Source organism: Paraburkholderia caffeinilytica (assembly GCF_003368325.1).
Lineage (GTDB): Bacteria > Pseudomonadota > Gammaproteobacteria > Burkholderiales > Burkholderiaceae > Paraburkholderia > Paraburkholderia caffeinilytica.
In genome coordinates, this window is record NZ_CP031467.1 from 576,716 (window position 1) to 634,386 (window position 57,671).

Sequence of the window (57,671 nt, forward strand, 5' to 3'; positions counted from 1 at the left end):
GGATGGCCAGCGCCGGCGTCACCTCGTGACGCAATGCGTTGCGCGCGTAACGTGTGTCCACGTTCGATTCATCGTCGATCCAGTAGAGATCGCGGACGTACGCATACTGCTCGAGTTGCGCACGCGGCAGATGCAACAACGGCCTCACGCGCACCGCGGAAGCACCCGCCGGCAAGTACTCGGGCGCCATCGCGGCAAGACCCGCCAGGCCCGCGCCGCGCAGCAATTGCAACAGCACCGTCTCCGCCTGGTCGTCCGCATGTTGCGCGAGCCATAGCGTGTGAACGGCGCATGTTGCGCACATTGCATCGAGCGCCCGATAACGCGCATCGCGCGCCGCGGCCTCGACACTCACACCCGCGTCACGCGACACCTCGACACGCTGCGCCGCGAATTCGACGCCACGTTCCCGCGCAAATGCCTCGCAATGCGCGAGCCACTCGTCGGCATGCGCACTGAGGCCATGATGCACATGCAGCGCGACACAACGCGACGCCCCCGCGACGCGCACCGCCGCATCGAGCAGCACGCTCGAATCGACGCCGCCACTGAACGCCACCGCAATGCGCGCGTCCGCCGGCAACGCGGACAGCGCGACGCCGACTGCCTCGAGAACGAGGCGGTCGGCGGGCGAATCGGCGGTGGGAGTCACGTCGCTAGCGCGTGAAGCGCTGAAAGACGAAAGAGAACGCGCGCGGGTTTAAGCACCCGGCGTCGTTTCCTTGAACTTGCCGTACGACATCAACCGTTCGAAACGGCGTTGACGCAGGTCGTTGATGCTCATGCCCTGGAACTGGCGCAGCGAGTCGGCGAGCGCACGGCGCAGCATCGCGGCCATGCCCTTCGGATCGCGATGCGCACCGCCCAGCGGTTCGTTGACGATCTTGTCGATCAGGCCGAGCGCCTTGAGACGATGCGCGGTCAGGCCGAGCGCTTCCGCGGCTTCCGGCGCTTTCGCGGCGCTCTTCCACAGGATCGACGCGCACCCTTCTGGCGAAATCACCGAATAGGTCGAGAACTGCAGCATCAGCACGCTGTCGCCGACGGCAATCGCGAGCGCGCCGCCCGAACCGCCTTCACCGATGATCGTGGCGATCAGCGGCGTCTTGAGTTCAGCCATCACATACAGATTGCGGCCGATCGCCTCCGACTGGCCGCGCTCTTCCGCGCCGATGCCTGGGTAGGCGCCGGGCGTATCGATGAACGTGAAAATCGGCAAACCGAACTTCTCGGCGAGACGCATCAGCCGCTCGGCCTTGCGATAGCCTTCCGGACGCGGCATGCCGAAGTTGCGCAGCGCGCGCTCCTTCGTGTCACGGCCCTTCTGATGGCCGATCACCATGCAAGCCTGGCCGTTGAAACGCGCGAGGCCACCGACGATCGACAGGTCGTCCGCATAGTTGCGGTCGCCGTGCAGTTCGTGGAAATCGGTGAACAGCTCGTTCACGTAGTCGAACGTGTACGGGCGTTGGGGGTGTCGGGCGATTTGCGAGACCTGCCACGGGGTGAGGTTCGCGTACAGATCTTTGGTGAGCTGTTGACTCTTCTTGGACAGCCGCTCGATCTCTTCCGAAATATCGACGGCCGAATCGTCCTGCACGAAGCGCAATTCTTCGATCTTCGCTTCGAGTTCAGCGATCGGCTGTTCGAAATCCAGAAAGGTGGTCTTCATTGGTTGTAATCCTTGGACTTACCGGCAGCGCGTATTCTAACCGCGCTCGCCGATGTCAAAACCATCTCGCAACTATCAATTTTTAACAATTGATAGCTTTTCAAAAAACACTGCTTCTTGTTCTTCTCAAGAAACCGCCGGGCCGCCCCGCGTTCTCCGCCCCGCGGGAAGTCCGCGGGGAGCCTGGCGCGAAGCGCCGGCTTTGGCGGCGCTTTTAATAGTCGACCGGCAACGGATCCAGACTCCGCCACATATACCAGGTGGCAACGGTGCGCCACGGCTCCCAGTTCGCCGCGACCTCGCGCGCTTCACTGCGCGTAACCGGTTCGCCGCTGAAGTAATTGACGCTGATCGCTCGGATCAGGCCGAGGTCGTCCAGCGGCAGCACGTCCGGGCGCGACAGATTGAAGATCAGGAACATCTCCGCGGTCCAGCGACCGATGCCGCGAATCTGCGTGAGTTCGGCAATCACCGCTTCGTCGTCCATCGAGGTCCACTTGCCGACGTGCAATGCGCCCGACACGAAGTGCTGCGCGAGATCGAGCACATATTCGGCCTTGCGCCTGGACAGCCCGCACGCGGTCAGCTTGTCCTGACCGAGCTTGATGAACTGCTGCGGCACGAGCTTCGGACACGCCGCCTCGACTTTCGCCCACACGGCTTGCGCGGACGCCACCGAAATCTGCTGCCCGACCACCGAACGCGCGAGCGTGACGAACGGGTCGCCACGGCTCAGCAGATGGACCGGACCGAACTTCGGAATCAGCTTCTTCAGGATGCGATCGCGCTTGACGAGGTCTGCGCATGCCTTGTCCCAATACGCCGGACGGGTGACTTCCGGCGTGAGGCCGCCGATCTGCACCGGGACCGCGAGTTCGGCAACACCCGCTGCTTCGCCGCCCGCACTCGACGACGCGCGTGTCTTGCGCACGACCTCGCCTTCGTGTCCTTCGTGCGTCACGCGCGCGAGTTCCTGCACGTCGCCGGCGAGTTCAGCAGGCAACGCACCATTGGTTTTTGCGCGCGGCGTCCTGGCGCGTGTCGAAACAGGCGCGTGCGCCGACGCGCCGTTCAGCCCGCGCTTGACGGTGGCCTGCTTGACGGTGGCCTTCTTCGCCGCCGTCGCCGCACCACCCGTCGCTGCACGCGCGCCCGTCTTCGCCGCCGCCCCGGCGCCTTTCAACGATGCATTCTTTACCGCGCCGCCGCCCGCACGAGCCGACGTTCGTGTCGACTTTACCGCGCTTGCCGCGTTTGTTTGAGACGTGGCTCGTTTAGCCGGCGTCTTCGTGGCCGTTGCCATCCTGCCTCCTGCCTGGCGAGTCGATCAGAGGGAAGGTCGAGGTGCGCTCACACGCGCCGCCACTCGGTCAACCCGCCGGGTTTGTCTTCAAGTGCAACGCCGGCCTCGAGCAATTCGGCCCGGATCCGGTCTGCTGCCGTATAGTCTTTCGCCTGCTTGGCGGCCACACGCGCGGCGATCTTCGCTTCGATCGCGGCGGCGTCGAGCGCGCCTTGCGCGGCGGCGCCCGCAGCCTGCTGCAGGTAGGCACGCGGCTCCCGGCCGAGCAAGCCGATCACCGCGCCAAGCGAGCGCAGTTGACGGGCCAGCGCGGGGTCGCGCGTGCGGTTTACTTCAGTTGCCAACTCGAACAACACCGACACTGCAACCGGCGTGTTGAAGTCGTCGTTCATTGCTGCCTGAAAACGCTGCGCATGCGCTTCGTTCCAGTCGAGCTCCGCGCTGTCCGGCGTGACGTCTTTCAGCGCGGTGTACAAACGCGTCAGCGCACTGCGGGCGTCGTCGATATGCACGTCGCTGTAATTCAACGGCGAGCGGTAATGCGCGCGCGCGATGAAAAAACGTACGACTTCGGCATCGTACTGCGCCAATACTTCGCGGATCGTAAAGAAGTTATTCAACGACTTCGACATCTTCTCATTGTCGATCTGAACGTAGCCGTTGTGCATCCAGTAATTGACGAAGGTTTGTCCGGTGGCAGCTTCGCTCTGCGCGATCTCGTTCTCATGGTGCGGAAACTGCAGATCCTGACCGCCGCCGTGAATGTCGAAATGCTCGCCGAGCAACGTGCAGCCCATCGCCGAGCATTCGATATGCCAGCCCGGACGGCCGCGCCCGTACTTCGACTCCCAGCCGGTGTCGGCCGGTTCCTCCGGCTTCGCCTGCTTCCACAGCACGAAGTCGAGCGGGTCCTGCTTCGCGTCGTTCGCGGCGACGCGCTCGCCCGCGCGCAGATCTTCGAGCGACTTGCCCGACAGCTTGCCGTAGCCCGCGAACTTGCGCACCGCGTAGTTCACGTCGCCGTCGGCTGCCTGATAGGCGTAACCGTTCGCCTCGAGCTTCTCGATCATGCCGAGCATCTGCGGGATGAAATCGGTGGCGCGCGGTTCCAGATCGGGCCGCTCGATGCCGAGTGCGTCCGCATCTTCATGCAAGGCCTTGATGAAGCGATCGGTCAGCGACTTGATCGTTTCGCCGTTCTCCACGGCGCGCCGGATGATCTTGTCGTCGATATCCGTGATGTTGCGCACGTAGGTCACGTCGTAACCGAGCGTGCGCAACCACCGTTGCACGATGTCGAACACGACCATCACCCGCGCATGACCGACGTGACAATAATCGTACACGGTCATCCCGCAGACGTACATCCGCACGACGCCATCTTGCCGCGGCACGAAAGTTTGCTTGTCACGCGCGAGCGTGTTGTAGATGCGCAGTGATTCCATAGAGAACGGTGCGTGGGCCGAAAGAAATCCGCAATGTGTTCGTGCTGTTTCGTGCGCTGCTTCGTGCATGAGGCACCCCGCAAAAAAACGGCGGATGCGCTCTGTACAGCCGCTTTGCACCAAGCTTTGCACTAACACAGGCACAGCAGCAAACCGGTGCACCTGGTGCGGCGGTCAGGCTGCGTTCAAGGCGGAGACGACCACGAGTGGCGAAAAGACAGTTTGCGGTTCGACGGAACGCGCAGACCTTTTGTTAGAATGGGTCGGAGTATAACATCCAGACCCGAGCCTATGAAACCTTCCAGCGGCCGCGCGCGCAGCGCTGCGACCCTCGCCGCGACGGCGTTCTGCGCCGTCGCCCTCACGGTCTTGCCGGGTGCTGCCGCGTACGCGCAGAAAGCCGCCACGATGCCGCAGGGCCCTGCCGTGCGTGACAACACGCCGGAGATCGACGCGTCGATTGCGCAGAAGAACTGGCAAGCCTCGCTCACCCAACTCGACGCGCGCATCGCCTCGAATCCGCACGACGCGCAGGCAAAATTCAAGCGCGGCACGGTGCTGGCCCACCTGAATCGCGACGACGATGCGATCACCGCGTTCACCGAACTCACGCAACTGTATCCGGAACTGCCCGAACCGTATAACAACCTGGCTGCGCTCTACGCGAAGCACGGCCGTTATGCCGAGGCACGCGCCGCGCTCGAAACGGCGACCAAGGTGAACCCGAGCTACGGCCTCGCATACGAGAATCTCGGCGATCTGTATCTGCGCATGGCCGACGCAGCGTACCGTCGCGCGCAAGGCCTCGGCAAAGCGAGCGCCACCACCACGCAGCGCCTCGCCGACATCCAGAAGATCGTCTCGCCGCCCAAGGGCGCCGCGCCGGCGAAAAAAGCCGCGGCGCCTGCCGAGGCCAGCGCCGTGCGCCCCACCGCTGACATGACGCAAACGCCGAGCTTCCAGTACGGCGGCGCAAATGGCTCGCTCGCCATGCCGCCTTACATGGCGCCGTCGCAGTAACACCGTCACCGTTTTCGGCAACACGTTTTTTCCAACCCTGAGGATCTTCATGAAATGGTTGATGTTGGCGCTCGGCAGCGCCGCCCTGATCGCAAACGCTCCCGCCTTTGCCCAGTCCGGTTCGCAGGCCGCGCATCCGTCCGTCCTCTTCAAGACCACGGAAGGTGACATCCGCGTCGAGTTGTATCCTGAGAAGGCGCCGAAAACGGTTGCCAACTTCCTCGACTACGTGAAGTCCGGCCAGTACAGCGGCACGATTTTTCATCGCGTGATTCGCGGCTTCATGATTCAGGGCGGCGGTTATACGCAGAGCTTCGCTGAGAAGCCCACGCGCGCGCCGATTCCGCTCGAAAGCCGTAACGGTCTGAAGAACGCCGCCGGCACGCTCGCCATGGCGCGCACCAGCGACCCGAATTCGGCCACGGCGCAGTTCTTCATCAACACGGTGGACAACGCCGGCCTCGACTATCCGAATCCGGACGGCAACGGCTACGCGGTGTTCGGCAAGGTCACGAGCGGCATAGACGTCGTGAAGAAGATCGAAGGCACGCCGACCACCACACGCGGCCCGATGAGCGACGTGCCGCAAAAAGCGGTCGTGATCGAATCGGCTACGGTTGTCGGCAAGTAACAGAACAAAAAACAGAACAAAAAACGGCGCCAAACACGCCGCCCAGGAAGTCAGCGCTAAACCTACGCCCCCGGCGCGGCCCGTCGTCATCGCACCTCAAGACGAGCGGCCGCGCCTTTTACCCACTCCGTTCATCAAAGGATTCCATCATGGTTGAACTGCATACGAACCACGGCGTCATCAAACTCGAACTGAATGCCGAAAAGGCGCCGAAGTCGGTTGAGAACTTCCTCAACTACGTGAAGGCCGGTCACTACGACAACACGGTGTTCCACCGCGTGATCGACGGCTTCATGATCCAGGGCGGCGGTTTCGAACCCGGCATGAAGCAGAAGCCGACGGCTGAGCCGATCACCAACGAAGCGAACAACGGCCTGAAGAACGTCAACGGCTCGATCGCGATGGCTCGTACGAACGACCCGCATTCGGCGACCGCGCAATTCTTCATCAACGTGAACGACAACGACTTCCTGAACCACTCGTCGCCGACGCCGCAGGGCTGGGGCTACGCCGTGTTCGGCAAGGTGGTCGAAGGCATGGACATCGTCGAGAAGATCAAGAAGGTCAAGACGGGTTCGAAGGGCTTCCATCAGGACGTGCCGGCCGACGACGTCGTGATCGAAAAAGCGGTGATCGTCGACTAAGCGTCCGATCAGGACCAACCCGTTTGAACTGACATCAGGCACCTTCAATGCTGCAAGAAACGCCGCTGCGAAGCGTCGCCGCGGGCGTGCCTGGCGAGGGCAAGCGCCCGCACGCCGCACGCCCGTTTTTTTTCCTCTCCGATATTCATCTGAGTGAGGCGATTCCGCGCACGGTCGCCGCGTTCGAGCACTTCGTCCGCGTCACGGCCGAGCAGGCGGATTCGGTTTTCATTCTCGGCGATCTGTTCGAGTACTGGATCGGCGACGACATGCTCGTCGAGCCGTTCGTCGCGCGGATGGCGGCGTTGCTGCACACGCTGTCGGAACGCGGCATCGCGCTCTACATCATGCATGGCAATCGCGATTTTCTGCTCGGCAAGCGCTTCATGAAAGCGGCCGGCGCGATCTGGCTGCCGGATCCGTTCGTGATCACCGCATTCGGCACGCGGGTCGTGCTCGCGCATGGAGACGGCCTTTGCACCGCGGATCGCGGGTATCAATTTTTCCGGCGCTTTGCGCGCAACCGTGCTGCGCAGATGCTGTTTCTCGCGTGGCCATTTCGCTGGCGCCAGGCGCTTGCGGAGAACATGCGCTCGAAAAGCGAGCAAGGCCGTTCGCGTCCGGTTTCATCGAAGTATGATGTGACGCCGAAGGCCGTCGCTGCGCTATTCAAGACATCGAAAACGGCCACGATCATTCATGGGCACACGCATCGTCCGGCGCGGCATCGCGAGCCGGACGGCACGCGCTGGGTGTTGCCGGATTGGGATCTCGACCACGGCGAGCGCCGTGGCGGTTATCTGCGGATCGATGCGGAAGGGATTCGGGCGTTGCCGCTGGATTGACTAGCGCTCCGCCGCTACCCCTTCCACCTTTCCTGCAATCGCGGCCGACAGGCGCCTCAGATCGAGCAGCGCCGCGTCGGCGCCTTGCAAACCTTCCAGACTTGTTCCCAGCCGCTCCAGCGCGCCGACGATTTCGTCGATACGCTTCGATTGCGTGGCGGCGTGATCGATCAGGCCGTGAATCGCCAGCGACACCGGATCGTCCGCATTCGGCGTGATGCCGTAGGCGCAGAACGCGCTCGTTTCCGACGTAGACTTCGCCTCGCGCGGCACACCATTGGCCGACGCGCTCGCCAAACCCGCCGCTTCGGCAACCACGGCAGCCGCCGCCGGAACGATAATCCGCGCCGGATTGCCCACCGCCGTGCCACGCGCCGGCACCGGCTTCGTCACCACCGCGTTCGAGCCGATCTTCGCGTCCGCGCCGATCGTGAAGCCGCCGAGCACCTTCGCCCCCGCGCCGACGATCACCCCGCGTTCAAGCGTGGGATGCCGTTTCGCACCCCGCGTGAGCGACGTGCCGCCGAGCGTGACGCCCTGGTAAATCGTGCAGTCGTCGCCGACTTGCGCCGTCTCGCCGATCACGACGCCCATGCCGTGATCGATAAACACGCGGCGGCCCAGCGTCGCGCCCGGATGGATTTCGATGCCGGTCATGAAACGCGCGATCTGCGAGATGAAACGCGCGAGCCAGCGGCGTTTGGCCTGCCAGCATGCGTGCGCGAGCCGGTGCAGCACGAGCGCGTGCAGACCCGGGTAACACGTGAGGACTTCCCAGGCGCTGCGGGCGGCGGGATCGCGCTCGCGGATCGTGGCGATGTCTTCGCGGAGTCTCGTGAACATGGCAGGGACTGTGTTGTGGGAAAAGAGACCGCATGCGTGAAACACCACGCACGGCGGATGCTTGCCGCATAGCAGATCGGCAGCTTTGCTTAGAACGTTTCGAGCGATTGTAGGGCGATTGCGCGAAACCTGCCGGAAGCCCACGCTGCCGGCAAGGTCGTAGATTGATGGGCAAGCAGCCCTTAAGACGCGTCGTCGCCGGGCGGCCTGGTCTTCAGCAGAATATGCTTGGCGATGCCGCGCACGATATTCACCTCCTCGCGCTCCAGACCGGAACGCGCGAACAGGCGTCGCAAGCGGGACATCAATTTCTTCGGATTGGCCGGATCGAGAAACTCGAGCGCGACCAGCGCGCTTTCCAGATGCGCGTACATGCTTTCGATTTCGTCGCTCGCTGCCCGCGCGCCGACCGGCTCGCCCTGCCCGGCGGCCGCTTGGGCCACTGCGGATGCGGCAGGCATTGCCTCGCCCGCGGACAGATACGCCGTGCGCAATTCATACGCCAACACCTGCACGGCCTGCGCAAGATTGAGCGAACTGTAGGCGGGATTGGCCGGAATATGCGCGAGCGCGCTGCAACGTTCGACGTCCTCGTTAGACAAACCCGTGCGCTCGTTGCCGAACACCAGCGCGATCTCGCCATGCACCGCCTGCTCGCGCGCGACGCCGGCCGCGGCACGCGGCGTCCATTGCGGCGGCCCGTATTCGCGCAGCCGGGCGGTCAGCGCAATCGACCAATGCACACCGCTCAACGCATCGGCAAGCGTCGGCACGACGTGAGCGGACGCCAGCACGTCGTCGGCGCCGCTCGCCATGGCGATGGCTTCCGGATCGCTTTGCACGTGCGGCACACGGGGCGACACCAGCACGAGGCGCGAGAAACCCATGGTTTTCAGCGCCCGCGCCGCGGCGCCGACGTTGCCGGGATGGCTGGGCTCGACGAGCACGAAGCGCGTCGACGTAAAACCGCCGCGCAGTTCCGCCACGGCGGGATCGGAAGAATGGTGGGTGTGGTCCACGATGAAACCCGGCAAGCTAAAGAACGCGTATGGTAGCGCCAACCCCGCGTCGGCTCCGAATTGTGCATAAATTGTGCATATCCGTCGCGCCAGAACCGCTCAACTGGACCGTCGCACGCCATGCCGGGCAGCAAGCGCTGCCGCCGCGCCCGGACTCAGGTAAAATAGCGGGATTCGCGCCTGGCCTATCGCCTACGAAAAGTCCGGCGCCTCGTTCTTATCCAATTCGTCTCCGTCGGCGGAATGCGCACCCGGTTCTTTACCGGACGTGCGTTCCGTGCTGTTTCCGCGCCTTTTGACGGCGCTCAATTGGCGCTCATCCCGCGCTCATTTACCGGTAAGCAGCCGCGCTGCCCCGGCACAAGGATCCAGTCTCATGCATCCCATGCTCAATATCGCTGTGAAGGCCGCGCGCCGCGCAGCCCAGATCATCAACCGCGCGTCGCTCGACCTCGATCTTCTCCAGGTCAGCAAGAAACAGCACAACGATTTCGTCACGGAGGTCGACAAAGCATCTGAAGCGGCGATCATCGATACGCTCAAGACAGCCTACCCCGATCACGCCATCCTCGCCGAAGAATCCGGCAAGTCGGACAACGAGTCCGAATACCAGTGGATCATCGATCCGCTCGACGGCACCACCAATTTCATCCACGGCTTCCCGTACTACTGCGTGTCGATCGCGCTCGCCCACAAGGGCATCGTGACGCAATCCGTGGTCTACGATCCGACCCGCAACGACCTGTTCACCGCTTCGCGCGGCCGCGGCGCGTTCCTGAACGACCGCCGCATTCGCGTTGCCAAGCGCGACCGCCTGGCGGACGGCCTGATCGGCACCGGCTTCCCGTTCCGTGAAAAGGACGGTATCGAAGCGTACGGCCGCCAGTTCGCTGAAATGACCGAAGCCTGCGCCGGCCTGCGCCGTCCGGGCGCCGCCGCGCTCGATCTGGCCAATGTTGCCGCGGGCCGTATGGACGGCTTCTTCGAGCAGGGCCTGAGTCCGTGGGACGTCGCCGCAGGCAGCCTGCTGATCACGGAAGCCGGCGGTCTGGTCGGCAATTACACGGGCGACTCGGACTTCCTGCACGTCGGCGAAATCGTCGCGGGCAATCCGAAGGTCTATGCGCAGATGATCCCGATCCTGTCGCGCTATAGCCGCACACGCCAGCAATCGGCTTAAGGTTTCAGGTCTCGGGTTTCAGGTCTGGCGCCTGAGTCCGTCATCTGGCCGGCGTTGCACCGGTACACCGGACCATACGTAAAGCGGCTTCGGCCGCTTTTTCGTTGGCGCGCCTGCATCCGGCAGGCGTTCGTGCTACAAAGCGGGAGGCCGCGCCGGCACGCTCCATCGCCGGACGCGTTTTGCGCGCTTCTTGCTGCGCCCTGCTTCGCACCCGATTTACGCGCAGCTTCCGATCCGCTTCATGAAAAAAGGCTTCTACACAATCATCGCGGCGCAGTTCATTTCGTCGCTCGCTGACAACGCACTGCTGATCGCCGCCATCGCCCTGCTATCGGTGATCCGTTCGGCCGCCTGGGTCACGCCGCTGCTGCAGATTTTCTTCACCGTTTCCTACGTGTTGCTCGCCCCCTTCGTCGGCGCATTCGCCGACGCGATGCAAAAGCGGCACGTCATGTTCATCTCCAACGCGCTCAAGGCGGGCGGTTGCCTGATGATGATCGCCGGCGTCCATCCGATGATTGCGTACGGCGTGGTCGGTTTTGGCGCGGCCGCGTATTCGCCGGCCAAATACGGCATTCTCACCGAGCTCCTGCCCGCGGAAAAACTCGTCAAGGCGAACGCGTGGCTCGAATCGGCCACCGTCCTGTCGACCATTGTCGGCACCATGGTCGGCGGCGCGCTGATCAGCACGCTCGCCGACAGATTCGTCGCGCATGCCCATCTGCCGCTGATCCGCTCCTCCGCCGATCTGGCGATGTTCGCGGTGATGGTCACGTATGCGATCGCGGCGGGGATCAACATCTTCATTCCCGACACCGGCGCGCGCTATCCGAACCGCTTGGCCGAGCCCAAGAAACTGATCGGCGACTTCTATCATTGCTTCAACGTATTGTGGGCCGACAAGCTCGCGCAGATCGCGCTGTGGGTCACGACGCTGATGTGGGGCGGTGCCGTCACGCTGCAATTGCTGGTGCTCAAATGGGCCAACGTGAACCTCGGCTTGTCGCTGTCGAAGGCCGCGGTGATGCAAGGCGTGACGGGGCTCGGCATCGCCGTCGGCGCGGCGGCCGCGGCCGCGCTGATTCCGTTGCGCAGTTCGCTGCGCGTGTTGCCGGTCGGCATCCTCACCGGCGCGGTCGCGGTCGCCGTGGCGTTCTACAACAAGGACCTGTTTCCAGCGGGCGCCGGCATCCGTATCGGCGCGTACGTGCTGCCGATCTATATCCTGCTCGCCTATCCCTTGATGATCCTGCTCGGCGCCCTGTCGGGCTTTTTTATCGTGCCGATGAACGCGATACTCCAGCATCGCGGCGCGACCTTGCTCTCCGCCGGGCATTCGATCGCGGTGCAGAATTTCAACCAGAATCTGGCCGTGCTGCTGATGCTTGGCGCCTACGCGCTGCTGCTCATCGCGAAGATGCCGGCGCAATGGATCATCGTCGTGTTCGGCAGTTTCGTCACGTTCATGATGTGGCTCGCAAAACGGCGCAGCGCCGTGAATGAGCGCACGGTGGATATGCGGGCGCTCGTCGAAGAATGACGGCATGGCGAGAATCGTCCGGCCGGCGCGAGAATCGCGCATTGCAACGCGTGGGCTGCGTGACGATTGGCCATCCGGCCAGGGTCCGCTCGCCGCGCCGGCAGGTTAAACTCACGCCCTGAACAGCTAACGCAAAAAGACACCGAGGATGGGCATTCAAACCGCAGCGGCCAATGACGTCGCACAACACACGCCAATGATGCAGCAGTATCTCCGCATCAAGGCGGATCATCCGGGCACACTGGTGTTCTACCGGATGGGCGACTTCTACGAGCTCTTTTTCGAAGACGCGGAAAAGGCTGCGCGTCTGCTCGACTTGACACTGACGCAGCGCGGCGCGTCGGCGGGCAATCCGATCAAGATGGCGGGCGTGCCGCATCACGCGGTCGAACAGTATCTGGCCAAGCTGGTGAAGCTCGGTGAATCCGTCGCGATTTGCGAACAGATCGGCGATCCGGCTACGTCGAAGGGACCCGTCGAGCGCAAGGTGATGCGCGTGGTCACGCCGGGCACATTGACCGACGCAGCACTCCTGTCCGACAAGAGCGACGTCTACCTGATGGCGCTGTGCGTCGCCCATAACCGGCGCGGCGTTGCAACGGGCGTCGGGCTCGCGTGGCTGAATCTGGCGAGCGGCGCATTGCGCCTCGCCGAAGTGGCGCCCGACCAGGTGGCCGCCGCGCTCGAGCGGATTCGTCCCGCGGAAATTCTGGTGGCCGATGCGCCCGCCGACTCCGCGAGCTGGACGCCGCCCGTCAACGCCGGCGCCCTCACCCGCGTGCCGGTCTGGCACTTCGATATCGCCTCGGGCACGCAGCGTCTGTGCGATCAGCTGGAAGTGGCCGGCCTCGACGGCTTCGGCGCGCACTCGCTGACGGCGGCATGTGGCGCGGCCGGCGCGCTGCTGCTGTATGCGGCGGCCACGCAAGGCCAGCAATTGCGTCACGTGCGCAGCCTGAAGGTCGAGTACGAGTCCGAATATATCGGGCTCGACCCCGCCACGCGCCGCAATCTCGAACTCACCGAAACGCTGCGCGGCACCGAATCGCCCACGCTGTGTTCGCTGCTCGACACCTGCTGCACGACGATGGGCAGCCGTCTGTTGCGCCACTGGCTGCATCATCCGCCGCGCGAAGCCGCCGTGGCGCAAGCGCGTCAGCAGGCCATCGGCGCATTGCTCGACGCGCCGCCGGGCGCAGGCGTCGACACGCTCCGCGGCGCACTGCGGCAGATTTCCGACATCGAGCGGATTACCGGGCGTCTCGCGCTGCTGTCGGCACGGCCTCGCGATCTGTCGAGCCTGCGCGATACGTTCATCGCCTTGCCCGATCTGCGCACGCAACTCGCGGCCGTTTCGTCCAATGCGGATTCGCTGGCGCGTATCGACGCGTCACTGGAGCCGCCGCAAGCCTGCGTCGAACTGCTCAGGCGCGCGGTCGCGCAGGAGCCGGCCGCGATGGTGCGCGACGGTGGCGTGATCGCCCGCGGCTACGATGCCGAACTCGACGAGTTGCGCGATATTTCGGAGAACTGCGGGCAGTTCCTGATCGACCTCGAAACACGCGAACGGGCGCGCACCGGCATCGGCAATCTGCGCGTCGAATACAACAAGGTGCACGGCTTCTATATCGAAGTCACGCGCGGCCAGACCGACAAGGTGCCGGACGATTACCGCCGCCGTCAGACGTTGAAAAACGCCGAGCGTTACATCACGCCGGAGCTGAAGACTTTCGAAGACAAGGCGCTGTCCGCGCAGGAACGCGCGCTGGCCCGCGAACGCTCGCTTTACGACGCGTTACTGCAGGCGCTGCTGCCTTTTATTCCGGACTGCCAGCGGGTCGCAGCGGCACTGGCCGAACTCGATCTGCTGGTTGCCTTCGCCGAACGCGCCCGCGCACTCGACTGGGTCGCGCCAACGTTCTCGCCGGATACCGGCATCGAAATCGAACAGGGCCGCCATCCGGTCGTCGAAGCGCAGGTCGAGCAATTTATCGCTAACGACTGCACGCTCACACCCGAGCGCAAACTGCTCCTGATCACCGGCCCGAACATGGGCGGTAAGTCGACCTTCATGCGGCAGACCGCGCTGATCGCGTTGCTGGCCTACGTCGGCAGCTACGTGCCCGCACGCCGCGCGGCATTCGGGCCGATCGATCGCATCTTCACGCGAATCGGCGCAGCGGACGATCTGGCCGGCGGCCGTTCGACCTTCATGGTGGAGATGACGGAAGCAGCGGCGATCCTGAACGACGCAACCCCGCAAAGTCTCGTGCTGATGGACGAAATCGGGCGCGGCACGTCGACGTTCGACGGCCTCGCGCTGGCGTGGGCCATTGCGCGGCACCTGCTCTCACACAACGGCTGCCATACGCTCTTCGCCACGCACTACTTCGAATTGACGCAGTTGCCCGCCGAGTTTCCGCACGCGGCCAATGTGCACCTGTCGGCCGTCGAACATGGGCACGGTATCGTGTTCCTGCATGCGGTCAGCGAAGGGCCGGCGAATCAGAGCTATGGTTTGCAAGTCGCGCAACTGGCGGGTGTGCCGAACGCGGTGATTCGCGCGGCCCGCAAGCATCTCGCGCACCTCGAACAGCAATCGGCGGCGCAACCCGCCCCGCAGCTCGATCTGTTCGCCGCCCCGATGCCCATGCTGGTCGAAGACGCCGACGACGAACGCGACGAACGCGACGACAAGCGAGGAGCAACGGCGGCGTCGCCGGCCATGCAGACACTCGTCGAACGTCTGCGCGCAATCGACCCGAACGACCTGCGGCCACGCGAAGCGCTCGATCTGCTGTACGAACTGCACGACCTGGCCGCCGCGTCGGATGCCGATCATTGACGCACACAGGCCCTTGCAGCGCCCGCGCAAACTTTGCGCGGCGCTGACCGTCGCCCTTACGCTCACCGACGGACTTACTTCGCGCTTGTCGCTCGTATCGGTCTTGTCGCTGGCGGCGTTTGCTTTGCCCGCGCAGGCCGAAGCGCCGCGCTTTGCCTTCGCGGTTATCGCCAGCACGCTGCAAAGCCCCGCCGACGAAGCACCCACGCAACGTCTGATCGAGGCAATCAGCCGCGACCGCGACCTATCGTTCATTGTCTACGACGGCAATCTGAAGGGCGCAAAAGAAGCCTGCCGCGATGCGCTATATGAACGGCGCCATGCCCTGCTCGAAACGTCGCGGCCCGCCCTCTTCTTCATTCCGGGGCAGCACGACTGGGCCGACTGCGGCACGGCTGAGGCCGGCGGCTTCGACCCGGTCGAGCGGCTCGATCAACTACGCCAGACCCTGTTCACCGACTCCACCTCGATGGGTCAGAACCCGATCGCTTTAACGCGCGAGAGTGAAGTGTCGCGCTTTCGTCCGTTCCGGGAAAACGTGCGCTGGCAAGTCGGCGATACGGTGTTTGTCGGTCTGAACGCGCCGAGCCCGAACAATCACTATCTGACCGCGGGCGGCCGCAATGGCGAGTTCGAAGACCGGGTGATCGCCAATGCATTCTGGCTCGAACACGCCGGCGAATACGCGAAACGCCGCGAGGCGCGTGCAATTGTCGTGTTCATTCAGGGTGACCCCGATCCGGAACGCTACGAACGGCCCGACCGTTTCGCGTGGCTGCGCTTTGCGCGCAACACGCGCCGCGACGGTTTTCTGGAGTTCAAACGCAGCCTCGTCAAACTCGCGCAGATTTTTCGCGGACCGGTGCTGGTGATTCATTGCGACGAAGAACGCACGAGCACCGGCTTCGTGATCGATCAGCCGCTACGCAATGACAAGGGAATGCTGGTGACGAACCTCACACGTGTCGCGCTTGCGCCGCATGATCGTCTTAACCAGTGGATTCAGATTGATGCGGACCTCGGCAAGAAGCCGCCGTTCCGCGTAAGTGTGCGCGACGTGCCGAAGCAAATGCCGATGCCAACGGCGCCGCCGGCGCCGCAACGCGAAGAGCCGGCCGCTTCGATGCCGGCCGTACCGGCGTTAGGTCCCGCTTCCGAGTTACCGCCGTTGTTGCAGACGCCTGGGCAGCAGCAACCCGACCCGCAGCAGCACAGACCGGTGGATGAAGGCAACGGCGAGTACGGGCCCCCTATGTCCGGCCCGCCCGCCTCGACGGTTTTGCCGCACTCACCCGCGGCGCCAGGTGCGCCTTCAGGCGCTCCCGGCACGCCCGCGAGTTCAGTGCAGCGTGGGCCCTGACTTGTCGTCGTCGGCTTCGTCGTCATCGTCATCGAGGACTTCGAGGCCGTCGGCGCCATGCGCGTGTTCGTGCTGGATTTCGTCTTCCGTAGCCGGACGCACGTCCTTGACGGTCAGCGCGAAACGCAGCGCCATGCCGGCGAGCGGATGGTTGCCGTCGAGCACGACTTTGTCTTCCGCCACGTCGGTCACCACGTAGACGAGCGAATCGAGATCGTCATCGCCTTCTTCCGGCGTGCCTTCGAATTGCATGCCGACTTCGAGCGGTTCCGGGAAGCGATCGCGCGGCTCGATCTTCACGAGATCGGGGTCGTACTCGCCGAACGCGTCTTGCGGCTCAAGCTGGATCTGTGTCTCGAAGCCGGCCTCGTGGCCGTCGAGCTCTTCCTCGATCTTGGGGAACGTGCCATCATAGCCGCCGTGCAGATAGACCATCGGCTCGTCGCTTTCTTCGATCAGATTGCCCTGCGCATCCGATAGCTTGTAAGCGACCGACACGACGGTGTTCTTTGCGATTTTCATTCGATTCTCCAGAATACAACTCACATTATACGATGCCCAAGCGGCCCACTGACCACCCGGCCGATGCAGCTTCGGCACTGAATTCTTCGCCGGCTTCAAAGCCGGCTCGCCCGGGTCTCCCGCCCTCGCCTGACACACCCACGCCGTTGCTCGGCAATCTGACACCGTCGCAATTCATGCGCCGGTACTGGCAGAAGAAGCCTCTGCTGATCCGCCAGGCGATTCCGAACGTGGAAGCGCCGCTGTCGCGCGACGAGTTTTTCGAGCTGGCCGATCAGGACGAAGTAGAAGCGCGTCTGATCACGCACTTTCGCAACAAGTGGCAACTGGAGCACGGCCCGTTCGCGCCGGATGAACTGCCGTCGGTCAAGCAGCGCGCCTGGACGCTGCTCGTGCAGGGCGTGGACCTTTACGACGATCGCGCGCGCGCCTTGCTCGACCGCTTCCGCTTCGTGCCGGACGCGCGTCTGGACGACCTGATGATTTCGTATGCAAGCGATGGCGGAGGTGTCGGCCCCCACTTCGATTCCTACGATGTGTTTCTTTTGCAAGTAAAAGGCAAGCGCCGGTGGCGGATCAGTGCGCAGAAAGATCTGACACTCCAACCGGGTTTGCCGTTGAAAGTTTTACAGCACTTCGAGGCGGAAGAGGAATGGCTGCTCGAGCCGGGCGACATGTTGTACCTGCCGCCGCATATTGCGCACGACGGTGTCGCCGAAGGCGAATGCATGACCTGCTCGATCGGTTTTCGCGCGCCGTCCGAGGGTGAGTTGACCGCGCAGTTCCTTTACCATCTGGCCGAGCGCGGCGAGTCGGTTGCGCGCCCCAATGCGCTCTATCGCGATCCGCGACAACCGGCCGTCGATCGTCCGGCAGAGCTGCCCGCTGCACTGATCGAACGCGTTGGCGCGATCCTTGCGGGCGTGAAATGGGATGAGCAGGACATTGCATCGTTCCTTGGCGCGTACCTCAGCGAACCCAAGCCGAGTGTCGTCTTTGATCCGCCGCAACGACCACTCAATGAAGCCCGTTTCATCAGTCAGGCATCGAAGTCAGGCATTCGGCTGGACCGCAAGACTAATTTGTTGTACAACCGCCGTTTTTTCTTCGTAAATGGAGAGGAAACGCCGTTTGATGGCGCAAAAAAGTGGTTGTTTGACCTCGCTGACCACCGGTGTATGAGTGCGAAACGCTTTGTAACACTCTCACACGATTCGTCGGTGACAGCACTGCTGCACGAGTGGTATCGTGCGGGCTGGATACAAGTGGGCGAGCTTGCGTAACTCTGCCTGCCTGTTATACCGTACTGTGAAATTTTGTATGAGAAAGACAACGTATTGACCCCGGATTTATGGATTGTCAGTACGAAAGTGCATATAATTTCCGCCCAAGCCGTAGGGAAGATTCCAGCTCGTCAAAAGAGCGTCTCCACCAGCGGCCCAGGTCGGTGTTGGAGCACATTACCGGTATTATTTTGCGCTGTTGCTTACCTTTAACCATAAAAGGACGTGATCATGAAGAAATCCCTCCTCGTAGCATCCCTGTTGGCAGCTGTGGCACTGGCTGCATGCAACAAGAGCAACGATCAAGCCGCTGCACCGGCTGCTAGCGACGCTGCTGCCGCTTCGGCACCGGCTGCCGCTGCTTCGGACGCTGCTGCTGCTGCGTCGGGTGCTGCTGCTGCTGCGAGCGACGCTGCTGCTTCGGCTACGACCGCTGCTTCGGACGCAGGCGCTGCTGCTTCGGCTGCTGCTCCGGCTTCGGGCGCAAGCCAGTAAGCTGTCGCATAGGGTTCGCCTCTGGGCGAAAACTGCTCAGGGAAATCACCTCGATTTCCCGAGGCAGTAAAGCAAAACGCCACGGATTCACATCCGTGGCGTTTTGTCATTTAGAAACCGTTTTTTACAACGGCATTCACTTAATCACCTATTGAGTCGGCGCCGCACTCTCTTCGAAGAACTCGCGCACGACTTCGATTTCACGTGTGCGCTTGAAGGGCGGCAGGCTCTGCCATATACGGCGTCCATACGGTTTATCGACGAGACGCGTGTCGCAGATCATCAGTACGCCGCGATCGGTCTCAGCGCGAATCAGACGGCCTGCGCCCTGCTTGAGCGTAATCACAGCCTGCGGCAACTGATGGACGGCAAATGGGCTCAAGCCCTTCTTCGTCAGCGCATCCAGACGCGCCGACAACACCGGGTCGTCAGGCGGCGCAAACGGCAGCTTGTCGATCACGACCAGCGAGAGCGCATCGCCACGCACGTCCACGCCTTCCCAGAAACTCTGGCTACCCACCAGAATCGCATTGCCGTACGCACGGAAGCGATCGAGCAACTCGGTGCGGCTCGCGTCGCCCTGCACGAGCAGCGGATAGTTCCAGCCGCGCGCCTCGATGGTGTCGCGCAATTTGGCCGAGATGCGGTCCACCGCGCGCAACGTCGTGCACAACATGAATACGCCGCCGCCCGAAGCTTCGATCGCGGGTAATGCTGCGTCGAACACGGCGTCGGTGAACATTGGCGACGAAGGCTGCGGCAGATTGCGCGGCACGTACAGAAGCCCTTGCGTCGGATAGTCGAAGGGGCTCGGCAGCGTCATCGACCGTTTTGCGTTCAGGCCCATCTGCGCCGCATAGTGCGTGAAGTCGCCGCGCACCGACAATGTCGCCGAAGTGAAGATCCACGCGCGCGGCACGCCGGCGCGCTGCTTCGCGAAGATCGGCGCGACCGACAGCGGCGTTTCGTGCAACTGCACCGTATGCGCGAAGACTTCGATCCAGCGCACCTTTTCATTCGGATCGGCACGTTCGGCCCTGGCGTCAGCCGCAACGGCATCCACGGCTGCGCGCTCAGTCTCGGTGGGCGGCGTGGTCCAGCCCGCGAGCACACCTTGCAACTCGCGTGCGCGACGCAAACACGCGCCGATCGATTCGGCGCGCTCGGCCTGCCCGGACAGCGCGGACGTCAACGCGTCGAGCTCGGCTTCCAGCGTTTCGAGCGCGGGGAATAACGGATGATCGTCGGGCAACTGACCGATCGACAGGCGCACCGAGTCTTCCTTGAAGGCGAGCCGCACGTCGCGCGCCGCGCGCTCGAGCGTCGAGCCGAGCTTCACCCAGTCGACCGATTCGCGCGCATGACCCAGGCCCTCCGCCACGGAATCGCGCGCGAGCTCGAGAAATTGCGTGGTGGAGAGCGTCTCGCCGAAAAACAGCGTCGCGGTTTCCGGCAACTGGTGCGCTTCGTCGAAGATGACGGTGTTGGCCGTGGGCAGCAATTCAGCCATGCCGGTATCGCGCAACATGATGTCGGCGAAGAACAGATGGTGATTGACCACCACGATGTCGGCCTGCTGCGCCTCGCGGCGCGCCTGCATCACGAAGCACTCCTTGTAATGCGGGCACTCCTGGCCGAGACAGTTTTCGCGCGTGGACGTGACCATCGACCACACCGCCGCCGTTTCCGGCACGCTCGCGAGTTCGGCCTTGTCGCCGGTGCGCGTGATCTTGGCGAAGCGAACGATGTCCTGCAGATACGAGGTTTCCTGGCGCGACGGCAGACGGCCGTTATCCGCCGTGCGCTGCAGATAGTAATGGCACAGGTAGTTCGCGCGGCCCTTGAGCATCGCCACCGATACCGGCACGGCGAGCGCATCGCGAACGGTCGGAATGTCGCGCTGAAAAAGCTGATCCTGCAAATGCTTGGTGCCGGTGGAGACGATCACCTTACCGCCCCACAACATGGCCGGCACGAGATACGCATAGGTCTTGCCGGTGCCGGTCCCGGCTTCCACGATCAGCGTGTTTTCGCCGCCGTCGAGACCGCTCGATTCGTCGCTATCGGGCGCTTCAGCGGCGGCATCCGCGCCCGGCGATTGCAGACGACGCGCCGGACGCTTTTGCGCCTCGAACATCGCGGGCTCGGGCATCGCGCGACCCGACGCTTCCATGGCCGCCGCGACGGCGCGCGACATCTCGATCTGCGAAGCGCGCGAGCGATAGCCGTCGATCTGACGGGCGAGCAGGCCATTGTCGGCGAAGATATCGTCCAGTTCGGCGACGCGGCGCGGATTCAACGACGCGGAGAGCGCAGACGCGGGAGGACGCGGCGCCGGCGTGCTGGCCGCCGGAGCGCCGGCCGCCTGGGCGTCGTCGCCCGCGGTGGCGCGTGGTGAAGTTTCAAGCGGTGAATTCAAGGCAAGCATTTCCTGCAAAGTCCGGCGCGCGCGGCGCGACCCGGCACCTGCCAGGCCGCGAACCTAGGCGCGTGCGTCCGGTTCGAGCTGCAATTGCAGCAAGATGATGGTGTCCTTGACTTTGAGTTTGCGCTTTTTCAGGCGCTGCAACTCGAAGTCGTCGATGCCGGGCTCATCCGACATTCGGTCGATCAAGCGATCGAGCCCACTATGCTCCGATTCCAGTTGCAGAATACGGTCGCGCAATGTGTCCGCGGTGACGACGTGATTTGGATCGCGCATGCTCGCCTCCTCTCGTAAGCGGCGCGAGCTGCGTGTGCAGCCCGATGCCTGAGGTTGCTGTCCGGCTTAAAACGCGTTACGGCGACTACAGTCTGGCTGCTACCCTACCAGAACCCGCTACAGCACACCTACTGTTGTTGCTGTTGCTGCTTTTGCTGTTCTTCAAGTTGCTGCTGCTCTTTCAACTGGTCCTGACGCTTCTGCTCGGCTTTCTCGGCCGCCTGCTTCTGACGGGCCTCCACGTCGGCTTTGTGCTGCGCCGCGTCGGCCTGCTTCTTCTCGAAGGTCTGCTGCTTCTCGACGCGCTCCTGCGCCTTTTGCGCACCCTGCTGACGCGCTTCATTGAGCTTGCGCTGGAAATCGCCCTGCTTCTGATCGTATGCCTGGCTGTTGGCCGCGGCTTGCGACGGACTGATGCCGCGCTGCGCCTGATCCAGCGCGTGCTGTTGCTGCTTCTGCTGATAGGCTTGCGCGTTGGCGCTGCGTTGCGGCGCCTCGGCCGCGCGCTGCGCCTGGTCGAGCTGGTGCTGGCGCTGCTTGTCTTCGTAAGCCTGTGCGTTGCGGGCGTCGTCAGCGGCGCGCTGCGGCGCGCTGGCTTCGTCTTGCGCGCGTTTGAGCGCTGCCTGCTCGTCACGCTCGCGGGCGTGCTGAACACGCTGTTCGCCGTCGAGCGCGAGCTGTTCCTTGCGAATATCGGCCTGCACCGAACGCATGCTGTCGCGCGCCTTGTTCAGGCAGTGGTTGACAAAGAACTTACTGTAGCAATCGTGTTCGGCGACCGCGTAACGGTAGTTGTTTTCCTCCGTGCGCCGATCGAGGACTTTCTGCCGGGCGTCGAATGCGCTCTCGGGCGATGCCGCGCTATCGGCATTCCCAGCGCCGCCGGCATTGTTCGCGCCTGAGGTGGTGCTCGTGGTGCTCGTGGTGCTCGTGGTGCTCGTTACGCCCGCCGGACTCGCTGCCCACGCGCCCGAAGCGGCAACCGGCGCGAGACTGCTGGCGGCCACGAGCGGCGCGGCGGATTGCGCCACGGCCGGCGCCGACAGGGCCAGCGAAGCGACCATCACGCACAAGGCGCCCGAAGCGACAAACATCCCATTGGACGGGCGCGCTGACTTGAACACGGACCACGCCGCCGACACGAACGAGGAGCACGCGAGGCGCGGCGACAAGAAAGGCGGCAATTGTGACAAGCAGGAGCCCAGGCGGTTGAGGGACAAAGAGGTTGGCAACGTCGTAAATGGTCAGCGGAACATGCCCGAAATTCTATCACCCTGCGGTTGAGCCCTTTTGCATTTATGGCAAAATGCCCCGCTCCAGCAACCTGGTCGCAGCGCGCACGCCCAGCGTGCATCGACGTGCCCGACGTGGGCCGGCGTGTGCGGCGTGTGCGATTCCCGCGCGACCTTTGATTGAGTAGCAGGAACACCAAGACCTTATGACGGAAACCGTAGCACTCAAGATCGTACAGCGCATCGCCGCCGAACTGTCCGTCCAGCCGCGCCAGGTCGCGGCCGCGGTGCAACTTCTCGACGAAGGAGCGACTGTTCCGTTCATCGCCCGCTACCGGAAGGAAGTGACCGACAATCTCGACGACACGCAACTGCGCAATCTCGAGGAGCGCCTGCTGTATCTGCGCGAGCTGGAAGACCGGCGCGCCGCGATCATCGCGAGCATCGACGAGCAGGGCAAGCTCACCGACGAACTGCGCACCGCGATCGAAGGCGCCGACAGCAAGCAGGTGCTGGAAGACCTGTATCTCCCGTACAAGCCGAAGCGCCGCACGCGCGCGCAGATCGCCCGCGAAGCCGGCCTGCAGCCGCTCGCCGACGCGCTGCTGGCCAATCCCCTGCTCGACCCGCAAACCGAGGCCGCCGCCTATGTGGACGCCGAGAAAGGCGTCGCCGACATCAAGGCCGCGCTCGACGGCGCGCGCGACATCCTCTCCGAACAGTTCGGCGAAACCGCGGATCTGCTCGGCAAGCTGCGCGACTACATGTTCAACCAGGGCGTGGTGTCGTCGAGAGTGGTCGAAGGCAAGGAAAACGCGGAAGAAGAGAAATTCCGCGACTACTACGACTACGCGGAAACCATCAGGACCGTGCCGTCGCATCGTGCGCTGGCCCTGTTCCGCGGCCGCAATGCGGGCGTGCTGATGGTCAAGCTGGGTTTGGGCGAAGAGCTCGACGCGCAGGTGCCGCATCCGGGCGAAGCATTGATCGCCCGCCACTTCGGCATCGCCAATCAGAACCGCCCGGCCGACAAGTGGCTCGCCGACGTGTGCCGTTGGTGCTGGCGCGTGAAGGTGCAGCCGCACATCGAAAACGAACTGCTGACCAATCTGCGCGACGAGGCCGAACACGAAGCGATTCGCGTGTTCGCACGCAACCTGAAGGACTTGCTGCTGGCCGCGCCGGCGGGACCGAAGGCCGTGATTGGCCTCGATCCGGGTATGCGCACCGGCGTGAAAGTCGCGGTGGTCGATCGGACCGGCAAGGTGCTCGCCACCGACGTGATTTATCCGCACGAGCCGCGCCGCGACTGGGACGGCTCGATCGCGAAACTGGCGCGCATCTGCGCACAGACGCAGGCTGAGCTGATCAGTATCGGTAACGGCACGGCGTCGCGCGAAACGGACAAGCTGGCGAGCGAATTGATCGCGCGTCATCCCGAGTTCAAGCTGCAGAAGATCGTCGTCTCGGAAGCCGGCGCGTCGGTGTACTCGGCCTCCGAACTCGCGGCGAAGGAATTCCCGGACATGGACGTGTCGCTTCGCGGCGCCGTGTCGATTGCGCGCCGCCTGCAGGATCCGCTGGCGGAACTGGTGAAGATCGAACCCAAGGCGATCGGTGTGGGTCAGTACCAGCACGACGTGAATCAGCGCGAACTGGCCCGCTCGCTCGACGCGGTGGTCGAGGATTGCGTGAACGCGGTCGGCGTGGATGCCAATACGGCGTCGGTCGCATTGCTGGCTCGCGTGTCGGGTCTGAACGCGACGCTGGCGCGCAACATCGTCGACTATCGCGATGCAAACGGCCCGTTCCCGTCGCGCGAACACCTGCGCAAGGTGCCGCGCCTTGGCGACAAGACTTTCGAACAGGCAGCCGGTTTCCTGCGCATCAACAACGGCGAGAATCCGCTGGATCGCTCGTCGGTTCACCCGGAAGCGTATCCCGTCGTGGAGCGCATGCTCGCGAAGATCAGCAAGCATGTCGGCGAAGTGCTCGGCAATCGCGACGCGCTGCGCGGCCTGTCGCCGGCGGAATTCGTCGACGAACGTTTCGGCCTGCCGACCGTGCGCGACATTCTGCTGGAACTCGAAAAACCGGGCCGCGACCCGCGCCCCGAGTTCAAGACCGCGACCTTCCGCGAAGGCGTCGAGAAAGTCAGCGATCTGACGCCGGGCATGGTGCTCGAAGGCGTCGTGACGAACGTGGCGGCCTTCGGTGCGTTCATCGATGTCGGCGTGCATCAGGACGGTCTGGTGCACGTGTCGGCCATGTCGACGAAGTTCATCAAGGACCCGCACGAAGTGGTCAAGGCTGGCCAGATCGTCAAGGTGAAGGTGCTGGAAGTCGACGTGAAGCGCCAGCGTATCGCGCTGACCATGCGCCTGGACGACGAGTTCGGCGCGGCGGCCGCGCCGCGCAGCGGCGGTGGCGCCCAGCAGGATCGTGGCGGCTCCAGCCGCTCGGGTGGTGGTAGCGGCGGCGGACGCGGCGCGCAGCAACAGCGCTCGCGTGAGCCGGAGGCAGGCGGCGCCATGGCCGCCGCATTCGCCAAGCTCAAGCAGAAGTAAGCGGGTTCGCCAGCGCGTGATTCACCCACGCGCTGACGCTCACGAGACTGAGCAGCGACAAAACGGCAAAAAAAAGCCCACGCACGTGCGTGGGCTTTTTTATCGGCTGGTGCTTACCGCGCCTCGGCATGCGAGGCGCTCACGAACCTGAGGCCCGCGCCTCAGATCTCGATCTTCGTTCCCAGTTCCACCACCCGATTGGCCGGAATGCTGAAGAAATCCGTCGGCTTGGCGGCGTTCTGATGCATCCATGCGAACACACGTTCGCGCCACACAGACATGCCCGGCAACTGCGTCGGCACCACCGTTTCGCGCGCCAGGAAGAACGACGTGTCCATAATCTCGAACGTCATGTCGTGCGTGCGGCCGACCTCGAGCAACACGGCCTTCACGTCAGGCGTTTCGTTGAAGCCGTACGCCGCCTTGACGAGGTACAGGCCGCCGTTGAGATCCTTCACCGTCACGCGTTCCGCGTCATTCACATACGGAATATCGAGCGTCACGAAGGTCAGGAAAATCGTGCGCTCATGCAGCACCTTGTTGTGCTTCAGGTTGTGCAGCAAGCTCACCGGCACGAGCGAATCGCTACCCGTCAGGTAGATCGCCGTACCCGACACGCGATGCGGCGGATGCGCGAGCAGCCCTTGCAGGAACGGCATGAGCGGAATACCGTCAGCCGCCGTGCGCTCCTTGACGATCAACCGGCCCTTGAACCACGTCATGAGCAGGAAAAACAGAAGCGCACCGATGCCGAGCGGCAGCCATCCACCTTCCGCGACCTTGAGCAGATTGGCGCCGAAAAAGCCCAGGTCGACCGCCATGAACACGCCGATGATCAGCGCCACGAGGAACTTGTTCCAGTTCCATACTTTCACCATGACGACGCAGGCAAGAACCGTGGTGATCACCATGGTGGCCGTCACCGCAATACCGTACGCGGCGGCAAGATTATCCGAGCTCTTGAACGCGATCACGATGCACAGAATGATGAAGAGCAGCATCCAGTTCACGACCGGCACGTAGATCTGGCCGATCGCCAGTTCAGACGTGTGCAGGATCTTCATGCGCGGCACGTAGCCGAGCTGGATCGCCTGGCTCGTCAACGAATAGGCGCCGGAAATCACGGCTTGCGACGCGATCACGGTCGCCACCGTCGAGAGCACCACAAGCGGCAGCAGCGCCCAATCCGGTGCAAGCAGGAAGAACGGGTTTTCGATCGCCTTCGGGTCGTGCATCAGCAGCGCGCCCTGACCGAAATAGTTGAGCACCAGCGAGGGCATCACCAGGCAGTACCACGCCATCCGGATCGGTTTGGCGCCGAAGTGACCCATGTCGGCGTAGAGCGCCTCGGCGCCGGTCAGCACCAGCACGACCGAGCCGAGCACCACGTAGGCCTGCAGCACATGCGCAGCCATAAAGGTGTAGGCGTAATACGGGTTCAGCGCGCTGATCACGTTCGGCGACTGCAGGATGTGCCACAGGCCCAGCGCAGCGAGCACGAGGAACCACAGCACCATGATCGGACCGAACAGGCGGCCGACGGTCGCCGTTCCGTGCCGCTGAATCCAGAACAGCAGCACGAGGATCACCATCGTGAGCGGCAATACCAGATGAGACAGATTGGGCGCCGCGATCTCAAGACCTTCGACCGCCGAGATCACCGAAATGGCGGGCGTAATCACCGCGTCGCCATAGAACATGCAGGCGCCGAAGATGCCGAGCATCATCAACAAGCCGGCCATTTTCGACTTCTGATCGAGCGAGCGCAGCGCTAGCGCCATCAGCGCGAGGACGCCGCCTTCGCCGTTGTTGTCGGCGCGCATCACGAACAAGACGTACTTGATGCTGACCACGATCACGATCGCCCAGAACAGCAGCGAGATCACGCCCAGAATCGATTGATCGGTCAGCGGAATGCCATGTGCCGGGCTGAAGGCTTCTTTCAGCGAGTACAGCGGGCTCGTGCCGATATCGCCGAACACCACCCCGATCGCGGCAATCGCGAGGGAAGGCAGAGGCTGTTTGTGCACGTGATTGTTATCTGTCATAGACGCGAGGAAATCCGTTCCCTGAGCGGAAAAAACGACCGCTATTCTAAACTGCCCGCCTGGCGCCGCCCGGCTTGTTGTGGATACACCACGTGGATGGTCCGCGCAGTGTAGCACTGCGATTTGGGCGCGTCTGCTGCGTCCGGCGTTTCGCCGGCGCGGCATGCGCGTTTTGCGAGGCGCCGCTGACAGGACGCATACGGCGGACACATCACGCACATAAAAAAAACGGAGCCCAATCGGGCTCCGTTATGCAGGCACCGCACCGGATGCGACGCGATACACACGACGTCGCGGCGCACATCACGTGCCCGACGACTCCTGGTCCTGCTGCATGCCGCGCTTGATCCACGCACCGAGGTTGTGCGGACGAACCGTGTCCCATTCCTCGAACGGCTGGTGAATCCACGGATTGGTGGGCAGATACTGCACATGATAATCCGGCTTCACTTTCGAGCAGCCCTTGTACCAGAGCACCGCCGAACGCACCGCGGTGATCGCCGGATAACGTTCCTTCAGATGCTGCTGCACGCGCGCCAGCGTCACGCCCGAATCCACCAGATCGTCGACCAGCAGCACATTGCCGTGCAACTCGCCGCGCGTCATCGTGATGTATTGCGCGATGTCGAGCTCGCCCTGCTCCGTGCCGGCCGCTTCGCGGTACGAACTGGTGGCCAGAATCGCCAGCGGCAGATCGTAAATCCGCGAGAGCTGATCGCCGACGCGCAAACCGCCGCGCGCGAGACACAGGATCTTGTCGAACTTCCAGCCCGACTCGTGCACCTGCAACGCCAGCAGTTCGATCAGCCGGTGATACTCGTCCCAGCCGACCCACAGGTTCTTGTCATCGTTGCGCGGATCTTTCATGGCAATCATGGGTACACCTTGCACCATGGCTTAAACCTTGAACGGATGACGCAGCAGAATCGTTTCGTCGCGATCCGGACCGGTCGACACCATGTCGATCGGAATGCCCGCGACTTCCTGCACACGCGTCAGATATGCACGCGCGCTGGCCGGCAGCTTGTCCCATTCGGTGATGCCGACGGTGCTTTCCTTCCAGCCCACAAAGGTTTCGTACACCGGCACGCAGCGCGCGACTTCCGATGCGCCGCGCGGCAGCAGGTCGACGTTCTTGCCGTCGACCGTGTAGCCGACGCACAGCTTCACTTCGTCGAGGCCGTCGAGCACGTCGAGCTTGGTGATACACAGACCCGACACGCCGTTGATCTGGATCGAGCGGCGCAGCGCGGCGACGTCGAGCCAGCCCGTGCGGCGCGGACGGCCGGTGACCGAGCCGAATTCCTTGCCGACCTTGGCGAGTTCGAGGCCGATCGGTTCCTGACGCGCGGCATTATCCGCGTCGTACAGTTCGCTCGGGAACGGGCCCGAACCGACACGCGTGCAATACGCCTTCGTGATGCCGAGAATGTAGTTCAGCTTTTGCGGACCGACGCCCGCACCCGCGGTAGCCGCACCGGCCACGCAGTTGCTCGACGTGACGTACGGATAGGTGCCGTGGTCGATGTCGAGAAGCGTGCCTTGCGCACCTTCGAACAGCAGGTTGTTGCCGGCTGCGTTTTCGTCGTACAGACGGCGCGACACGTCGGTCACCATCGGCTTCAGGCGGTCGGCATAGCTCAGCATCGTGTCGAGCGTTTGCTGGAAGTCGACGGCGGCGACGCCCAGGTATTGCGTCAGCACGAAGTTGTGATAGTCGAGGTTTTCACGCAGACGTTCGGCAAAGCTCTCCGGCTCGAACAGGTCCTGCACGCGCAAACCGCGGCGCGCCACCTTGTCTTCGTAGGCGGGGCCGATGCCGCGGCCGGTGGTGCCGATCTTGCCCGCGCCACGGCGCGCTTCGCGGCCCTGGTCGATGGCGATGTGGTACGGCAGAATCAGGGTGGTGGCTTCGGAAATGAAGAGGCGATTCTGAACGTCGACCCCGGCGGCCTCGAGCTCGCCAATTTCCTTGAACAGCGCTTCCGGCGACAACACGACGCCATTGCCGATATAGCACGCGACGCCGGGATGCATGATGCCCGACGGAATCAGACGCAAGATGGTTTTCTTGCCGCCGATGATAAGCGTGTGACCGGCATTGTGACCGCCCTGGAAGCGAACGACGCCTTGAGCGTGGTCCGTCAGCCAGTCGACGATCTTGCCCTTGCCTTCATCACCCCACTGGGTTCCCACGACGACGACGTTGCGCCCGGGGTTCACATTCACTGCGCTGGCAGACATGTTGTTTCGTAAGCTGGTTAAAAACGTATTCTACCTATGTTCGCGGAACCTTCCGAATTTTTCCGTTTCCGCTCAACGGTATGCACGTTATGGTGGGTATATCGAAAATAGCGCGGCGAGGGGCCGCGCCGGGTCCGGCGACGCTTTGGACGCCTTCTGAAATGCCCTTGGGATCCCCCTCGGGCGGTCTATCGATTCGCGCTCAGGAACGGGGTTCGACGACCCACGCGCCGTTGCGCTCGACCAACACACGGTCGCAGGCGAATTCATCCAGATCGTGCTCGTGGCCGGGGAGTGCCTGAATCACGACTTCGCCGGCATTACGCAGCGCGGCGACGCTGGCGCGCAACGCTTCGTCGTGCTGCCACGGCGCGAGAATCGCGCTGCTGCGGGCTTCGACGGGCGAAATGCGAGCGACCTCGCGCAGATCCAGCGAGAAGCCGGTTGCCGCGCGTGCACGGCCGTAGGCCTGGCCGACGTGGTCATAACGGCCGCCGCGCGCAACCGCATTCGGCACGCCGTCCACATACGCCGAGAACATCACGCCGCTGTGGTACGCGTAGCCGCGCAAATCGGCCAGATCGATCATCACTTCGGCGCCGTCCACCTGGCTCGCGAGGAATGCGAGGTCGTCGAGCGCGCGGGCGATGGCCGGGGCGTTCGGTAAACGGGCACGGGCTTCGTCGAGTACCGACGCGTCGCCGTAGAGCGTGGGGAGCGCGCGCAATGCGTCGCGCGTGACCGGTGTGAGATTGGCGGTCAGTTCGACGAGACGCGGCACATCCTTGCCGGCCAACGCGTCATAGAGCGATTGACCCAGCTCGGCAGCAGCAGGCTCGCCTTCGATCAATGCGGCGAGCACGCCTGCATGACACAGATCGAGGCGCACTTTCGCGAGGCCGGCCAGATGCAGCGCGTCGAGCATCAACTGCTGGATTTCCAGATCCGCTTCAAGACCGGCGTGACCGTAGATTTCCGCGCCGATCTGGATCTGCTCACGCGTGGCGTGCAGGCCGCGCGGACGCGTATGCGCCACATTGCCGGCATAGCAAAGACGCGTCACGCCCTGACGATTCAGCAGGTGCGCGTCGATGCGCGCGACCTGCGGCGTAATGTCGGCGCGCAGACCGAGCGTGCGCCCGGACATCTGATCGACGAGCTTGAACGTGCGCAGATTCAGATCGTGCCCGCCGCCGGTGAGCAGCGACTCGATGTACTCGAGCAGCGGCGGCATCACCATCTCGTAGCCATACGAACGGAAACGGTCCAGCAAATGGCGCCGCAACTCTTCGATCTTGCGGGCTTCCGACGGCAGCACGTCGGCGATATTCTCGGGAAGTAACCAGGTCGACATCGATACAGTCCTACGACGTTGGAACACGGCGGCTGGGTGCGCCGGTAAGTGTGTGTGAATGGCGGGCGACGGCTCTATTCTGGCGGCTGCCGGGGGCATCGGAACGGCCCTTCGCAGCCCCTCAGCCGGTTTGGCCCGGCCGGGACGCTCGCTGTCGCCACGCTGCTGTCGCCACCCCGCCGACGCCACGCGCATGGCCAACAACGGCGCGCGGCTGCGCGCGATGCAGCGCCCTTTCAGGTCACGATAAACAGCAGAATCAATCCGAGCACCATCACGATCAGTCCGCCAACGCGGATCTGATGCGGCGGCCGTTCCGCTATTTTACGGAACGTGTCGCGCCAGGCGCTCGGAAAAACGAAGGGAAACATCCCTTCGATAATCAACATCAATGCGATCGCGAGCAGTAACGAGCCGGCTATGTCCATGCGAATGAAAGGGCCGCGATGCGGATGCCGCGGCGTTCCGGTTATCAGTGTTTGCGCGGTACCGCGGGAGCGTCCGGGGCAGTGCCGCCGGTCGGGCTATGCATGAAGCGGAAGAACTCGCTGCTCGGGTCGACCACGATGACGTCGCCCGGCTTGAAGGTGTTCTTGTACGCCTGCATGCTTTGATAAAACTGGTAGAACTGCGGGTCGCTGCCGTATGCCTCGGCCGCGAGCTGCGCTGCCTTGGCATCGCCCTCGCCCTTGATAGTCTGCGCCTGACGATAGCCGTCCGCGAGAATCGCCTGTTGCTGGCCGACGGCGTCCGCCTTGATCTGATCAGCCTCGGCCGTGCCCTTCGCACGTTCTTCGGCTGCGGCCTGCTCGCGTGCGGCGATCATCCGCTTGTAGACCGAGTCGGCCATCGCCGCCGGGAAATCGACACGCGTCAGTTGCACGTCGAGCACCGAAACGCCCAGCGATGCCGCCGCTTTGCTCATCGTGCCGCGCGCTTCGTCGGCAACAGCTTGCTGCTTCGCCAGCGCATCGGTCAGCGTGACCTTGCCGAACGCGTCGCCGAGCGCGCTGCGCGACAGCAGCGCCAGACGATCCGCCAGGCTTTGCACGTCGCCCCGGGTTTCGGCGAGCAGCTTCAACGGATCGGTGACGCGGTATTTGATGACCGGGTTGGCCAGCAGATCGGTTTTGTCCGACGTCACGTAGCGGTCCTCATCCGGCGCGTCGAGCGACTGGATGCGGTTATCGACCAACGTGACCGTTTGCAACGGCGGCGGCAGCTTCACGTGCAGGCCGGGGCCGAGCAACACGGGCGCGGTGTCGCCATGCGAGGACAGCACGGCCATATGCCGCTGGTCGACCACGAATACCATCGACGACGCGGCAAACAGCACGATGACGACGGCAACGACAAGCGCAATGATCTTGTTCATGGTGTGCGCTCCTTATTGAACGTCGTCTTCGCGCATACGGCTGCGGAAGGAGTCGCGTGAGCGCAGTGCGTCGCTGCTGGCTGCAGCCTGACTGGCAGGCGTCGCAACCGCGGCGGGAGCGGATGCGGCGGCAGATGGTGCGGCAACACCGCTCGCGGCTTGCGGCGCGGCGGCACTCGAGGCAACGGCAGTGCCGGACGCGGCCGCGGCAGCGTCGGCAACGCGCTGGCGAGTCTGCTCGACCAGCTTGTCGAGCGGCAGATACAGCACGTTGTTGCCGCTCCTGCTGTCCACAAACACTTTGGTCGTATTCGAATAGATCTGCTGCATGGTTTCCAGGTACATGCGCTCGCGAATCACAGCAGGCGCCTTCGAGTACTGCGCGTAGACCTGCTTGAAACGGTCGGCATCGCCTTGCGCCTGGGCCACGGTCTTCTCGCTATACGTTTTTGCTTCGTCGAGCTGGCGCGCCACGTCCGCTTGCGCGCGCGGCAGCAGATCGACGGCATAGGCCTGCGCGTCACGTTTGGCGCGCTCGTTGTCCTGACGCACCTTGGCGGCATCGTCGAAAGCGGCCTGCACCTGGTCGGGCACCTGCACGCCCTGGATCGTCACACCGGTCACGGCGAGGCCGGACTGGTATTCATCCAGGGATTGCTGAATCGACGCCATCAGTTGCTGGCGAATTGTTTCGCGATCCTGATAGAGGATGTCGCTGGTGCTGCGCGCACCGACGATGCTGCGCACCGCCGCCTGTGCGGCCTGCATCACGCTCTGATCGGGATCGACGCTACGGAAGAGATAATCAGTCGGCTTGCTCACCTGATACTGCACGGCGAAGCGCACGTCGACGATGTCGGCGTCGTGTGTGAGCATCGACGCGTCCTTGACGTTGGCGAGACGCACCACGTTGTTACGGCCGATCTCCACCTGGCGGATCTGACCGATATTGACGAGTTCATGGGCTTCGAACGGATACGGCAGGCGCCAATGCACGCCCTGCCCCGCGGTGTAGCGATACTTGCCGAACTGCATCACGACGCCGGCCTGGCCGTCTTGCACGACGAACACGCCGCTGCCGAGATAGATCGCGATCAGCACGCCGATCACGATGCCCACGCCGATGCGCGCGCCGCGACCGTTGTCCGGACGGCCACCGCCCGTGCCGCCGCCCTTGCGGCCAAACACCCGGCTCAAACGGCGGTTGAAATCGCGCCACATCTCGTCGAGATCGGGCGGGCCTTCACCGTCTTTAACCGGCGGACGCTTGGGTTCGTTGGGTCGTTGGCGCTCGCCATTGCCGTCCCCCCGGCCCCAGCGCGGATCGTTCAGTGAAAGCAAGGCGCGCATGCGCAGCCAGATACTCCGCTCGTTGTAATCGTTCACCTGTGTTCGTTCACCAGAGTAGACAGCGGGTCAGTGCAATTGGAGCGGGTCAGTGCCCGAGTTCTGAGACCTTGCGGTCCTCGCGCGGTGCTGCCGACCGGTCTTCTTCCGACAGATCGACCAGCGTATCGGCGAGAGGTTCGGCAGTAGCGATTTCAGCGATGGCAGCGCGCAATGTATCCAGCCCTTGTCCTGTGCGCGCGCTCAAAAAGACGCGCGAAATATTACCATACTCATCCCGCTCGACCGCGTCGCCACGAGCCGCCAACTCCGGCACGGCGTCGATCTTGTTGAACACCAGCACCTGACGGATCGTATCCGCACCAATTGCGTGCAACACCTCGTTGACCTGATCGATCTGATCGAGGCGCACGGCGCTCGACGCGTCGACCACATGCAGCAGCAGGTCGGCGTGGATGGTTTCCTCGAGCGTGGCGCGGAAAGCCGCCACCAGCTGGTGAGGCAATTCGCGGATGAAACCGACCGTATCGGACACCACCACCTGGCCGGCTTCGTCGCCGAGATAGACACGGCGTGACGTGGTGTCCAGCGTGGCGAACAACTGGTCGGCGGCGTACGCCTGGGCCTTTGTCAGCGCATTGAACAGGGTGGATTTGCCCGCGTTCGTATAACCGACGAGCGACACCGACATGGTCTGATTGCGGCTGCGCGCGCGGCGCTGCGTGCCGTGCTGACGGCGCAGTTTATCGAGGCGGATTTTGAGCGCCTTGATGCGCTCGCCGATCAGACGGCGGTCGGTTTCGAGCTGCGTTTCGCCAGGGCCGCGCAAACCGATACCGCCCTTCTGGCGTTCAAGGTGAGTCCATGCGCGGATGAGCCGCGTCGACAAGTACTGCAATTGCGCGAGCTCCACCTGCAGCTTGCCTTCATGGCTGCGGGCGCGTTGCGCAAAAATATCGAGGATGAGGCTGGTGCGGTCAATCACGCGGCGGTTAAGCGCCTGCTCCAGATTGCGCTGCTGCGCCGGGGCCAGTGCGTGATTGAAAATCACGAGTTCGATGTCGTTCGCCTCACAGGCAAGACGCAATTCCTCGGCCTTGCCGCTGCCGACGAACATCTTGGCATCCGGACTGGACCGGCGCCCCGTGAGGGTAACTAAGGGATTCGCGCCCGCGCTTTGCGCGAGCAGGCTGAGTTCTTCCAGACTGGCTTCGAAATCGATCTTACCGAAGTCGATGCCGACAAGCGCTGCATTGATCAAATTGGAGGGTATCAAAATGAGGCGGCCGGGAGTAATCGCCAACGGGCGACGCTACGCCGGCCGCGGACGGGGATTAGGACTGTTCGGAATCCGGGTGGAAATTCACCGGACGGGCAGGCACGACGGTGGAAATGGCGTGCTTGTAGACCATCTGGGTGACCGTATTCCGGAGCAACACGACGTACTGGTCGAACGATTCGATGTTCCCTTGAAGCTTGATGCCGTTGACCAAGTAGATCGACACCGGCACATGCTCTTTACGCAGTGCGTTCAAAAACGGGTCTTGTAACAATTGCCCTTTGTTGCTCATAGCAAACTCCGTATTTTTTTGCAGGTTGACTGAATTGATGACGAAGAAAAAGAGATCCGCCATCAACCGCTACACTATAGCCGATTTTCATTTTTGCGCGGGAGGGCTGGCCTGACGGCCAAACCCAGCACACACGCGGGTTTCAGCCCAGGTTTCAGCCTTTGTCCGCGTAAGGGTTCGTCGACGATCTGAACTCTATGCGCAATGGAGTCCCAGTCAGCTTGAAAGTTTCCCGGAAGCGATTTTCGAGGTAGCGTTTGTACGTTTCGGTGATCGCATCGAGCGCGTTGCCGTGGATCACAATGATCGGTGGATTCTGTCCGCCCTGGTGCGCGTAACGCAGTTTCGGCCGCACCGGTCCGCGACGGCGCGGCTGCTGGAATTCCACTGCATCGATCAGCGCGCGCGTCAGCTTCGGCGTCGGCAGCTTGGTCATGGCGGCCTTGTAGGCATCGTCGACCGAGCGCATCAACGGGCCGATTCCGGTTTTTTCCGCGGCGGAAATGAAGTGGAATTTGGCGAAATCGAGAAATTTTAGTTTGCGCTCGAGGTCTGCCTTGGTGCGGTCGCGCACATGCGGATCGAGACCGTCCCATTTGTTCACGCCCACCACCAGCGCACGGCCCTGCTCCACCACGAAGCCGGCAATGTGCGCGTCCTGCTCCGAGATGTCTTGACGCGCATCGAGCAGCAGGATCACGACGTTCGCATCCGAAATCGCCTGCAGCGTTTTCACCACCGAGAATTTCTCGATCGCTTCAAACACCTTGCCGCGGCGGCGCAAGCCGGCCGTATCGATCAACGTGTACGGCTTGCCCTGGCGTTCGAAGTCGACGTAGATCGAATCGCGCGTGGTGCCCGGCATGTCGAACGCGATCACGCGCTCCTCGCCCACCAGCGCATTGATCAGGGTCGACTTGCCGACGTTCGGCCGGCCGACGATCGCGATCTTCACGCCACGCGTTTCTTTTTCCTCGTCGCTCTCTTCCGGCTGCCCGGCGTACGCGACGCCGAGTGCTTCATTGATCATTTCGGTGACGCCGTCACCGTGCGCCGCGGAAATCGCACGCGGATCGCCGAGGCCGAGTTCGTAGAAATCGGCGGCCACCGTGCTGTACTTCATCCCCTCCGCCTTGTTGACGACGAGGAAGATCGGCCGGCCGACCTTGCGCAGGTAGTCGGCGATCGTCTTGTCCTGCGGTGCGAGACCGTTGCGGCCGTCGACGATGAACACGACGATGTCCGATTCCTCGACCGCCTGACGGGTTTGGCGCGCCATCTCGTGCAGGATGCCGTCTTTCGCGACCGGCTCGAAGCCGCCGGTATCGACGACCAGATACGGCCGCTCGCCGGCGCGCCCCTCGCCGTAATGGCGATCGCGGGTGAGACCGGGCAGGTCGGCAACCAGCGCATCACGCGTACGCGTGAGACGGTTGAATAGCGTGGATTTCCCCACATTGGGGCGCCCAACCAGGGCAATAACGGGTTTCATCAGATGTTGTTCACGGTGAAACGCGGGATCGAAATCGACCGCCCGCGTAGCGACGCCATGCGGCCGCTACACGGCAGCGTTTGACGAAAATTATCACGAATTCGGCCAGCCCCGGATGTGCTGTCAATATGCGCACCCGGGCGGACGGGGGTTTGGCTGTATGGGGCGGCGCCAACGGGCCGCCGGGTTCAGTCTTTCTTGCTCAACGGCTGGCTCGCCAGTTCGATACGATTCTCTGCCGTATCGACGAAATCTACGAAGGCGCCGCTGAAGGTGGCGCCGCAAGCAGCCACCCATGGCCACAGGGGCCGTTTCTGATCCGACTTGCCGGACCAGCCAGTCCGGCGGAATATTTCTGCCTGCTTTCTACTTGCTCAGCTATACAACAAAAACGCGCGCGGCCGGCGAAGCCGGCCTGCACGCTTGACGACGCTTGACTGCCGATAGCCTGCGCGATTAGCGCGGGCGGTAGCCGTACAGGTCGCCGTCGTGTGTCAGCACGACCAGCGTCTCGCCGGCCAGCACCGGCGCGGCCGTAATCGGGCTGCCGTCGGTCTTCACGCGAGCCACGAGCGTGCCGTCGTCGCGCGACAGGAAGTGCACGTAACCCTGATAGTCGCCGAGCACGGCGGCGTGACCCAGAATGAACGGGACGCTGAGGTCGCGATTCTTCAGCTTGTCGTTCTTCCACAGCGGCGCGCCGTTAGTGACGTCGAACGCCGACACCACCGACCAGTCGTCGGCCGCCACCACGGCACGGTCATCCTGCGCGAGACCGCTCGCGCTCGAGAACGCCTTTTCCCACAACGCGCGGCCCGAGTTCGCATCGAAGCAGCCAATCTGACCCTGGAACGTCACCGCGCAGGTCTCCGAGCCGAGCAGCGTGGGCGGGCCCGTCACGTCATTGATGCGCTCCACTTCCGTCACACCTTTCGGATACGACACCGGGGTCTGCCAGTAGTTGTCGCCGGTCTGCAGGTTGATCGCCGCGAACGCGCCGCCCGGGAAGCCGGCCAGCACAGCCGCGTCGCCCGCGAACGTCATGCCCGACGAGACGCGCAGATTGAGCGGCACCGCGCGATTGCGATAGTTCCACTTCTGCTCGCCGGTTTGCGCATTGAACGCGACGATCTGACCGTCGACCGTGCGCACCACCACGAGACCGTTGCCGACCAGCGGCGGCGAGATGATTTCGCCAGGTGCCTTGGCGGTCCACAATTGCTTGCCGTCCGCGCCGAGCACATAGACATCGCCCTTCAGGCCGCCGACCGCCGTGAGCGTGCCGTCGCTGCCGACACCTGCCGACAGATCGTCGTGCAGCTTGACGCGCCAGATGTCCTTGCCGGTTTGCGCGTCGATCTTCGCAACCGAGCCGTTCGCGCCCGCCGCGTACACCGCGTTGCCGACCGCAACCGGCGAGAACAGGTAACGACCCGCCTTGCCGACGCTCGTCTTCCACGCCTGCTGCACGTCGAGCACGGGTTTGAACTCGGTGAGCGGCGTCGGCACGCGGCGCTCGTCTTTCGTGGATGAGCAAGCCGCCATGGTAAGGACGGTCATCGCACAGGCAACGGGCACAGCGTAACGTTTCAGCAGATTCATCGGTGGACGAAGCATTCAGGAAATTAATTAAAGGAGACCGGTTGGTCGTGCCATGCGGCGCGCCGCATGCAGCGATTAGCCGCCCAGCGCGTCCAGCTTGAACTGAATCAGCTGGCGAGCCGAGCTATCGTTTTTCGACAGCGAGTCGAGGGCAAGCTTGTAGGCCGCGCGTGCATCGTCACGCTTGCCTTGCGCCGCGAGCAAATCACCGCGGCCATCCGCCACAACGCCCTTGAACGCGTCGGACTGCGGTTCGGCGAGCAGTGCGAGACCCTGGTCGTAAGCCTTGTCGTCGAGCAGCAGCGAAGCCAGACGAAGCTTGGCGATCTGCTTGAACTCGTCGTCTTTTGCGTGATCGATGGTCCATTGCAACTGGGCCTTCGCGGCGGTTTCGTCACCCGCGGCGTACAGCGCCTTGGCGGCGCCCAGCGCGGTCATCTGCGCATACGCGGTGCGGCTGAACTTATCTTCCATATCGGTGGCAACGCGCGCGATCTTCGCCTTGTCGCCCGATGCGACAGCTTGCTGCACCTGGTCGTACAGCACCGCGGCTTCCGCGGCCTGGCGCCGTTGCCAGAAATTCCAGCCGTTCCAGCTCGCCGCGGCAACCAATGCCACCAGCACGATCCACGTGGTTGCATTACCCCACTGCGTCCACCATGCCTTCAGGCTTTCAATCGATTCTTGTTCGTCGTGGTAACTCATCGCCCGGCGATTTCCTCTTTCTTGATACGTGTGCGTGTCGAGCCTGATTGGCACCCAACCGGCTCGACGACATCGCGATCAGTCGTCGCCGTCTTCGGCGGTTGCAACCATCGCATTGATTAGAAATTCGGTCAAGTCTTCGGCGGGCACGTTATGTTGCTCGTTTTTACCGCCGTTACCGGCTGTATCGCGCAACGGCTTGACACCGACCGTGCCGTTCGCGATCTCGTCCTCGCCGAGGATCACCGCGAATGCCGCGCCGCTTGCGTCAGCACGCTTCATCTGCGACTTGAAGCTCGCCGTCTGGCCGTCCGCGCTGCAATGCAGGATCACGTCGAGCCCCGTATCGCGCAAACGCTCGGCGACGATAAAGGCCTGTTCGCGCGCCGCGTCGCCCTGATGGACCACGTACACGTCGCAACCTTCGTCTTCCGGCACGAGCTGCTCCTCTTTCAGCAACTCGAGAATCCGCTCGACACCCATCGCCCAGCCGCACGCACCCGTCGGCTTGCCGCCGAGCTGTTCGATCAGCGGGTCGTAACGGCCGCCGGCCGCGACCGTGCCTTGCGCGCCAAGCTTGTCGGTCACCCACTCGAACACGGTCAGGTTGTAATAATCGAGACCGCGCACGAGACGCGGGTTGATCGTGAACGGAATGTTGTTCGCCTTGAGAATGCGCTGCAGGCCTTCGAAGTGCGCGCGCGATTCCTCGCCGAGAAAATCGATCAGCTTGGGGGCATTCTGCGCGACTTCCTGCATCGCCGGATTCTTCGTGTCGAGCACGCGCAGCGGGTTCGTGTACAGGCGGCGCTTCGCCTCTTCGTCGAGCACGTCCATGTGCTTTTCGAGGTAGGTGATCAACTCGACGCGATGTGCCGCGCGCTCTTCAACGAGACCCAGTGAATTGAGTTCGAGCTTGATGCCCATCAAGCCGAGGTCGTCCCACAGACGCTGGCACATCATGATGATTTCAGCGTCGGCGTCCGGACCGGCGAAGCCCAAAGCTTCCACGCCGACCTGGTGGAACTGCCGATAACGGCCCCGCTGCGGACGCTCGTGACGGAACATCGGGCCGATGTACCACAGGCGCTTCGGACCGTCGTACAGCATGTTGTGCTCGATCGTCGCGCGCACGACAGCCGCCGTGTTTTCCGGGCGCATCGTCAGATTTTCGCCGTTCAACGCGTCGGTAAAGCTGTACATCTCTTTCTCGACGATGTCGGTCACCTCACCGATACCGCGCTTGAACAACTGCGTATGCTCGATGATCGGCGTACGAATATTCTGATATCCGTACGAGCGCAGCATCGATTTGACGGTCGTTTCAAAAAATTCCCACAGCCCGGCTTCCTGCGGAAGGATGTCATTCATGCCCTTCACGCCGGACAGCTTTTCGAGCTTTTTCTTCTGTTCAGTCATCTGTCTTCGATCGACGATATTTAGTTGAGCGCTTCGGCGCGGCCATAGCGGCGCTCGACGTAGTCACTCACGATTTGCTGGAATTCTTGCGCGATGTTGTCGCCGCGCAGCGTCTTGACCTTCTCGCCGTCGATGAACACCGGCGCGGCCGGATTCTCGCCCGAGCCCGGCAAGCTGATGCCGATATTCGCCTGCTTCGATTCACCCGGACCGTTCACGATGCAGCCCATCACCGCGACGTGCATCTTCTCGACGCCAGGATATTGATCGCGCCACACCGGCATCTGCGTGCGCAGATAGGTCTGGATTTGCGACGCCAGTTCCTGGAACAGCGTGCTGGTGGTGCGGCCACAACCCGGGCACGCGATCACCATGGGCGTAAATGAACGCAAGCCCATGGTCTGCAGGATTTCCTGGCCGACGATCACTTCGCCCGTGCGCGGGCCACCCGGTTCCGGTGTCAGCGAGATACGGATCGTGTCGCCGATGCCTTGCTGCAGCAACACCGACAACGCAGCGGTCGACGCCACGATGCCCTTCGACCCCATGCCCGCTTCGGTCAGCCCCAGGTGCAGCGCGAAGTCGCAACGGCGCGCGAGTTCACGATACACCGCGATCAGATCCTGCACGCCGCTGACCTTGCACGACAGAATGATCTTGTTGCGCGGCAGGCCGATTTCGACCGCGCGCTCCGCCGAGCCGATCGCCGACTGGATCAACGCTTCGTACATCACGCTCTGCGCTTCCCACGGCGTGGAACGCGCGGCGTTTTCGTCCATCATTTTCGCGAGCAGATCCTGGTCGAGACTGCCCCAGTTGACGCCGATCCGCACCGGCTTGTCGTACTTCACCGCCGCTTCGATCATTTGCGCGAACTGCGTGTCGCGCTTCGCGCCGTGGCCGACATTGCCCGGGTTGATCCGGTACTTCGACAACGACTCCGCGCACGCCGGGTAGTCACGCAGCAGCAAATGGCCGTTGTAGTGAAAATCGCCGACCAGCGGCACCGACACGCCCATGCGGTCGAGTTGCTCGCGAACCGCCGGCACGGCCGCCGCCGCTTCCGGCGTGTTGACCGTGATACGCACCAGCTCCGAACCGGCTTGCGCCAGTTCCTTGATCTGGATCGCGGTGCCGATCGCGTCCGCGGTGTCGGTGTTGGTCATAGACTGGACGCGCACAGGCGCATCGCCACCGATGGTAACGAGCTGGCCGCCCCAACGGACATCGACCGCGTGCGACTTGCGCCGCGCAGCGTGGCCGCCGAACACCGGCTCGTTTGAAACGATTTTGCTACTGGATTGGGATTGAGCTTCGGATTGCATCGAAAAACCCATTTACGCCGCAAGCGCCACACAAAAGACGTAGCGCCTGAATTGAAAAAGCGCCGCGACCCGGTTGGCCGCGCCGCATACCGTATCTATCAAGGCAACGCGAAGCGCGCCACATTGCCCTTGGCTGCCGAATATTTCGACGGGTCGACCGGTTCGCCGTCGAGCGTTAGCGACTCGAGACCCGCCTTGTTGCCGACCGTGACCTTGAAGGGCGCCGCGCCCGTCACTTCCTTCGTATCGCCTGCGTGCACAAGGCCGGAGAACACTTCCTTGCCGTCCTTGCCACGCACGCTGAACCAGCTGTCTTGCGTCACGCGCAACGCGATGATCGCTTCACCTGCGACCGGTGCCGACGTTGCCGAGCCGGCCGTATCCGCTGCGGCCGGTGCGCCTGTCGCGGCGACCGCCGGCGCGCTCGCGCCCTGCGCCGCCGCCTGGACCTGCGAGCCGGCCTTCGGTGCGACTGCTGCTGCCGTGACCGCCGGCGCGGACGACGGCGCCGTACCGGTCGCCAGAGGCGCGGGCATCGGCGTAGCCGACGCGGCGTTGTCCACTGCAGCCTGCGTTTCCGGCGCGGAAGCAGCGTCTTCCGCCGTTGCCTCGGAACCTGCCGGCTGACCCTGCGCCACCACGCCCGATGCGCCGCTCGCGCCACCCGCAGCACCGTCAGCGCTCGCTTTCAGCCGTGCGAGCCAGGCTGACGAATCCCCGCCATTGGTATGCCACATGCCGAGCGCGATCACCGCAACGATCACCGCCGCAACGCCCCACAGCCACGAGCGGCTCTTTTGCCCACTGCCGCCGAGCGACAGCGATACGCGACCGCGCGGCAAATCCTTGCCCGACGAAGCCGGCATCGACAGATCCGGCGCGGGCACCCCCTTCTCGCGGCGCAAAGCCTGTGTGAACGGTGTCGGATCGGCGCCGAGCATCTTCGCGTAACTGCGCACCACGCCGAGCGCAAAAGTCGTGTCCGGCAAATGGCTGATGTCGCCCGATTCGAGCGCACGCAACTTGGTGACCGAAACCTTCAGACGCGCCGAGACGTCTTCGATCGTCCAGCCCTTCGATTCACGCAATTGGGTCAAGCGCGTGCCGACTGCCGCCAGAGAATCCAATCCCGCCAGGCCCGGCTGCACAACAGGCTGCACCACCGCCCGGGCGACTGGCGCCGGATGGCCTTCGTTTGTGTCTGTGTCCTGCGGCTGCGGGTGCTGCGGCTCACTCATCCCAAATCCTTTCGCGTCGATTCTTTTTCACTTGTGCAACCCGGACGGGCCAAAGCCTCACGCCCAAATCGCAGACCGTTTATAACAAAATGTGCGGCCTTGTGTGCCGCTTCCGATCGCTTCTGCAAACTTTCTTTTCAATCGCCGACGGTGTGCAGGGTTTTCGCGCGCCCGGACAGCTTTCCTCCGAACGCTCGCGCCCCATTACCTCGCGCAATTACACGGCGCGCACCTCGATAATCTTCGCCGCCTTCCCGGTGCGCTCAGCGAGGCGCGTGCGGTCTTTCACCGCACCGGCCAGTTGACCGCAGGCAGCGTCGATATCATCGCCGCGTGTCTTACGCACTGTGGTGACGACGCCCGCGTCCATCAACACTTGTGCAAACCGCTTGATCTGTTCCGGCTTCGAGCGGATGAGGCCCGACTCAGGGAACGGATTGAACGGAATCAGGTTGAACTTGCACGGTACGTCGCGCGTAACGGCCAGCAATTCGCGCGCTTGCGCTTCGCTGTCGTTCACGCCGTCGAGCATGCAATATTCGAACGTAATGAAATCGCGCGGCGCGACTTTCAGATAGCGCTGGCAAGCGGCCATCAATTCGCGCAGCGGATACTTCTTGTTCAGCGGCACCAGCATGTCGCGCAGCGGGTCGCTCGGCGCATGCAGCGATACCGCGAGCGCCACCGGCAGATCGGCGCCAAGCCGGTCCATCATCGGCACCACGCCCGAGGTGGACAGCGTGACGCGGCGGCGCGACAGGCCGTACGCGTTGTCGTCCAGCATCAGGCGCATGGCGGGCACCACCGCGTCGTAATTGAGCAGCGGCTCGCCCATGCCCATCATCACCACGTTCGTGACGACGCGCTCGCCTTTGCCATCACCGCCTGTGGCGCGCCCGCCATCCGTGCCGCGCGTCGCGCGCAGCGCAAACTCGGCCATACGCAGCTGGCCGATGATTTCACCGGTGGTGAGATTGCGGGAGAAACCCTGTTTGCCGGTCGAACAGAAACGGCAGTTGACCGCACACCCGGCCTGCGACGACACGCACAGCGTGCCACGCGTTTCTTCGGGAATGTATACAGTTTCAACCGCGTTGCTGTTGCCGACGTCGATCAGCCACTTGCGTGTGCCGTCGGTCGAAATATTGTCGCTGACGATGCCGGGCATCGTGATCGTTGCGCGCCCTTTGAGCTTTTCGCGCAGGGACTTCGCCAGATCGGTCATGCCGTCGAAATCGGCGGCGTTGTACTGGTGGATCCAGCGCTGCAATTGCTTGGCGCGAAACGGCTTCTCACCCAGGCTGTCGCAGTAGGCGACAAGCCCTTGGGCGTCGAGGTCGAGAAGGTTGACGGTGGGACTGCTCGTCATATCGAATCCTGCCATTTCAGTGCGAGACTACGTTCATGCAACAAGCTGCATGAACGCAATGCCGTTCGCGCCCATTCCTGCTGCTTTACCTTACTACTTTGCCGGGCTGTTCGTGCGGATTCGTGCGACAAATCCAACGGCGGCGCACGAATCGCGGATAGCGTCTATTGCGAATCAAACGCGCTCAACGCTCAAACCCGGCCAAATCCGCTTAACGCGAGTAGACGTTCACTTCCGGGAAGAAGAACGCGATTTCAACGGCAGCCGTTTCAGCGGCGTCAGAACCGTGCACCGCGTTAGCGTCGATGCTGTCGGCGAAGTCGGCGCGGATCGTGCCCTTTTCCGCCTTCTTCGGGTCTGTTGCACCCATCAGTTCGCGGTGCTTCAGGATCGCGTTTTCGCCTTCCAGCGCTTGCACGACCACCGGGCCCGAGATCATGAAATCGACCAGGTCCTTGAAGAACGGACGTGCGGCGTGCACAGCGTAGAACTTCTCTGCGTCAGCGCGCGACAGGTGGACCATGCGCGAAGCCACGATCTTCAGGCCAGCGTTTTCGAAACGGCTGTAGATCTGGCCGATCACGTTCTTGGCCACTGCGTCCGGCTTGATAATCGACAGGGTGCGTTCGATCGCCATAAAAACTCCAAAAAATTAAGAGGTTACAGATTCAAATGAATCCGCTATTGTAGCATGTTCCCGTGTATGATTGCGATTGAACCCTTACAGCATTGAAAGACTCCAAGCAGGAGTTTCTGAATGCTGGTAGCGTAGGTCGTGTGGACATTTTCTGGGTATTGAAACTCCCTGCCACCGCGCCGATCTTAGGGATGAACGCCCTGCGACTGGCGGCAAGAATTCCGGCCGGCGCCGCGCGAGTTGACTCACAACCTGCCGCACAACTGCGGCGCAATCGCTGCACCAACCCGCTGCACCAACCATTACGCAACACGCTTCTGAGGTAAGGAGAGACCATGAACGATCATCCGTATAGCTTTGGCCGCAATGGTGCGGTCAGCACGGTCGAAACGCGTAACCGCGTACTAAGGAACACCTACTGGCTGCTCGCGCTGTCCATGATCCCGACGGTGCTCGGCGCCTGGGTAGGCGTCGCCACCGGTTTCTCGCTGTTCGCCGCCACCAGCCCCGGCATGAGCATGCTGGCGTTCTTCGCGATCGCCTTCGGCTTCATGTTCGCTATCCAGAGAACCAAAGACAGCGCGATCGGCGTGTTCGTGCTGCTCGGCTTCACGTTCTTCATGGGCCTGATGCTGTCGCGCATCCTGAGCTTCGTGCTCGGTTTTTCGAACGGCCCATCGCTGATCATGCTCGCCTTTGGTGGCACTGGTGTGATCTTCGCGTCCATGGCAACGATCGCCACGGTCAGCAAGCGTGACTTCTCGGGTCTCGGCAAGTGGCTGTTCATGGGCGTAATCGTGCTGCTGCTGGCTTCCGTCGCGAACGTGTTTCTGCACCTGCCGGCGCTGATGCTGACGGTGTCGGTAATGGCAATCGTGATCTTCTCGGCCTACATGCTGTTCGACGTCCAGCGTGTCGTGAACGGCGGCGAAACGAACTACATCACCGCTACCCTCGCGATCTACCTGGATCTGTACAACGTGTTCGTCAACCTGCTCGCGCTGCTCGGCATCTTCGGCGGCAACCGCAACTAAGTCTGACGCAAGGCGCGGGCGCCCCGTGGCGCCCGCGATATACCGGCCTACCGGCCTTGAAGAAAAAGCCCATGGCGAGCGATCGTCATGGGCTTTTTTCATTGCACTGCCGGCATGTCAGCGTTGAATCGCCGAGGAGGGCGATGCCAGCCAATCAGAGGCGGATCACAAGCTCAGCCAGGCGAAACCCTCATCCTGAGAAGCGACTACCACTTCGGTCGGCTCGGCACCCAGCACGCCCGCCACGGCAGCCTGCGCGAGTTCCGGCGAGTTGTTCTGCTGGCTCAGGTGGGCGGCCACCAGATGGCGCAAGCGCGAGCGGTCGAGCGAGGCCAGGATTTCAGCCGCCGCTTCGTTGTTCAGATGCCCATGATTGCCGCCGATACGCGCCTTCAGCGATTGAGGGTAGCGGCTGCCCGCCAGCATCCGCACATCGTGATTGCATTCGAGCACCAGTGCGTCGCAACCGCTCAGCACCGCGCTGATGTGCGGCGTGGAGGTGCCGACGTCGGTCAGCACGCCAAGCCGGCTCGCACCGTTGGAGAGCACGTACTGCAGCGGCTCGCGGGCGTCGTGAGGAACGGTGTAAGGGAGGATGCTGAGGTCGCCGATCGCCACTGCTTCGTCGCCCCACAGCACCTGCAGGTCGACGCCGGCTTCGTCGGCGCCCACCGCGCGGGCGGTGCCCCAGCTCATGTACAACGGAATCGACCACTTGCGCGCCAGCGTCAGCGCACTACCAATGTGGTCGCTGTGTTCATGCGTAATCAAAATCGCGTCGAGACCCTCGACGCTCGCGCCGAGCCGCGTCAGACGCCGCTCGACTTCCTTGGCCGAAAAGCCGCAGTCGAGCAGAACACGCGTGGTGGTTACGCCGCTTTGCGCTTCCACCAGCAAGGCATTGCCTTCACTGCCGCTGCCGAGACTGGCGAAGCGCACAGCCCGCTTAGTTCAGTTGTGCGTGCAGCAACGTCACGATGCGCTGCGCGTCGGACGAGTTATCCACCTGCCCGTTCGCGTCCAGCACCGCCACCTGCGTCACGGTGTCGCCCTTCGAGCGCACATTGACGAGGAATTCCTGACCCGGCTTCTTCGCCGAATTGCCGCTGTAGAACAGCTTGCCGAACAGCCCTTCCTTCTTCAGCTCCTGCATCGAGTCCGCGTAACGCACGTAGTAGATGCCTTTCGCGCGATCGCGGTTGTCGACCGTAAAGTTGGTGCGGTCAAGCGCGAGGCCCACGCGCAACCATGCACGGTCGAACGATTCCTGCAAATCGAGCGTCGACGCACCCGCGCTCTGGTCGATCGTGGCCGGCGCCGCGGCCGGGCGGGCATCGGTCAGGAGTTGCTTCGATTGCGCGTCGGTCAGGCCGAACTTCTGCATCAGCTTGGCGAGGAACAGCGCTTCCAGCGCCGGATCGCGCGGACGCTCCTCCCAGCGCGACGACGTCTTGTCCTGGCCCGTCAGCATTTCCTCCATCGCGCTATGCGTGATCGAGATGTCCGTTGTGTCAGCCGGGCCGCGCGACACGAGCGTGCGGAAGCTGTCACGGGTGCCCGACGAGTAAGCAAAGTCGATCACCTTGCCGACCGTGCGACGGAACCAGTCGTCCGGAATATTGGCGCGGTTTTCAGCCCAGTCGGTGGTCATGATGCCCGTAGCCGGCGCATCGGTTTTCAGCGCGAAGCCGTTTTCCTGCCAGAACTCCTGCAGTTGCGGCCACAGTTGCTCCGGCGTGCGGCCGTCGACCACCAGCCAGCGACGATCGCCGTCACGCTCGATGTGCATGCCCAGCGGGTCTTGCGCATTCGGCCGGCCTTCGGTGGAATTGCCCGCTGCCGTGACCGCGCGTTGCTGCGCGCCGCCCAGCGCCAGATTGGCCGGCGGCGCCACGTAGCGCTGATCGGTCGGCGTGGTGCTCAGATCGCCCGGAACGGCGAGCGGCGGTGCGCTGCCCGCGCCCTTGTAGTTGACGCGGTCGGAGGCGAACCAGTCGTTCAGCGTGTCACAGCCGGCGAGCGTTACCAAGGCAAGCGCCAGCGCCGCCATGCGGGTTGCGTGGAGGGAAAGTGCGGAACGTTTCATGAGGTCCTTCGTGATGCTGGAACGCGGTGCCTGGTTCTGTGTGCCGGGAACGTGGGCTGGATCGACGTCGGTTAAGGGAATGCCGGTGGCAGGCTTTCTTGAGCGCTGGGGGTGCGGGTTGAGCCCGCTTAGCCCAGCAGACCCGCTTCGCGCAGCGCGCCGCGCACCACTTCGTGGTATTGCGCGTCGAGCGGCGTGAGCGGCAGGCGGATTCCGCCCTGCACACGACCCAGTTGCTGCAACGCCCATTTCGCCGGAATCGGATTCGACTCGATGAACAGGTTCTTATGCAGCGACAGGAGTTTCAGATGAATCTCACGAGCGGTCTTCGCGTCCGCGGCAAGCGCGGCTTTGCACAGATCGCTCATGGCGCGCGGCGCGACGTTCGCGGTGACCGAAATGTTACCGTGGCCGCCAAGCAGCATCAGTGCGATCGCCGTGGGATCGTCACCGCTGTAGATGCCGAAATGCGCGGGCGCCGACTTGATCAGGTGCGCGGCACGATCGATATTGCCCGTCGCCTCCTTCACACCGACGATGCCCGGCACCTGCGCGCAACGCAGAATCGTTTCGTTGCTCATGTCCGCGACCGTACGGCCCGGCACGTTGTACAGGATCACCGGCAGATCGACGGTTTCGGCGATCTTCGCGAAGTGGCGATAGATGCCTTCCTGGGTCGGCTTGTTGTAGTACGGCACGACCTGCAGCGTGGCGTCCGCGCCGACGTCCTTCGCCTGCTGCGTGAGCTCGATGGCTTCGGTCGTGGAATTGCCGCCCGAGCCCGCGATCACCGGAATCCGGCCCGCCGTGTGCTCGACTGCGGTTTTGACCATCAGCACGTGTTCCTCGACCGACAGTGTGGCCGACTCGCCGCTCGTGCCGACCACGACCAGCGCGTTCGTGCCCTCTGCGATATGCCAGTCGATCAGTTTGCGAAACGCCGGCAGATCGAGGCCGCCGTCTTCGAGCATCGGAGTAATGATGGCAGGAATGCTGCCGCGAATCTGAACGCCGTCAGTGCTGCTTTGATTGCCGTTAGTCATGAAACGCCATGAATTTGATCAGGTAAACCGCGATTGTAGCGGATTAGCCAGCCAGCTCGTAACAAGGCGGGGCCGCCGCCTCTGCGCGCTCGGCTGAGCGATCCGCCTCCATAATTGCGCATATCCGCTGGACGTAAGCCGGGCGCGGCTGCGCGAGAAATCCGTCTTGAAATGCGACCACACGAAGATGGCCGCGCACCACCTCGAGCAGCTCGCCGGGCGCGAGCAAAAACGCCGGGTTAGACGGTTTTCCAACCCTTTCGTTGCCTTGCGCGAAGGTCTCGTAAACCAGTACGCCGCCGGGCGCGAGCGAACGTAACAGCTGAGGAAACAGCGGCCGGTGCAGGTAATTCGTGACCACGATCGCGGCAAATTTCGCGTCGGCAGGCAAGGGCCACGCAGCGCCTTCGATGTCGGCCGCGAAGGTGCTAATGAGCGGCTCGCCGCGCATCAAGTCCAGTGCGGCCGCATCGCGGTCGAGCGCGGTCACCGGATGGCCCAGTGACGCAAAGAACCGCGCATGCCGACCGGCCCCCGACGCCACGTCGAGAACCGCGCCGCCCGGCGCGACCAGATGCGCCCAGTGACGCACCCAGCGCGACGGTTCGCCGTTTCCGTGCGAGGAACCGTCCGACATGGCAACGGGCGTGCTCATCACGTCAGCGCCGCGATCAGTTGTACGACAGGCCCATCGCCTCGCGCACGTCACGCATGGTTTCCGTGGCGAACTTGCGGGCCTTGTCGCAGCCGTCGGCGACGATCGCGCGCAACAGCGACGGATCGTCCATGTACTTCTGCGCGCGCTCGAGCATCGGCTGCTGCTCGCGCAGAATGCCTTCGATCACCGGTTGCTTGCACTCGAGGCAACCGATACCCGCGCTTCGGCAGCCCTTCTGCACCCACTCGTGCGTGGCTTCGTCCGTGTAGACCTGATGCAGTTGCCACACCGGGCACTTGTCCGGATCGCCCGGATCGGTACGGCGCACGCGTGCCGGATCGGTCGGCATGGTGCGGACCTTCTTCGTGATCGTTTCCGCGTCTTCGCGCAGGCCGATCGTGTTGCCGTACGACTTCGACATCTTCTGGCCGTCCAGACCCGGCATGCGCGACGCTTCGGTCAGCATGGCCTGCGGTTCGACCAGAATGATCTTGCGCGACCCTTCGAGGTAGCCGAACAGACGCTCACGGTCGCTCATCGACAGGCTCTGCGATTCCTGCAACATCGCGCGCGCCTGTTCGAGTGCTTCGTCGTCGCCTTCCTGCTGATAGGCGTTGCGCAGTTCGTGATAAAGCTTGGCGCGCTTGCCGCCCAGCTTCTTCGCGGCTTCGTTGGCCTTCTCTTCGAAGCCCGGTTCGCGGCCGTACAGGTAGTTGAAGCGGCGCGCGATTTCACGCGTCATTTCGACGTGAGGCACCTGATCTTCGCCGACCGGCACGAGCGAGCCGCGGTACAGCAGAATGTCCGCCGCCATCAGCACCGGATAGCCGAGGAAACCGTAGGTGGACAGATCCTTGTCCTTCAGCTTTTCCTGCTGCTCCTTGTAGGTCGGCACGCGTTCGAGCCAGCCGAGCGGCGTGCTCATGCCGAGCAGCAGCGCCAGTTCCGCATGCTCGGGCACCTTGCTCTGGATGAAGAGCGTAGCCTGCGCCGGATCGATGCCGGAGGCGAGCCAGTCGATCAGCACGTCCCACACGTTCTTTTCGATCACTTCGGGCGTTTCGTAGTGCGTCGTCAGCGCGTGCCAGTCGACCACGCAGAAGAAACACGGGTATTCGGACTGCAGCCGCACCCAGTTTTTCAGCACGCCGTGATAGTGGCCGAGGTGCAGCGACCCGGTGGGCCGCATGCCGGAGAAGATACGGTCTGGGAACATGGTTATTTAGAAAAGCGAAACAAGTGGAGTCAGAATTGCGGTAATCGCACCGTAGCCAAGCGTCACGAGCGGGCTCAGCCAATAGCGCGTAAGCGTGCCCGTCATGACCAGCGCCATCACGATGAAAAAGCCGTACGGTTCGAGGCGCGACAGCGCGATCGATTGCCGGGGCGGCAACAGCGCCATCAGCACGCGGCCGCCGTCGAGCGGAGGCAGCGGAAACAGGTTGAGCACGCCGAGCACGAGGTTCACGCCGACGCCGGCGGCCGCCATGCGCGTAAAGAAAGGCTCGTCGATCCCCCCGACGGCAAGTGCGACGCCAACTAGGCCCCAGACCAGCGCCTGCACGAAATTGCAGCCAGGCCCGGCGGCCGCGACCCACAGGCTGCCCCAACGTGGATTGCGCAGATTGCCGAAGGCGACCGGCACCGGCTTCGCATACCCGAACATGAATGCGCCGCTGGTGGCGAAGTACAACAGCAAGGGAATCGCAATCGTGCCGAGCGGATCGATGTGCCGCATCGGATTGAGAGAGACGCGGCCGAGCACATACGCGGTGTTGTCGCCGAGCCAGCGCGCGACATAGCCATGCGCGGCTTCATGCAGCGTGATCGCAAAAATCACCGGCAACGCGTAAACCGCAATGGTTTGTATCAGGGAAGAATCCATAACTCGCTATTGTAACAACGCGATTGCGTGCGTCTGTCCGCTTTCACTCATGCCGTCTCTTCGAGACCGAAGGGCGCGAGAGAACCGCGCCCTGCCCGCACCAGCACCGGCTCCGCGCCGGTCAGATCGATCACGGTAGACGGCTCGCACACGCACGGGCCGCCGTCGATCACCAGGTCCAACTGTTTCTCGAGCCGCTCGCGGATTTCTTCCGGGTCGTTCAGCGGCTGGGTTTCGCCCGGCATGATCAGCGTGGAGCCGAGCAGCGGCTGGCCGAGTTCTTCGAGAATCGCCAGCGTGATCGCATGATCCGGCACCCGCAGGCCGATGGTCTTGCGCGACGGGTGCGACAGGCGCCGCGGCACCTCTTTGGTGGCCTGCAGCACAAACACGTAAGGACCCGGCGTGACCGACTTGATCAGGCGGTACTGCCGGTTGTCGACCATCGCGAAGTTCGCCAGCTCCGAGAGATCGCGCACCAGCAGCGACAACAAGGCCTTCTCGTCGAGCCCGCGAATGCGCCGCAGGCGCTCGACCGCGTCCTTGTCGTCGAGGTGACAGGCGAGCGCGTAGCTCGAGTCCGTCGGCAACGCGACGACGCCGCCGTCGTTGATGATCTGCACGGCCTGTTTGACGAGGCGCGGCTGCGGGTTATCCGGATGAAGCCGAAAGTATTGGGACATTTTGACTAACGATGGCTACGGGTGACGACGGACGAAAAAGCGGACGGAAAAGGCAGACCAGAAATCGGCCGGAAAGCCGGACGGAAGATCGGGCGAAAGCACACGCCTCTCGGACGGAGCCATTCGCGCATGTCGTGCCGCCGCGGCACGGCGCGCGATCACAGCCAGCGTTCCCAGACGGGCTTGAGGTCGGAAGGCAGCGGCGGCAGCGTGCCGAGATCGACACGGCCTTCGCCGGGTGCATGGAAGTCGGAACCGCGCGAGGCTTCGAAGCCGAAGCGGCGCGCGACGTCAGCGTATTCGCGGTACTGGTCCGGCGTGTGGCTGCCCGTCACCACTTCGATCGCCTTGCCGCCGAGGTCGATGAATTCGGCGAAGAACGCGTCGAATTCGACCGGCGAGTACGCGTAGCGCCCCGGATGCGCGATGATCGCCTCGCCGCCGGCCGCCTGAATCCAGCCGACCGCGTCCGCCAGTTTCGCCCAGCGATGCGACACGTAACCCGGCTTGCCGTCGCCGAGGAAGCGGTTGAACACGTCCTGTGTCGAGCTGGCGTAGCCGTTTTCGACCATGAAGCGCGCGAAGTGCGTGCGCGACATCATGTCCGGGTTCGAGACGTATTTGAGCGCGCCCTGGTAGGCGTCGGGGATGCCGAGCGCGGCCAACTGCTCGCCGATGGCTTCGGCGCGCGCCGCGCGGCCGTTACGGGTGCGCGCGAGGCCGTCGATCAGGATCGAACTGGTCGGATCGACACCGAGCCCGACGATGTGCACCGTGCGCGACGCCCACGTGACCGAAATCTCCACGCCGCTCAGGTAGCCCATGCCCAGCGCCTCAGCGGCGCTGCGCGCCTCGTGCTGACCACCCACTTCGTCGTGGTCGGTCAGCGCCCACAGCGTCACGCCGCCCGCGTGCGCGCGGCGCGCGACATCGGCCGGCGCAAACTGGCCGTCAGAAACGGTGGAGTGGCAGTGAAGGTCGGCGTTCATCTTTGTCTTGAGAAAGTTCTGTACTCATTTTACTGCAACGCAGTAAATGGCCGCAGCGCTATCTCGCGATCGTGGACCCGCGCCGAAACCCTTTTGCAAGGTTCAGGCGCAGAAACCCTCGATTAGCGCGGCCACCTGCTCGGGCTGGTCGTGATGCACCATGTGACCCGCTTCGTCGATGATCTTCTCGCGCCAGTTCGGAAAAGCCTGGAAACGCGACTTGAATTCGTCGAGCGGAATCTCCCCGGCGATCTGTGCGAGCGTGGGCGAGTTGACGGCTTCGACGTGCAGCACTTTGGCGGTGACCTTGCGCCACACGGCCATCACTTCGTCGAGGCGGTACAGCGTCGGCCCACGCAGTTTGTGCGCCGGATCGGCAAGCAGCATGAAGCGGCCTTCCCCGTCCGGCCTGGACCAATGCTGCGCGAGAAACTGCGCGCGCTCTGCAGGAAGGCGCGGATTGGTCTTGATCAGGCGCCCGGCGACGTCGTCCAGCGACGCGTAGCGCTTCAACTGTGGCGGGTCGCGCAACTCGTCGAGCCAGTTGCGCAAACGCCTGGGCGCCTGCGCCGAGTGCGAAGGCGCCAGACCGAAGCCTTCCAGATCGACCACACGCCGCACCCGCTCCGGTCGCACGCCCGCATACAGGCAGGCGATGTTGGCGCCCATGCTGTGGCCGACCAGATTGACTTCTCCCGTCGGCGCATAGTGGTCGAGCAGCGCGTCGAGATCGGCGACGTAGTCCTGCATCCAGTAGTTGCCGCCGCCGCGCTCGGCGACCGGCCAGTCCGACAGGCCAAAGCCGCGCATGTCGGGCGCAATCACCTGCCAGTCGCCGCCCAATGCGTCGACGACGAACTGGAACGACGCCGCTACGTCCATCCAGCCGTGCAGCATGAATAGCATCGGGGCATCCGGATTGCCCCAGCGCCGCACGTGCAGACGGATGCCGCGCACGGCGACGAATTCTGACCTGGATGTATTCATGAACGGCATGCCCAAAAAAAGAATGGTCGTTCGATTATAACGAGATGACCAGGCGATGCGTGAGGCCAGGCTATGGAAAAAGGCTTCAGTTGTCCGAGCCCCGCGTGGCCGGTTGTTCAGTATCGAGGCCGGCCAGAGCGATTAGCGCGGCCAGTTCGGCTTCGTCGAAACCGGCGTCGCGGCGCGCCTCGAAATTGAACGGACCGCGTAATTTCGGCGCGCGATACTGGTCGGCGAGCCGCGCGTAGGTGGCGTGCGGATCGAGGCCGGCCTCGTTGCACAGATGGCGGAACCAGCGGTTGCCGATCAGCACATGGCCGATTTCGTCGCGCAGGATCACGTCGAGAATCGCTGCGGACGCCTGGTCGCCCGCCTGCTGCAGGCGGGCGCGGATCGGCGGCGAGGCGTCGAGGCCGCGCGCTTCGAGGGTGCGCGGCACCAGCGCCATGCGCGCCAGCACATCGGCACGGGTGCGCTCGCACATGTCCCAGAGGCCGTCGTGTGCGGGAAAATCGCCGTAGGCGTGGCCGAATTCCGCAAGCCGCGCGACCAGCAGCGAGAAGTGATGCGCCTCTTCAGCGGCGACTTTGAGCCAGTCGGTGTAGAACGCGGCGGGCATGCCGGTAAAACGCCAGACGGCGTCGAGCGCGAGGTTGATGGCGTTGAATTCGATGTGCGCCAGCGCGTGCAGCAAGACGGCCCGCCCTTCAGCCGATTGCATGCTGCGGCGCTTCAGTTTGCGCGGATCGACCAGTTCGGGACGTGCGGGACGACCCGGCAGGCCAATCGGCTCAGCGAGTTCGAGGTCGGCGCGGCATGCGAGGTCGCCGTCGAGCGCGGCGGCGTATAAAGCGCGTGCCGCAGCCGCCTTGGCGGCCGGGTCGATTTCGCGCAATGCGGCCAGCGCAGCGGTGCGAGCGCAGTTCGCCACGCGATTCGGGCAATGCTCGGGATTCGATACCGGCGAAGCGGGCGGAACGGACGAAGCGGCGGAAATCATGGCAACCAGGTTGGCAAGGAGGACGGCAACAGGCAGGACGGGAGGCGCGGCGATTGCTAAGGCCGAGCGCCGGGCGGTGCCGCTGGGCTGTGCCGGACTGGGGCGGACTGAGCCTGGGCCAGCGCCGAGCGACCTAACCACACAACCGTTTACAATACCCGATTCGACCATCTCGCGCGCCTGATGCGCGGCGCCGGTGGGATAACCCGGTTCATCGGGGCGTTTTCGGGTGCTTTTTTGGCGTTTCGCTTGATCTGCCCCATTTCGCAACCGGTTTCGCCGCCCTAGCCGGCCCGCACAGCGTGTATCGACCGATCAAGAGGAGACAGCGTGACCATTTACAAACTTGGCGAAGCGGCCCCGACCATCCATGAAAGCGTGTTCGTCGCGGATTCGGCGAACATTGTCGGCAATGTGACGCTCGAGGAAAATTCGAGCGTGTGGTTCGGCGCGACGCTTCGCGGCGACAACGAGCCGATCACCCTCGGTGCGGGCAGCAACGTCCAGGAAAACGCCGTGCTGCACACCGATCCGGGCTTTCCGTTGAAAATCGAGCCGAATGTGACGATCGGCCATCAGGTCATGCTGCACGGCTGCACGATCAAGGAAGGTTCGCTGATCGGAATTCAGGCGGTGGTCTTGAATGGTGCGGTGATCGGCCGCAACTGTCTGGTCGGAGCGGGCGCCATCGTCACTGAAGGCAAAGTGTTTCCCGACAATTCGCTGATTCTCGGCGCGCCCGCCAAGGTGGTGCGCGAACTGACCGAGACGGATATCGCCAATATGCAGCGCGGCACGGCAAGCTATGCCGAGCGCCGCGAATATTTCAAGGCGCAGCTCGTGCGTATCGGCTAACCAGCCGGGCGCGCGGCGCGCACGGCGCGGCATCAGGCTGCGTCATTCGACCGAGGAAAAGTTGTGAGCGACCAGTTGCAAAAATTCATGTTCAGCGCGGCGCCGGTGCGCGGCGAGATCGTTTCGCTGCGCAATACGTGGCAGGAAGTGCTGACGCGCCGGAACTATCCGGCGCCCGTGCGGACAATTCTCGGCGAAATGATGGCCGCGTGCGCGCTGCTTTCGGCGAACCTCAAGTTCGACGGCACGCTCGTCATGCAGATTTTCGGCGACGGACCGGCCAAGATGCTGGTGGTGCAGTGCAGCTCCGACCTGTCGATGCGCGCCACCGCCAAGCTCTCCGGTGAAACCGGCAATACGATCGACGACACCACCTCGATGATCGAACTGGTCAACGCGAGCGGCCATGGCCGTTGCGTGATCACGCTCGACCCGCGCGACAAGCAGCCCGGCCAGCAGCCGTATCAAAGTATCGTGCCGCTGTCGGGCGCGAACGGCCCGCTCAAGTCGATGTCCGAAGTGCTCGAGCACTACATGCATCATTCGGAGCAGCTCGACACGCGCCTGTGGCTCGCCGCGAACACCGAGCGCGCAGTCGGCATGCTGCTGCAGAAGTTGCCGGGCGACGGCGGCATCGTCCCGCATCCGGGCGAACTGGACGCGGACACGTGGGAGCGCGTCTGCACGCTCGGCAGCACGATGTCGCAAGACGAACTGCTGAAGGAAGAACCGGCAACCATCTTCCGCCGTCTGTTCTGGCAGGAGAATGTTCAGCATTTCGAACCGACCACAACGCGCTTCGAATGCAGCTGTTCGCGAGAAAAGGTCGGCGGCATGCTGAAGATGCTGGGCCGCGAGGAAGTCGACGGCGTGATCGAAGAGCGCGGTCACGTGGAGATTCATTGCGAATTCTGTAACCAGCGGTACGAGTTCGATCCGGTCGACGTGGCGCAACTTTTTGTCGCCAATGCGCTCTCACAAGGTGTGACGCCGGCGGCCGAGCAGCGGCACTGAAGCAGCCAGGCGGTTCCGTGCCGCCTCTGCTGCGGCAGCGGAACGACGCGCCGGCGGCGGCCTTTTCAGGGCTCGGGCGACGCGTTATCGTCGATCATTGCGTTGGATCGTGGCCGGTGCGCGCCGCGCATGTTTTGCTTAGGCATCCGACCGATGGAGATCAAAAGTGAACATCCCTACTTCATTGCAGCATTGCGTGCGCACGTTCACCGTGCTGACGGTCGTCGCCGGCGCCGCCGCGCTTACGGGCTGTGTGATGGACCCACCCGGGCCATCGCCGATTTATAGCCGGCTACCGGCCGACCAGGCGGGCATGGCCAGCGCCGCACGGCCGCTCACGCCGGAAGAACGCGAGCGCTACGATGCAATCGACCGTCAGGTGCTCTCCGATCAGAACCAGGCCATTGCCGCCGAGAACGCCGCGCAAGCGTACTCGCGTTATTACTCGCCGCCTGTCAACGTGTACGGCAGTTATTACGGCGGCGGTTGGGGACACGGCTGGGGTACGGGTGTCGGCGTAGGCTACTCGCCGTATTGGGGCTGGTGAGCCGAAGCAGGCAC

52 protein-coding genes (1 of these 52 cut by a window edge) are annotated in these 57,671 nt (G+C 63.4%); 15 read left to right on the forward strand and 37 right to left on the reverse strand.

What is annotated here, in order from left to right:
* From tilS to cysS, 4 genes are all read right to left on the reverse strand, one after another.
* Positions 1-652 carry the beginning of a tRNA lysidine(34) synthetase TilS gene (tilS, locus tag DSC91_RS18520; RefSeq protein WP_115780305.1) on the reverse strand. Its footprint begins 824 nt before the window's first position, so the window shows 652 of its 1,476 coding nt (coding positions 1-652); the start codon lies at positions 650-652; its stop codon lies beyond the left edge, outside the window.
* Between the two features lie 48 nt (positions 653-700).
* On the reverse strand, positions 701-1,672 hold the full coding sequence (locus tag DSC91_RS18525) for an acetyl-CoA carboxylase carboxyltransferase subunit alpha (RefSeq protein WP_007181378.1): 972 nt from the start codon (positions 1,670-1,672) through the stop codon (positions 701-703).
* A 214-nt stretch (positions 1,673-1,886) separates the two neighbouring features.
* Positions 1,887-2,975, reverse strand: a complete 1,089-nt coding sequence (locus DSC91_RS18530) for a DNA-3-methyladenine glycosylase family protein (protein ID WP_115780306.1) — start codon at positions 2,973-2,975, stop codon at positions 1,887-1,889.
* Between the two features lie 47 nt (positions 2,976-3,022).
* Positions 3,023-4,420, reverse strand: coding sequence for a cysteine--tRNA ligase (cysS, locus tag DSC91_RS18535; protein WP_115780307.1), 1,398 nt, complete (start codon positions 4,418-4,420; stop codon positions 3,023-3,025).
* Positions 4,421-4,711: 291 nt separating this feature from the next.
* Here cysS and DSC91_RS18540 point away from each other — a divergent pair, with 291 nt between their 5' ends.
* From DSC91_RS18540 to DSC91_RS18555, 4 genes are all read left to right on the forward strand, one after another.
* Positions 4,712-5,440 (forward strand): tetratricopeptide repeat protein, encoded by a 729-nt coding sequence (locus DSC91_RS18540; protein WP_115780308.1) that lies wholly within the window; start codon positions 4,712-4,714, stop codon positions 5,438-5,440.
* Between the two features lie 49 nt (positions 5,441-5,489).
* Complete coding sequence (locus tag DSC91_RS18545; RefSeq protein ID WP_115780309.1) at positions 5,490-6,071, forward strand: peptidylprolyl isomerase; 582 nt, start codon at positions 5,490-5,492, stop codon at positions 6,069-6,071.
* 149 nt (positions 6,072-6,220) lie between these two features.
* A complete protein-coding gene (locus DSC91_RS18550; RefSeq protein WP_115780310.1) occupies positions 6,221-6,715 on the forward strand; it encodes a peptidylprolyl isomerase in 495 nt (164 codons plus the stop codon).
* 47 nt (positions 6,716-6,762) lie between these two features.
* Complete coding sequence (locus DSC91_RS18555; protein WP_115780311.1) at positions 6,763-7,560, forward strand: UDP-2,3-diacylglucosamine diphosphatase; 798 nt, start codon at positions 6,763-6,765, stop codon at positions 7,558-7,560.
* Here DSC91_RS18555 and cysE read toward each other — a convergent pair whose 3' ends face one another.
* Positions 7,561-8,403: a serine O-acetyltransferase gene (gene cysE, locus DSC91_RS18560; RefSeq protein WP_115780312.1), complete on the reverse strand. Its 843-nt coding sequence runs from the start codon at positions 8,401-8,403 to the stop codon at positions 7,561-7,563.
* Positions 8,404-8,585: 182 nt separating this feature from the next.
* The gene (locus tag DSC91_RS18565; protein ID WP_115783324.1) at positions 8,586-9,422 is read right to left on the reverse strand and encodes an RNA methyltransferase; all 837 of its coding nucleotides are present in this window, start codon (positions 9,420-9,422) and stop codon (positions 8,586-8,588) included.
* A 376-nt stretch (positions 9,423-9,798) separates the two neighbouring features.
* Here DSC91_RS18565 and DSC91_RS18570 point away from each other — a divergent pair, with 376 nt between their 5' ends.
* The 4 genes from DSC91_RS18570 (at position 9,799) to DSC91_RS18585 (ending at position 16,350) form a co-directional block, all read left to right on the forward strand.
* On the forward strand, positions 9,799-10,602 hold the full coding sequence (locus DSC91_RS18570) for an inositol monophosphatase family protein (RefSeq protein WP_115780313.1): 804 nt from the start codon (positions 9,799-9,801) through the stop codon (positions 10,600-10,602).
* A 244-nt stretch (positions 10,603-10,846) separates the two neighbouring features.
* Positions 10,847-12,145 carry a lysophospholipid transporter LplT gene (gene lplT, locus DSC91_RS18575; protein ID WP_115783325.1) on the forward strand — a complete coding sequence of 433 codons (1,299 nt, stop codon included), beginning with the start codon at positions 10,847-10,849 and terminating at the stop codon, positions 12,143-12,145.
* Positions 12,146-12,293: 148 nt separating this feature from the next.
* On the forward strand, positions 12,294-14,990 hold the full coding sequence (gene mutS, locus DSC91_RS18580) for a DNA mismatch repair protein MutS (protein WP_115780314.1): 2,697 nt from the start codon (positions 12,294-12,296) through the stop codon (positions 14,988-14,990).
* Positions 14,977-16,350, forward strand: a complete 1,374-nt coding sequence (locus DSC91_RS18585; protein WP_115780315.1) for a hypothetical protein — start codon at positions 14,977-14,979, stop codon at positions 16,348-16,350. Before mutS ends, DSC91_RS18585 begins: the two co-directional genes overlap by 14 nt.
* Here the strand turns inward: DSC91_RS18585 and DSC91_RS18590 are convergent.
* Complete coding sequence (locus tag DSC91_RS18590) at positions 16,330-16,872, reverse strand: FKBP-type peptidyl-prolyl cis-trans isomerase (protein WP_115780316.1); 543 nt, start codon at positions 16,870-16,872, stop codon at positions 16,330-16,332. The genes DSC91_RS18585 and DSC91_RS18590 overlap by 21 nt on opposite strands.
* 32 nt (positions 16,873-16,904) lie before the next feature.
* Between DSC91_RS18590 and DSC91_RS18595 the strand changes: the two genes are divergently transcribed.
* Both DSC91_RS18595 and DSC91_RS18605 read left to right on the forward strand, forming a co-directional pair.
* Positions 16,905-18,155: a cupin domain-containing protein gene (locus DSC91_RS18595; protein WP_115780317.1), complete on the forward strand. Its 1,251-nt coding sequence runs from the start codon at positions 16,905-16,907 to the stop codon at positions 18,153-18,155.
* Positions 18,156-18,386: 231 nt separating this feature from the next.
* Positions 18,387-18,650 carry a hypothetical protein gene (locus DSC91_RS18605; protein WP_115780318.1) on the forward strand — a complete coding sequence of 88 codons (264 nt, stop codon included), beginning with the start codon at positions 18,387-18,389 and terminating at the stop codon, positions 18,648-18,650.
* Positions 18,651-18,798: 148 nt separating this feature from the next.
* Here the strand turns inward: DSC91_RS18605 and yoaA are convergent, their stop codons facing one another.
* The 3 genes from yoaA to DSC91_RS18620 all read right to left on the reverse strand — a co-directional run bounded on the left by yoaA (position 18,799) and on the right by DSC91_RS18620 (position 22,445).
* On the reverse strand, positions 18,799-21,069 hold the full coding sequence (gene yoaA, locus DSC91_RS18610) for a DNA repair helicase YoaA (RefSeq protein ID WP_115783326.1): 2,271 nt from the start codon (positions 21,067-21,069) through the stop codon (positions 18,799-18,801).
* Positions 21,070-21,132: 63 nt separating this feature from the next.
* Complete coding sequence (locus DSC91_RS18615) at positions 21,133-21,351, reverse strand: DUF465 domain-containing protein (protein ID WP_115780319.1); 219 nt, start codon at positions 21,349-21,351, stop codon at positions 21,133-21,135.
* 128 nt (positions 21,352-21,479) lie between these two features.
* Complete coding sequence (locus DSC91_RS18620; protein WP_115783327.1) at positions 21,480-22,445, reverse strand: hypothetical protein; 966 nt, start codon at positions 22,443-22,445, stop codon at positions 21,480-21,482.
* A gap of 344 nt (positions 22,446-22,789) precedes the next feature.
* Between DSC91_RS18620 and DSC91_RS18625 the strand changes: the two genes are divergently transcribed.
* Positions 22,790-25,150, forward strand: a complete 2,361-nt coding sequence (locus tag DSC91_RS18625; protein WP_115780320.1) for a Tex family protein — start codon at positions 22,790-22,792, stop codon at positions 25,148-25,150.
* Positions 25,151-25,311: 161 nt separating this feature from the next.
* Here DSC91_RS18625 and DSC91_RS18630 read toward each other — a convergent pair whose 3' ends face one another.
* The 17 genes from DSC91_RS18630 to ndk all read right to left on the reverse strand — a co-directional run bounded on the left by DSC91_RS18630 (position 25,312) and on the right by ndk (position 44,876).
* The gene (locus tag DSC91_RS18630; RefSeq protein ID WP_115780321.1) at positions 25,312-27,198 is read right to left on the reverse strand and encodes a potassium transporter Kup; all 1,887 of its coding nucleotides are present in this window, start codon (positions 27,196-27,198) and stop codon (positions 25,312-25,314) included.
* Between the two features lie 303 nt (positions 27,199-27,501).
* Positions 27,502-28,092, reverse strand: a complete 591-nt coding sequence (locus DSC91_RS18635) for a phosphoribosyltransferase (RefSeq protein WP_054041857.1) — start codon at positions 28,090-28,092, stop codon at positions 27,502-27,504.
* A gap of 3 nt (positions 28,093-28,095) precedes the next feature.
* On the reverse strand, positions 28,096-29,442 hold the full coding sequence (locus DSC91_RS18640; protein ID WP_115780322.1) for an adenylosuccinate synthase: 1,347 nt from the start codon (positions 29,440-29,442) through the stop codon (positions 28,096-28,098).
* Positions 29,443-29,644: 202 nt separating this feature from the next.
* Positions 29,645-30,796, reverse strand: a complete 1,152-nt coding sequence (locus DSC91_RS18645) for an ATP phosphoribosyltransferase regulatory subunit (RefSeq protein WP_115780323.1) — start codon at positions 30,794-30,796, stop codon at positions 29,645-29,647.
* Positions 30,797-31,032: 236 nt separating this feature from the next.
* Entirely contained in the window at positions 31,033-31,224 is a 192-nt protein-coding gene (locus tag DSC91_RS18650; protein WP_007181354.1) for a DUF2065 domain-containing protein, read from the reverse strand.
* A gap of 44 nt (positions 31,225-31,268) precedes the next feature.
* Positions 31,269-32,171, reverse strand: coding sequence for a protease modulator HflC (gene hflC / locus DSC91_RS18655; RefSeq protein WP_115780324.1), 903 nt, complete (start codon positions 32,169-32,171; stop codon positions 31,269-31,271).
* A gap of 12 nt (positions 32,172-32,183) precedes the next feature.
* Positions 32,184-33,557, reverse strand: a complete 1,374-nt coding sequence (hflK, locus tag DSC91_RS18660) for an FtsH protease activity modulator HflK (RefSeq protein ID WP_115780325.1) — start codon at positions 33,555-33,557, stop codon at positions 32,184-32,186.
* Between the two features lie 49 nt (positions 33,558-33,606).
* The gene (hflX, locus tag DSC91_RS18665) at positions 33,607-34,794 is read right to left on the reverse strand and encodes a GTPase HflX (RefSeq protein ID WP_115783329.1); all 1,188 of its coding nucleotides are present in this window, start codon (positions 34,792-34,794) and stop codon (positions 33,607-33,609) included.
* 58 nt (positions 34,795-34,852) lie between these two features.
* Complete coding sequence (gene hfq, locus DSC91_RS18670) at positions 34,853-35,089, reverse strand: RNA chaperone Hfq (protein ID WP_006051315.1); 237 nt, start codon at positions 35,087-35,089, stop codon at positions 34,853-34,855.
* 154 nt (positions 35,090-35,243) lie between these two features.
* On the reverse strand, positions 35,244-36,581 hold the full coding sequence (gene der, locus DSC91_RS18675; RefSeq protein ID WP_115780326.1) for a ribosome biogenesis GTPase Der: 1,338 nt from the start codon (positions 36,579-36,581) through the stop codon (positions 35,244-35,246).
* A gap of 456 nt (positions 36,582-37,037) precedes the next feature.
* Entirely contained in the window at positions 37,038-38,183 is a 1,146-nt protein-coding gene (gene bamB, locus DSC91_RS18680) for an outer membrane protein assembly factor BamB (protein WP_115780327.1), read from the reverse strand.
* 75 nt (positions 38,184-38,258) lie between these two features.
* Positions 38,259-38,888, reverse strand: a complete 630-nt coding sequence (locus DSC91_RS18685; protein ID WP_115780328.1) for a YfgM family protein — start codon at positions 38,886-38,888, stop codon at positions 38,259-38,261.
* Positions 38,889-38,966: 78 nt separating this feature from the next.
* Positions 38,967-40,307 carry a histidine--tRNA ligase gene (hisS, locus tag DSC91_RS18690; protein WP_115780329.1) on the reverse strand — a complete coding sequence of 447 codons (1,341 nt, stop codon included), beginning with the start codon at positions 40,305-40,307 and terminating at the stop codon, positions 38,967-38,969.
* Between the two features lie 20 nt (positions 40,308-40,327).
* The gene (gene ispG / locus DSC91_RS18695; protein WP_097389675.1) at positions 40,328-41,644 is read right to left on the reverse strand and encodes a flavodoxin-dependent (E)-4-hydroxy-3-methylbut-2-enyl-diphosphate synthase; all 1,317 of its coding nucleotides are present in this window, start codon (positions 41,642-41,644) and stop codon (positions 40,328-40,330) included.
* Positions 41,645-41,730: 86 nt separating this feature from the next.
* Positions 41,731-42,870, reverse strand: coding sequence for a helix-turn-helix domain-containing protein (locus DSC91_RS18700; protein ID WP_115780330.1), 1,140 nt, complete (start codon positions 42,868-42,870; stop codon positions 41,731-41,733).
* 217 nt (positions 42,871-43,087) lie between these two features.
* Complete coding sequence (gene rlmN, locus DSC91_RS18705) at positions 43,088-44,239, reverse strand: dual-specificity RNA methyltransferase RlmN (protein WP_028199529.1); 1,152 nt, start codon at positions 44,237-44,239, stop codon at positions 43,088-43,090.
* 211 nt (positions 44,240-44,450) lie between these two features.
* Complete coding sequence (ndk, locus tag DSC91_RS18710; protein WP_115780331.1) at positions 44,451-44,876, reverse strand: nucleoside-diphosphate kinase; 426 nt, start codon at positions 44,874-44,876, stop codon at positions 44,451-44,453.
* A gap of 335 nt (positions 44,877-45,211) precedes the next feature.
* Between ndk and DSC91_RS18715 the strand changes: the two genes are divergently transcribed.
* The gene (locus tag DSC91_RS18715; protein ID WP_115780332.1) at positions 45,212-45,910 is read left to right on the forward strand and encodes a Bax inhibitor-1/YccA family protein; all 699 of its coding nucleotides are present in this window, start codon (positions 45,212-45,214) and stop codon (positions 45,908-45,910) included.
* Positions 45,911-46,075: 165 nt separating this feature from the next.
* On the opposite strand, the gene DSC91_RS18720 is transcribed toward DSC91_RS18715, so the two are convergent.
* From DSC91_RS18720 to DSC91_RS18765, 10 genes are all read right to left on the reverse strand, one after another.
* Positions 46,076-46,849 (reverse strand): MBL fold metallo-hydrolase, encoded by a 774-nt coding sequence (locus DSC91_RS18720; RefSeq protein WP_115780333.1) that lies wholly within the window; start codon positions 46,847-46,849, stop codon positions 46,076-46,078.
* Between the two features lie 7 nt (positions 46,850-46,856).
* Complete coding sequence (gene bamC, locus DSC91_RS18725) at positions 46,857-47,996, reverse strand: outer membrane protein assembly factor BamC (protein ID WP_115780334.1); 1,140 nt, start codon at positions 47,994-47,996, stop codon at positions 46,857-46,859.
* A 128-nt stretch (positions 47,997-48,124) separates the two neighbouring features.
* Positions 48,125-49,039, reverse strand: coding sequence for a 4-hydroxy-tetrahydrodipicolinate synthase (gene dapA, locus DSC91_RS18730; RefSeq protein ID WP_115780335.1), 915 nt, complete (start codon positions 49,037-49,039; stop codon positions 48,125-48,127).
* A 43-nt stretch (positions 49,040-49,082) separates the two neighbouring features.
* Positions 49,083-49,694, reverse strand: a complete 612-nt coding sequence (locus DSC91_RS18735; protein WP_115780336.1) for a class I SAM-dependent methyltransferase — start codon at positions 49,692-49,694, stop codon at positions 49,083-49,085.
* A gap of 16 nt (positions 49,695-49,710) precedes the next feature.
* Positions 49,711-50,913 (reverse strand): tryptophan--tRNA ligase, encoded by a 1,203-nt coding sequence (locus DSC91_RS18740; RefSeq protein ID WP_093633534.1) that lies wholly within the window; start codon positions 50,911-50,913, stop codon positions 49,711-49,713.
* A gap of 6 nt (positions 50,914-50,919) precedes the next feature.
* The gene (locus DSC91_RS18745; protein ID WP_115780337.1) at positions 50,920-51,582 is read right to left on the reverse strand and encodes a site-2 protease family protein; all 663 of its coding nucleotides are present in this window, start codon (positions 51,580-51,582) and stop codon (positions 50,920-50,922) included.
* Between the two features lie 47 nt (positions 51,583-51,629).
* Positions 51,630-52,265 (reverse strand): L-threonylcarbamoyladenylate synthase, encoded by a 636-nt coding sequence (locus tag DSC91_RS18750; protein WP_115780338.1) that lies wholly within the window; start codon positions 52,263-52,265, stop codon positions 51,630-51,632.
* A gap of 158 nt (positions 52,266-52,423) precedes the next feature.
* Positions 52,424-53,254 (reverse strand): 3',5'-nucleoside bisphosphate phosphatase, encoded by an 831-nt coding sequence (locus DSC91_RS18755; protein WP_115780339.1) that lies wholly within the window; start codon positions 53,252-53,254, stop codon positions 52,424-52,426.
* A 102-nt stretch (positions 53,255-53,356) separates the two neighbouring features.
* Positions 53,357-54,241: an alpha/beta fold hydrolase gene (locus DSC91_RS18760; RefSeq protein WP_115783331.1), complete on the reverse strand. Its 885-nt coding sequence runs from the start codon at positions 54,239-54,241 to the stop codon at positions 53,357-53,359.
* Between the two features lie 85 nt (positions 54,242-54,326).
* Positions 54,327-55,241 carry a ferritin-like domain-containing protein gene (locus tag DSC91_RS18765; RefSeq protein WP_115780340.1) on the reverse strand — a complete coding sequence of 305 codons (915 nt, stop codon included), beginning with the start codon at positions 55,239-55,241 and terminating at the stop codon, positions 54,327-54,329.
* A gap of 330 nt (positions 55,242-55,571) precedes the next feature.
* Here DSC91_RS18765 and DSC91_RS18770 point away from each other — a divergent pair, with 330 nt between their 5' ends.
* From DSC91_RS18770 to DSC91_RS18780, 3 genes are all read left to right on the forward strand, one after another.
* Positions 55,572-56,096, forward strand: a complete 525-nt coding sequence (locus DSC91_RS18770) for a gamma carbonic anhydrase family protein (RefSeq protein WP_115780341.1) — start codon at positions 55,572-55,574, stop codon at positions 56,094-56,096.
* A 63-nt stretch (positions 56,097-56,159) separates the two neighbouring features.
* Entirely contained in the window at positions 56,160-57,110 is a 951-nt protein-coding gene (hslO, locus tag DSC91_RS18775; RefSeq protein WP_115780342.1) for an Hsp33 family molecular chaperone HslO, read from the forward strand.
* Between the two features lie 166 nt (positions 57,111-57,276).
* Positions 57,277-57,657, forward strand: a complete 381-nt coding sequence (locus DSC91_RS18780; protein ID WP_115780343.1) for a hypothetical protein — start codon at positions 57,277-57,279, stop codon at positions 57,655-57,657.
* Positions 57,658-57,671 lie beyond the last annotated feature (14 nt).

Bases quoted from the DNA above. Each gene is read 5' to 3' on its own strand.
- DSC91_RS18620 (WP_115783327.1), bottom strand. From the start codon at position 22,445: ATGTTTGTCGCTTCGGGCGCCTTGTGCGTGATGGTCGCTTCGCTGGCC.
- DSC91_RS18525 (WP_007181378.1), bottom strand. From the start codon at position 1,672: ATGAAGACCACCTTTCTGGATTTCGAACAGCCGATCGCTGAACTCGAA.
- rlmN (WP_028199529.1), bottom strand. From the start codon at position 44,239: ATGACGAGCAGTCCCACCGTCAACCTTCTCGACCTCGACGCCCAAGGG.
- DSC91_RS18605 (WP_115780318.1), top strand. From the start codon at position 18,387: ATGAAGAAATCCCTCCTCGTAGCATCCCTGTTGGCAGCTGTGGCACTG.
- cysS (WP_115780307.1), bottom strand. From the start codon at position 4,420: ATGGAATCACTGCGCATCTACAACACGCTCGCGCGTGACAAGCAAACT.
- DSC91_RS18640 (WP_115780322.1), bottom strand. From the start codon at position 29,442: ATGTCTGCCAGCGCAGTGAATGTGAACCCCGGGCGCAACGTCGTCGTC.
- DSC91_RS18585 (WP_115780315.1), top strand. From the start codon at position 14,977: ATGCCGATCATTGACGCACACAGGCCCTTGCAGCGCCCGCGCAAACTT.
- DSC91_RS18545 (WP_115780309.1), top strand. From the start codon at position 5,490: ATGAAATGGTTGATGTTGGCGCTCGGCAGCGCCGCCCTGATCGCAAAC.
- hfq (WP_006051315.1), bottom strand. From the start codon at position 35,089: ATGAGCAACAAAGGGCAATTGTTACAAGACCCGTTTTTGAACGCACTG.
- hflC (WP_115780324.1), bottom strand. From the start codon at position 32,171: ATGAACAAGATCATTGCGCTTGTCGTTGCCGTCGTCATCGTGCTGTTT.
- DSC91_RS18740 (WP_093633534.1), bottom strand. From the start codon at position 50,913: ATGTTCCCAGACCGTATCTTCTCCGGCATGCGGCCCACCGGGTCGCTG.
- DSC91_RS18685 (WP_115780328.1), bottom strand. From the start codon at position 38,888: ATGAGTTACCACGACGAACAAGAATCGATTGAAAGCCTGAAGGCATGG.
- DSC91_RS18595 (WP_115780317.1), top strand. From the start codon at position 16,905: ATGCCCAAGCGGCCCACTGACCACCCGGCCGATGCAGCTTCGGCACTG.
- DSC91_RS18745 (WP_115780337.1), bottom strand. From the start codon at position 51,582: ATGGATTCTTCCCTGATACAAACCATTGCGGTTTACGCGTTGCCGGTG.
- DSC91_RS18530 (WP_115780306.1), bottom strand. From the start codon at position 2,975: ATGGCAACGGCCACGAAGACGCCGGCTAAACGAGCCACGTCTCAAACA.
- der (WP_115780326.1), bottom strand. From the start codon at position 36,581: ATGAAACCCGTTATTGCCCTGGTTGGGCGCCCCAATGTGGGGAAATCC.
- DSC91_RS18755 (WP_115780339.1), bottom strand. From the start codon at position 53,254: ATGAACGCCGACCTTCACTGCCACTCCACCGTTTCTGACGGCCAGTTT.
- lplT (WP_115783325.1), top strand. From the start codon at position 10,847: ATGAAAAAAGGCTTCTACACAATCATCGCGGCGCAGTTCATTTCGTCG.
- bamB (WP_115780327.1), bottom strand. From the start codon at position 38,183: ATGAATCTGCTGAAACGTTACGCTGTGCCCGTTGCCTGTGCGATGACC.
- DSC91_RS18760 (WP_115783331.1), bottom strand. From the start codon at position 54,241: ATGAATACATCCAGGTCAGAATTCGTCGCCGTGCGCGGCATCCGTCTG.
- DSC91_RS18625 (WP_115780320.1), top strand. From the start codon at position 22,790: ATGACGGAAACCGTAGCACTCAAGATCGTACAGCGCATCGCCGCCGAA.
- DSC91_RS18735 (WP_115780336.1), bottom strand. From the start codon at position 49,694: ATGAGCACGCCCGTTGCCATGTCGGACGGTTCCTCGCACGGAAACGGC.
- dapA (WP_115780335.1), bottom strand. From the start codon at position 49,039: ATGACTAACGGCAATCAAAGCAGCACTGACGGCGTTCAGATTCGCGGC.
- DSC91_RS18750 (WP_115780338.1), bottom strand. From the start codon at position 52,265: ATGTCCCAATACTTTCGGCTTCATCCGGATAACCCGCAGCCGCGCCTC.
- DSC91_RS18630 (WP_115780321.1), bottom strand. From the start codon at position 27,198: ATGACAGATAACAATCACGTGCACAAACAGCCTCTGCCTTCCCTCGCG.
- DSC91_RS18555 (WP_115780311.1), top strand. From the start codon at position 6,763: ATGCTGCAAGAAACGCCGCTGCGAAGCGTCGCCGCGGGCGTGCCTGGC.
- DSC91_RS18715 (WP_115780332.1), top strand. From the start codon at position 45,212: ATGAACGATCATCCGTATAGCTTTGGCCGCAATGGTGCGGTCAGCACG.
- bamC (WP_115780334.1), bottom strand. From the start codon at position 47,996: ATGAAACGTTCCGCACTTTCCCTCCACGCAACCCGCATGGCGGCGCTG.
- DSC91_RS18645 (WP_115780323.1), bottom strand. From the start codon at position 30,796: ATGTCGACCTGGTTACTTCCCGAGAATATCGCCGACGTGCTGCCGTCG.
- DSC91_RS18615 (WP_115780319.1), bottom strand. From the start codon at position 21,351: ATGCGCGATCCAAATCACGTCGTCACCGCGGACACATTGCGCGACCGT.
- DSC91_RS18635 (WP_054041857.1), bottom strand. From the start codon at position 28,092: ATGGTGCAAGGTGTACCCATGATTGCCATGAAAGATCCGCGCAACGAT.
- hisS (WP_115780329.1), bottom strand. From the start codon at position 40,307: ATGACTGAACAGAAGAAAAAGCTCGAAAAGCTGTCCGGCGTGAAGGGC.
- DSC91_RS18590 (WP_115780316.1), bottom strand. From the start codon at position 16,872: ATGAAAATCGCAAAGAACACCGTCGTGTCGGTCGCTTACAAGCTATCG.
- DSC91_RS18765 (WP_115780340.1), bottom strand. From the start codon at position 55,241: ATGATTTCCGCCGCTTCGTCCGTTCCGCCCGCTTCGCCGGTATCGAAT.
- DSC91_RS18540 (WP_115780308.1), top strand. From the start codon at position 4,712: ATGAAACCTTCCAGCGGCCGCGCGCGCAGCGCTGCGACCCTCGCCGCG.
- DSC91_RS18700 (WP_115780330.1), bottom strand. From the start codon at position 42,870: ATGAGTGAGCCGCAGCACCCGCAGCCGCAGGACACAGACACAAACGAA.
- ispG (WP_097389675.1), bottom strand. From the start codon at position 41,644: ATGGGTTTTTCGATGCAATCCGAAGCTCAATCCCAATCCAGTAGCAAA.
- ndk (WP_115780331.1), bottom strand. From the start codon at position 44,876: ATGGCGATCGAACGCACCCTGTCGATTATCAAGCCGGACGCAGTGGCC.
- DSC91_RS18650 (WP_007181354.1), bottom strand. From the start codon at position 31,224: ATGGACATAGCCGGCTCGTTACTGCTCGCGATCGCATTGATGTTGATT.
- cysE (WP_115780312.1), bottom strand. From the start codon at position 8,403: ATGTTCACGAGACTCCGCGAAGACATCGCCACGATCCGCGAGCGCGAT.
- mutS (WP_115780314.1), top strand. From the start codon at position 12,294: ATGGGCATTCAAACCGCAGCGGCCAATGACGTCGCACAACACACGCCA.
- DSC91_RS18550 (WP_115780310.1), top strand. From the start codon at position 6,221: ATGGTTGAACTGCATACGAACCACGGCGTCATCAAACTCGAACTGAAT.
- DSC91_RS18570 (WP_115780313.1), top strand. From the start codon at position 9,799: ATGCATCCCATGCTCAATATCGCTGTGAAGGCCGCGCGCCGCGCAGCC.